The 57671-nt window shown below is 64.0% G+C and carries 47 protein-coding genes and 1 other RNA gene (1 of these 48 running past the window's edge); 30 read left to right on the top strand and 18 right to left on the bottom strand.

Annotated elements, in window-relative coordinates:
• The 5 genes from PUN51_RS00240 to secA all read left to right on the top strand — a co-directional run.
• Positions 1 to 407: the 3' portion of an LpqB family beta-propeller domain-containing protein gene (locus tag PUN51_RS00240; protein WP_275179530.1), read on the top strand. 1309 nt of this gene lie to the left of the window's left edge; 407 of the gene's 1716 nt are visible here — the last part of the coding sequence; its start codon lies beyond the left edge, outside the window; its stop codon occupies positions 405 to 407.
• Between the two features lie 135 nt (positions 408 to 542).
• On the top strand, positions 543 to 1445 hold the full coding sequence (locus tag PUN51_RS00235; RefSeq protein WP_275179529.1) for a ComF family protein: 903 nt from the start codon (positions 543 to 545) through the stop codon (positions 1443 to 1445).
• Between the two features lie 144 nt (positions 1446 to 1589).
• On the top strand, positions 1590 to 2315 hold the full coding sequence (gene hpf, locus PUN51_RS00230) for a ribosome hibernation-promoting factor, HPF/YfiA family (RefSeq protein WP_159631557.1): 726 nt from the start codon (positions 1590 to 1592) through the stop codon (positions 2313 to 2315).
• A 48-nt stretch (positions 2316 to 2363) separates the two neighbouring features.
• Positions 2364 to 3575, top strand: a complete 1212-nt coding sequence (locus tag PUN51_RS00225; protein WP_275179528.1) for a winged helix-turn-helix domain-containing protein — start codon at positions 2364 to 2366, stop codon at positions 3573 to 3575.
• A gap of 99 nt (positions 3576 to 3674) precedes the next feature.
• Positions 3675 to 6416 carry a preprotein translocase subunit SecA gene (gene secA, locus PUN51_RS00220; RefSeq protein WP_275179527.1) on the top strand — a complete coding sequence of 914 codons (2742 nt, stop codon included), beginning with the start codon at positions 3675 to 3677 and terminating at the stop codon, positions 6414 to 6416.
• A 115-nt stretch (positions 6417 to 6531) separates the two neighbouring features.
• Here the strand turns inward: secA and PUN51_RS00215 are convergent, their stop codons facing one another.
• Together PUN51_RS00215 and PUN51_RS00210 are read right to left on the bottom strand one after the other, a co-directional pair.
• On the bottom strand, positions 6532 to 7038 hold the full coding sequence (locus tag PUN51_RS00215; protein WP_201302405.1) for an Rv3235 family protein: 507 nt from the start codon (positions 7036 to 7038) through the stop codon (positions 6532 to 6534).
• Positions 7039 to 7122: 84 nt separating this feature from the next.
• Positions 7123 to 7959 carry a LysM peptidoglycan-binding domain-containing protein gene (locus PUN51_RS00210; protein WP_275179526.1) on the bottom strand — a complete coding sequence of 279 codons (837 nt, stop codon included), beginning with the start codon at positions 7957 to 7959 and terminating at the stop codon, positions 7123 to 7125.
• Positions 7960 to 8148: 189 nt separating this feature from the next.
• Between PUN51_RS00210 and PUN51_RS00205 the strand changes: the two genes are divergently transcribed.
• A complete protein-coding gene (locus tag PUN51_RS00205; protein WP_275179525.1) occupies positions 8149 to 8718 on the top strand; it encodes a hypothetical protein in 570 nt (189 codons plus the stop codon).
• A gap of 5 nt (positions 8719 to 8723) precedes the next feature.
• Here the strand turns inward: PUN51_RS00205 and PUN51_RS00200 are convergent, their stop codons facing one another.
• A complete protein-coding gene (locus tag PUN51_RS00200) occupies positions 8724 to 8939 on the bottom strand; it encodes a helix-turn-helix domain-containing protein (protein ID WP_018768505.1) in 216 nt (71 codons plus the stop codon).
• A 152-nt stretch (positions 8940 to 9091) separates the two neighbouring features.
• Between PUN51_RS00200 and PUN51_RS00195 the strand changes: the two genes are divergently transcribed.
• The 4 genes from PUN51_RS00195 to PUN51_RS00180 are packed head-to-tail and all read left to right on the top strand — an operon-like array spanning position 9092 to position 17437.
• On the top strand, positions 9092 to 9733 hold the full coding sequence (locus tag PUN51_RS00195) for a hypothetical protein (RefSeq protein ID WP_275179524.1): 642 nt from the start codon (positions 9092 to 9094) through the stop codon (positions 9731 to 9733).
• Positions 9730 to 11034, top strand: a complete 1305-nt coding sequence (locus tag PUN51_RS00190) for an AAA family ATPase (protein WP_275179523.1) — start codon at positions 9730 to 9732, stop codon at positions 11032 to 11034. Before PUN51_RS00195 ends, PUN51_RS00190 begins: the two co-directional genes overlap by 4 nt.
• Positions 11035 to 11089: 55 nt before the next feature.
• A complete protein-coding gene (locus PUN51_RS00185; protein ID WP_275179522.1) occupies positions 11090 to 15943 on the top strand; it encodes an NAD-glutamate dehydrogenase in 4854 nt (1617 codons plus the stop codon).
• 27 nt (positions 15944 to 15970) lie between these two features.
• Complete coding sequence (locus PUN51_RS00180; protein WP_159631565.1) at positions 15971 to 17437, top strand: sensor histidine kinase; 1467 nt, start codon at positions 15971 to 15973, stop codon at positions 17435 to 17437.
• 138 nt (positions 17438 to 17575) lie between these two features.
• Here the strand turns inward: PUN51_RS00180 and PUN51_RS00175 are convergent, their stop codons facing one another.
• Complete coding sequence (locus PUN51_RS00175; protein WP_003804966.1) at positions 17576 to 17824, bottom strand: WhiB family transcriptional regulator; 249 nt, start codon at positions 17822 to 17824, stop codon at positions 17576 to 17578.
• A 229-nt stretch (positions 17825 to 18053) separates the two neighbouring features.
• On the opposite strand from PUN51_RS00175, the gene PUN51_RS00170 reads away from it, so the two are divergent.
• Positions 18054 to 18542 carry a hypothetical protein gene (locus PUN51_RS00170; protein WP_374114900.1) on the top strand — a complete coding sequence of 163 codons (489 nt, stop codon included), beginning with the start codon at positions 18054 to 18056 and terminating at the stop codon, positions 18540 to 18542.
• A 57-nt stretch (positions 18543 to 18599) separates the two neighbouring features.
• On the opposite strand, the gene PUN51_RS00165 is transcribed toward PUN51_RS00170, so the two are convergent.
• Positions 18600 to 22679, bottom strand: coding sequence for an FtsK/SpoIIIE domain-containing protein (locus PUN51_RS00165; protein ID WP_275179521.1), 4080 nt, complete (start codon positions 22677 to 22679; stop codon positions 18600 to 18602).
• A 181-nt stretch (positions 22680 to 22860) separates the two neighbouring features.
• Here PUN51_RS00165 and PUN51_RS00160 point away from each other — a divergent pair, with 181 nt between their 5' ends.
• The 3 genes from PUN51_RS00160 (at position 22861) to PUN51_RS00150 (ending at position 26724) form a co-directional block, all read left to right on the top strand.
• The gene (locus tag PUN51_RS00160) at positions 22861 to 23445 is read left to right on the top strand and encodes an acyltransferase (protein WP_275179520.1); all 585 of its coding nucleotides are present in this window, start codon (positions 22861 to 22863) and stop codon (positions 23443 to 23445) included.
• 124 nt (positions 23446 to 23569) lie between these two features.
• A complete protein-coding gene (gene glf, locus PUN51_RS00155) occupies positions 23570 to 24757 on the top strand; it encodes a UDP-galactopyranose mutase (protein WP_275179519.1) in 1188 nt (395 codons plus the stop codon).
• Positions 24754 to 26724 (top strand): glycosyltransferase, encoded by a 1971-nt coding sequence (locus PUN51_RS00150; RefSeq protein ID WP_374114899.1) that lies wholly within the window; start codon positions 24754 to 24756, stop codon positions 26722 to 26724. Before glf ends, PUN51_RS00150 begins: the two co-directional genes overlap by 4 nt.
• A 67-nt stretch (positions 26725 to 26791) precedes the next feature.
• Here the strand turns inward: PUN51_RS00150 and PUN51_RS00145 are convergent, their stop codons facing one another.
• The gene (locus PUN51_RS00145; protein WP_275179517.1) at positions 26792 to 28375 is read right to left on the bottom strand and encodes a DUF2142 domain-containing protein; all 1584 of its coding nucleotides are present in this window, start codon (positions 28373 to 28375) and stop codon (positions 26792 to 26794) included.
• A gap of 75 nt (positions 28376 to 28450) precedes the next feature.
• Between PUN51_RS00145 and PUN51_RS00140 the strand changes: the two genes are divergently transcribed.
• Positions 28451 to 28927: a GtrA family protein gene (locus PUN51_RS00140; protein WP_275179516.1), complete on the top strand. Its 477-nt coding sequence runs from the start codon at positions 28451 to 28453 to the stop codon at positions 28925 to 28927.
• A gap of 247 nt (positions 28928 to 29174) precedes the next feature.
• On the opposite strand, the gene PUN51_RS00135 is transcribed toward PUN51_RS00140, so the two are convergent.
• The 7 genes from PUN51_RS00135 to PUN51_RS00105 all read right to left on the bottom strand — a co-directional run bounded on the left by PUN51_RS00135 (position 29175) and on the right by PUN51_RS00105 (position 37969).
• A complete protein-coding gene (locus PUN51_RS00135) occupies positions 29175 to 30860 on the bottom strand; it encodes a DUF2142 domain-containing protein (RefSeq protein ID WP_275179515.1) in 1686 nt (561 codons plus the stop codon).
• Positions 30857 to 31876 carry a substrate-binding domain-containing protein gene (locus PUN51_RS00130; protein WP_275179514.1) on the bottom strand — a complete coding sequence of 340 codons (1020 nt, stop codon included), beginning with the start codon at positions 31874 to 31876 and terminating at the stop codon, positions 30857 to 30859. Before PUN51_RS00130 ends, PUN51_RS00135 begins: the two co-directional genes overlap by 4 nt.
• 111 nt (positions 31877 to 31987) lie before the next feature.
• Entirely contained in the window at positions 31988 to 33961 is a 1974-nt protein-coding gene (locus PUN51_RS00125) for a DUF6541 family protein (RefSeq protein WP_275179513.1), read from the bottom strand.
• Complete coding sequence (locus tag PUN51_RS00120; RefSeq protein WP_275179512.1) at positions 33958 to 35190, bottom strand: lipopolysaccharide biosynthesis protein; 1233 nt, start codon at positions 35188 to 35190, stop codon at positions 33958 to 33960. The genes PUN51_RS00125 and PUN51_RS00120 overlap by 4 nt, the downstream gene beginning before the upstream one ends.
• A 27-nt stretch (positions 35191 to 35217) precedes the next feature.
• Positions 35218 to 36261 carry a hypothetical protein gene (locus PUN51_RS00115; protein WP_159631575.1) on the bottom strand — a complete coding sequence of 348 codons (1044 nt, stop codon included), beginning with the start codon at positions 36259 to 36261 and terminating at the stop codon, positions 35218 to 35220.
• 53 nt (positions 36262 to 36314) lie between these two features.
• Entirely contained in the window at positions 36315 to 37145 is an 831-nt protein-coding gene (locus PUN51_RS00110; RefSeq protein ID WP_275179511.1) for a glycosyltransferase, read from the bottom strand.
• A 104-nt stretch (positions 37146 to 37249) separates the two neighbouring features.
• A complete protein-coding gene (locus PUN51_RS00105; RefSeq protein WP_224027177.1) occupies positions 37250 to 37969 on the bottom strand; it encodes a glycosyltransferase in 720 nt (239 codons plus the stop codon).
• 192 nt (positions 37970 to 38161) lie between these two features.
• Between PUN51_RS00105 and PUN51_RS00100 the strand changes: the two genes are divergently transcribed.
• On the top strand, positions 38162 to 39043 hold the full coding sequence (locus PUN51_RS00100) for a glycosyltransferase family 2 protein (protein WP_159631578.1): 882 nt from the start codon (positions 38162 to 38164) through the stop codon (positions 39041 to 39043).
• A gap of 85 nt (positions 39044 to 39128) precedes the next feature.
• On the opposite strand, the gene PUN51_RS00095 is transcribed toward PUN51_RS00100, so the two are convergent.
• From PUN51_RS00095 to rfbB, 4 genes are read right to left on the bottom strand one after another with little or no spacing between them, the layout of a single operon-like run.
• On the bottom strand, positions 39129 to 39515 hold the full coding sequence (locus PUN51_RS00095; RefSeq protein WP_275179510.1) for a DUF2304 domain-containing protein: 387 nt from the start codon (positions 39513 to 39515) through the stop codon (positions 39129 to 39131).
• Positions 39516 to 39523: 8 nt separating this feature from the next.
• On the bottom strand, positions 39524 to 40249 hold the full coding sequence (locus PUN51_RS00090; protein ID WP_159631580.1) for a glycosyltransferase family 2 protein: 726 nt from the start codon (positions 40247 to 40249) through the stop codon (positions 39524 to 39526).
• Entirely contained in the window at positions 40246 to 41676 is a 1431-nt protein-coding gene (locus PUN51_RS00085) for a sugar nucleotide-binding protein (protein ID WP_224026507.1), read from the bottom strand. The genes PUN51_RS00090 and PUN51_RS00085 overlap by 4 nt, the downstream gene beginning before the upstream one ends.
• Before the next feature lie 3 nt (positions 41677 to 41679).
• Positions 41680 to 42678: a dTDP-glucose 4,6-dehydratase gene (gene rfbB, locus PUN51_RS00080; RefSeq protein ID WP_159631582.1), complete on the bottom strand. Its 999-nt coding sequence runs from the start codon at positions 42676 to 42678 to the stop codon at positions 41680 to 41682.
• Positions 42679 to 42733: 55 nt separating this feature from the next.
• On the opposite strand from rfbB, the gene rfbA reads away from it, so the two are divergent.
• A complete protein-coding gene (gene rfbA, locus PUN51_RS00075; RefSeq protein WP_159631583.1) occupies positions 42734 to 43603 on the top strand; it encodes a glucose-1-phosphate thymidylyltransferase RfbA in 870 nt (289 codons plus the stop codon).
• 66 nt (positions 43604 to 43669) lie between these two features.
• Here the strand turns inward: rfbA and PUN51_RS00070 are convergent, their stop codons facing one another.
• Positions 43670 to 46180, bottom strand: a complete 2511-nt coding sequence (locus PUN51_RS00070) for a GH25 family lysozyme (RefSeq protein WP_308209012.1) — start codon at positions 46178 to 46180, stop codon at positions 43670 to 43672.
• A gap of 735 nt (positions 46181 to 46915) precedes the next feature.
• Between PUN51_RS00070 and PUN51_RS00065 the strand changes: the two genes are divergently transcribed.
• From PUN51_RS00065 to ssrA, 13 genes are all read left to right on the top strand, one after another.
• The gene (locus PUN51_RS00065) at positions 46916 to 48139 is read left to right on the top strand and encodes a CpaF family protein (RefSeq protein WP_275179509.1); all 1224 of its coding nucleotides are present in this window, start codon (positions 46916 to 46918) and stop codon (positions 48137 to 48139) included.
• Positions 48136 to 48993: a type II secretion system F family protein gene (locus tag PUN51_RS00060; RefSeq protein ID WP_275179508.1), complete on the top strand. Its 858-nt coding sequence runs from the start codon at positions 48136 to 48138 to the stop codon at positions 48991 to 48993. Before PUN51_RS00065 ends, PUN51_RS00060 begins: the two co-directional genes overlap by 4 nt.
• Positions 48990 to 49931: a type II secretion system F family protein gene (locus tag PUN51_RS00055; RefSeq protein WP_224026504.1), complete on the top strand. Its 942-nt coding sequence runs from the start codon at positions 48990 to 48992 to the stop codon at positions 49929 to 49931. The genes PUN51_RS00060 and PUN51_RS00055 overlap by 4 nt, the downstream gene beginning before the upstream one ends.
• A 76-nt stretch (positions 49932 to 50007) precedes the next feature.
• Positions 50008 to 50304, top strand: a complete 297-nt coding sequence (locus PUN51_RS00050; RefSeq protein ID WP_159631588.1) for a hypothetical protein — start codon at positions 50008 to 50010, stop codon at positions 50302 to 50304.
• A gap of 3 nt (positions 50305 to 50307) precedes the next feature.
• Positions 50308 to 50724: a TadE family protein gene (locus PUN51_RS00045; protein WP_275179507.1), complete on the top strand. Its 417-nt coding sequence runs from the start codon at positions 50308 to 50310 to the stop codon at positions 50722 to 50724.
• Between the two features lie 55 nt (positions 50725 to 50779).
• Positions 50780 to 51349 (top strand): hypothetical protein, encoded by a 570-nt coding sequence (locus tag PUN51_RS00040; protein WP_374114913.1) that lies wholly within the window; start codon positions 50780 to 50782, stop codon positions 51347 to 51349.
• Positions 51346 to 51792, top strand: a complete 447-nt coding sequence (locus tag PUN51_RS00035) for a pilus assembly protein TadG-related protein (RefSeq protein WP_159631591.1) — start codon at positions 51346 to 51348, stop codon at positions 51790 to 51792. The genes PUN51_RS00040 and PUN51_RS00035 overlap by 4 nt, the downstream gene beginning before the upstream one ends.
• Before the next feature lie 54 nt (positions 51793 to 51846).
• On the top strand, positions 51847 to 52962 hold the full coding sequence (gene prfB, locus PUN51_RS00030) for a peptide chain release factor 2 (RefSeq protein ID WP_159631592.1): 1116 nt from the start codon (positions 51847 to 51849) through the stop codon (positions 52960 to 52962).
• A 186-nt stretch (positions 52963 to 53148) separates the two neighbouring features.
• Positions 53149 to 53937, top strand: a complete 789-nt coding sequence (gene ftsE, locus PUN51_RS00025) for a cell division ATP-binding protein FtsE (RefSeq protein WP_159631593.1) — start codon at positions 53149 to 53151, stop codon at positions 53935 to 53937.
• On the top strand, positions 53934 to 54848 hold the full coding sequence (gene ftsX / locus PUN51_RS00020) for a permease-like cell division protein FtsX (RefSeq protein WP_224026502.1): 915 nt from the start codon (positions 53934 to 53936) through the stop codon (positions 54846 to 54848). The genes ftsE and ftsX overlap by 4 nt, the downstream gene beginning before the upstream one ends.
• A gap of 27 nt (positions 54849 to 54875) precedes the next feature.
• On the top strand, positions 54876 to 56306 hold the full coding sequence (locus PUN51_RS00015; protein ID WP_159631595.1) for a M23 family metallopeptidase: 1431 nt from the start codon (positions 54876 to 54878) through the stop codon (positions 56304 to 56306).
• A gap of 83 nt (positions 56307 to 56389) precedes the next feature.
• Entirely contained in the window at positions 56390 to 56863 is a 474-nt protein-coding gene (gene smpB / locus PUN51_RS00010; RefSeq protein WP_043453530.1) for an SsrA-binding protein SmpB, read from the top strand.
• 73 nt (positions 56864 to 56936) lie between these two features.
• Positions 56937 to 57305: a transfer-messenger RNA gene (gene ssrA / locus PUN51_RS00005) on the top strand.
• Positions 57306 to 57671: the final 366 nt, after the last annotated feature.

Below are 57671 nucleotides of genomic sequence, written 5' to 3'. Positions count from 1 at the left end.
TCCGAATCTCACGCGACGGCGTGCGCGCCCTGGTCATCTCCGAGCAGAACGGGAAGTCCAAGGTGCAGGTGACCGGCGTGATCCGCGCCGGCGACGGCACACCGCGCGAACTGACCGCGCCCATCACTCTGGTCAGCGCCGGCGATCCTGACCAAGGCGTGTGGGTGAACGGAACCACCGTTGCCGTCATGAAGGAGGCAGCCGGTGCGAACGTCACGCCGGAGCTGCTGTCCCTCACCTCCGGACAGCCGCAGCAGCTGGCTCCCTGGCCCGGCCTGGTTGCCATCAGCGCCGGAAACGGTGCAGACGACATCTATGTCCAGTCCGGAGAGGGTATCTTCCAGCGCCTCGGCAACGGCTGGTCGCCGCAGATCAAGGGTCCCATCGACCCCGCGTTTCCGGGCTGACCCCTGTCCTCCGACTTGTCCACATAGGCGCCCCAGGCCCTCCTGATGCCCGGGCATCTGATGCATGCTGGGGCAGTGAACGGAATATCCGGCGGAAGCGGAACAGCTGGACCTGGCCGGCAGGGGACCCGACGGATGGACCCCGACCTTGAACCGCCGCCGCCCTGGCCGGCACTGCACAGGGCTGAGCACGCCGCAGCGCTCCTGCGCCTTGCCGACTGGGTGTCCGGCGCGGCGGCAGATCTCCTCGCCCTGGCGGTGCCGGTGGACTGCGTCTGCTGCGGGGCCGAAGACCGCACCCTTTGCGCCCCGTGCGGCAGCCGCATCCGCCAGCTGACCAGGGAGCCTTTCCGTGCGGAAAGCGGAGCCCCCGCGCTGATGGATGTCGACGGGACCATCATGCTGCCGGTGGTGGCCGCGGGGGTGTACCGGGACGAGTTGGCCCAAGGCCTGCTGTCATTCAAAAGGCACGGCCAGCACCAGCTTGGGAGGAACCTTGGCCGGGCGCTGGCCGTAGCAGTCAGGGCAGCCGCCCGGGGCAGCAGCGGGTTCCTGCTGGTTCCGGTGCCCACCGGCACCGCGGCGTACGTCAACCGGGGGTTCAGCCCCGTCCATCTGCTCCTGAAGGAGGCCGCACGGCAACTGCCAGGTCTCGACGTCGCGGATGTCCTGGGCAAGAAGCCCCGGGTCCGTCTGGAAGGGCCAAAGGCTCTGGGCGGCCAGAAAGGTCTGGGCGGCCAAAAAGGTTTGGGCAGGGGCGCCCGCTCGCAGCGCGTCAGGGGTTCCATGCAGGTCAAATCCCGCGCCCGAACCAAGGTCGTGGGCCGTCCCTGCATCATTGTCGACGACGTCCTGACAACCGGCGCCACCATCGGAGAAGCAGCCCGTGCCCTGCACCTGGCCGGAGCCCAGGTGAGGGGCGCCGTCGTGCTTGCCGCGACACGCCCGCCCGCTGCGGGGGACCCCGGCACGCCCGCCGCCGGCCCGCACGGAAGGAGCCATGACTTAGAAAAAAATAAACCGGGAAAGGATGAATAACAGGTGGCTATGAACTAACGTCGGTGGTGGGTACCAAGAACAGAATGTACCTTTCGATGGCGGCTCGGAGAGGGGCTCGACTGTCAAACAGCCCGGCCCAGGGAAGTGCCGCCGTCGTGTCACCGAAGTCATTTGGAGGGCACCATGGAGTTTATGATCAGCGGACGAAATCTGACCGTTTCAGACCGGTTCCGCGAATACGCCGGGGAAAAGATCGCAAAGATCGAATCGCTTGGCGACAAGATCCAGCGGGTGGATACGAAAGTCTCCAAGGAGACCAACGCCCGGCAAACCGGCGACCAGTTGACCGTTGAAGTGACAGTCCTGGGCAGGGGCCCCGTTATCCGTGCCGAAGCGAGCGCCGCAGACAAATTTGCCGCCTTTGACCTCGCCTACAACAAACTGCTTGAGCGCCTCCGGCGCGCGAAGGACCGCAAAAAGGTCCACCATGGCCGCCACACGCCCAAGGCCGTCCGTGAAGCTACCGCCTCCCTGGAACCAGCCAGCGCGCACGAACCGCTCTACCTCGAGGCCAACCGCAGGAGCGAAACAGCGCAGGCGCCGGAGGAAAAGTCCCCCTACGATGTCGAGAATGACATCCCGGCCGGGAGCTCGCCGGTACTGATCCGGCGCAAGGTCTTCCCCGCTGCGTCCATGACCCTCGACGACGCCGTGGACAACATGGAGCTCGTCGGCCACGACTTCTATCTTTTCGTGGACAAGGCCACCAACACGCCGTCCGTGGTCTACCGCCGCCGCGGCTGGACCTACGGCGTCATCACCCTGGACCACGAATGCGAGCCAGGCGACACTGTCGTGGAGGAAAAGGTCCTTGCCTACCGCTCCGACGACGCAGCCGCCACTGTCTGACGTACCTGCCAACGTCCAAGGTGGTACCAACCACCAGAGAGGTCTGAATTGTCGGCAACGCTGAGCCTTGACCAGGCCCGGCGGATCGCGCTGGCAGCGCAGGGACTCCACAAAGGACGGCCCACCGGCCCCGTGACAGCACGGACGGTGGGCCGTACCTTTGCCCGTCTCCAGCTGGTCCAGATCGACTCCGTAAACGTCCTGGTCCGCAGCCACTTCCTGCCCTTCTATTCCCGCCTTGGCAACTATGACCGGGACATCCTGCAGCGCATGTCCGCCAGCCACCCGCGACGGATGTTCGAATACTGGGCACACGAAGCCAGCTACATCCGGCCGGAGCATTACCAGGACCTCCTTCTCTGGCAAAAGCGGGCCTGGGTGGGCGCGTCCCGGATGGACCCCGTGCTCCGGGACGATGTTGCTGCCAGTATCCTGGCGGTCCTCGCCCGCTCCCGGCCCATGACGGCATCTGAACTGACGGCACGGATTGGGCATGTCGAAGAGAAACAGGCGGACAACTGGGGATGGAACTGGAACGCGGTGAAACGAGTCCTTGAACACCTCTTCGAAGCGGGTCTGGTGTCGGCGGCCTCCCGGACCGGGCAGTTCGAACGCAGGTACACGCTGACCTCCAAGGTCCTCCCGGATGCGGCCGCCGCGGCAGGGGAGAAGGATCCCGAGGCTGCACTCCGGCGCCTGACCGACGCGGCCGCCCAGGCCCACGGAATCGGCACCATCCGCTGCTTCGCCGACTACTTCCGGACTCCGGTCAAGGCCACAGCCCTGGCTGTGGAGCACCTGGTGGAGCAAGGCAGGCTGGAACCCGTCACTGTGGCGGGCTGGAACCGGAAGATTTTCCGGCATGTCGATTCGCTGCTGCCGCGGCGTGCCACCGGCCGCGCGCTCTTGAGCCCGTTCGACTCCCTGGTCTTTGAGCGGCGGCGCCTTTCCGAGCTGTTCGGCTTCCATTACCGGATCGAGATCTACACCCCGGAACCCAACCGGCGCTTCGGCTATTACGTGCTGCCGTTCCTGCTGCGTGACAGGATCGTGGCACGGGTGGATTTGAAAGCGGACCGGGCCGCCGGCCGGTTGCTGGCGAGGGCCGCATTCGCCGAGCCCGACGCACCGGCGGATACCGCCGTCGAACTTGCCGCCGAGCTGAAGCTTATGGGCCAGTGGCTTGGCCTGCCGGATGTGGAAGTGGGGCCGGCAGGAGACCTCGCCGCCCGGCTGGCGCAGGAGCTGGCACGTCCGTAGGGAGTATCCGCTCTCAGGGAAAAGGGGCACCGGCGGCGTGTCTCTCCCGTAGACTGAACACGCCAGAATTCGGCGGCATCAGACTGGGAGCATCTTCACGTGGCATCACTTATCGAAAAAATTCTCCGCACGGGTGACAAGAAAACACTCCGGCAGTTGCGGAACTATGCCGATTCCATCAACGCCCTCGAAGACTCATTCAAGACCTTTACCGACGCCGAACTGCGCGAGGAGACGGACCGCCTCCGCGCCCGCCACCAGGACGGCGAGAGGCTCGACGACCTGCTTCCGGAGGCCTTCGCAGCAGTGCGTGAAGCGTCCTCCCGCACCTTGGGCATGCGCCACTTCGACGTCCAGCTGATGGGCGGCGCCGCCCTGCACCTGGGCAACATCGCTGAAATGAAGACCGGTGAAGGCAAGACCCTGGTGGCGACCGCTCCCGCCTACCTGAATGCCCTTACCGGCAAGGGCGTCCACGTGGTCACGGTCAACGACTACCTCGCCGAATACCAGTCCGAGCTCATGGGCCGTGTCTACCGCTTCCTGGGCCTGACCAGCGGTGTCATCCTTGCCAACCAGGATCCCGCCGTCCGCCGCCAGCAGTACGCCGCCGATATCACGTACGGGACCAACAACGAGTTTGGTTTCGACTACCTGCGCGACAACATGGCATGGGACCGGACCGAACTTGTCCAGCGCGGCCACAACTTCGCCATCGTCGATGAAGTGGACTCAATCCTCATCGATGAGGCACGCACCCCGTTGATCATCTCCGGACCTGCCCAGGGGGACACCAACCGCTGGTACAGCGAATTCGCCAAAGTGGTGCTCCGGCTGCAGCCCGAAAAGGACTACGAGGTCGACGAAAAGAAGCGCACGGTGGGCGTCCTGGAGAGCGGGATCGAAAAGGTGGAGGACTACCTCGGCATCTCCAACCTGTACGAGTCCGCCAACACCCCGCTGATCGGGTTCCTGAACAATGCCATCAAGGCCAAGGAACTCTTCAAGCGTGACAAGGACTACGTCATCCTGGACGGCGAAGTGCTGATCGTGGACGAGCACACCGGCCGCATCCTGGCCGGCCGCCGCTACAACGAAGGCATGCACCAGGCGATCGAGGCCAAGGAAGGCGTCGAGATCAAAGCCGAAAACCAGACCCTGGCCACCGTGACGCTGCAGAACTACTTCCGTATGTACGGCAAGCTTTCCGGCATGACCGGTACCGCTGAGACTGAGGCGGCCGAGTTCATGAGCACTTATAAGCTGGGCGTCGTGGCCATCCCCACCAACAGGGACATGCAGCGGATCGACCAGCCGGACCTCGTGTTCAAGAATGAGGTTGTAAAGTTCGACGCCGTGGTCCGCGATATCGCCGAGCGTCACGAAAAGGGCCAGCCCGTCCTGGTGGGCACCACCAGCGTGGAGAAGAGCGAGTACCTGTCCAAGCTGCTCGCCAAGGAGGGCATCCGCCACGAGGTCCTGAACGCCAAGAACCACGCCCGCGAAGCTGCCATCGTCGCCCAGGCAGGCCGGAAGGGTGCCGTCACTGTGGCCACGAACATGGCCGGCCGCGGTACTGACATCATGCTGGGCGGAAACGCCGAATTCACGGCCGTCGCCGAACTCGCCAAGCGCGGTCTGGATCCGGAGGAGAACTCCGAACAGTACGAAGCCGCATGGCCCGCAGCGCTTGAAGCCGCCAAGCAGTCGGTCAAGGACGAACACGAGGAAGTCCTGGACCTCGGCGGCCTGTACGTCCTGGGCACCGAACGCCACGAGTCGCGACGCATCGACAACCAGCTCCGCGGCCGTTCCGGCCGCCAGGGCGACCCGGGTGAATCCCGGTTCTACCTGTCGCTGACCGACGACCTCATGCGCCTCTTCAACTCCGGGGCGGCGGAACGGCTGATGAACAGCTCCGTGCCGGACGACGTTGCGCTGGAATCAAAGCTGGTATCCAGGGCCATCGCCTCTGCCCAGGGACAGGTCGAAGGCCGCAACGCCGAGCAGCGCAAGAACGTGCTGAAGTACGACGACGTCCTCAATCGCCAGCGCGAAGCCATCTACAGCGACCGCCGTCGGATCCTGGAAGGTGATGACCTGCACGAGAAGGTGCAGTACTTCATTGAGGACACCATCACTGCCTTGATCGACGCCGCCACCGCGGAAGGGAACGGCGACGACTGGGACTTCCACCAGCTGTGGACGAACCTGAAGACGCTCTATCCTGTCAGCGTTACTCCCGAAGACATCATCGAGGAGGCCGGTGGCAAGTCCAGGGTCACCGTGGAGCTGTTGAAGGAGGAGATCCTTTCCGACGCCCGCCTGGTGTACCAGGCCCGCGAGGAGGTCATCGGCTCTGAAAGCATGCGCGAGCTCGAGCGCCGCGTGGTCCTCTCCGTCATTGGCCGCAAGTGGCAGGAACACCTCTACGAGATGGATTACCTCAAGGAGGGCATCGGCCTGCGCGCCATGGCGCAGCGTGATCCGCTGGTGGAGTACCAGCGCGAAGGTTTCGCGATGTTCCAAAGCATGATGGAAGCCATCCGGGAGGAAAGCGTCGGCTTCCTGTACAACCTTGAGGTCGAGGTGACGCCGGCCCAGGATGTCGTCGTCCAGGACGCAGCCGGAGGACATACTGAGCACGTGGACCCGCAGGTGCATGCTGCCGGACTTGAGGCCCCCGAAAAGCCCGCGCAGTTGCAGTACACGGCTCCCAGCGAGACCGGCGGAACACAAACCCGGGTGGAAACCCGGGCAGGAAGTGGACGCTCCGGCAACCCTGCCAAGGCAGCTGCCCAGGACGCCGCCAAGCGCCCGGCGAAAAAGAAAAAGCGCTAGAACACAGCCGTAAATGCGCACAGGCGTTGATGGACAGGGCAGGGGCCGATGGGCCCCTGCCCTGTTTGCATGGTGCACCATGTGCTCTCGGGTGCGCACCAAATTAGCCAACGGCTTAGCCGATGACGAGTTCAACGATGCGCCAGACCTGCTTGCTGCGCTCAAGCCGGACGGCAACGGCACGAGCCCGTACGTCATCCACCACGACGGCACTTGCCTCATAAATTCCCTCGGCCACCTCGCACACCCGCACCGAGCGGACTGTGGAGTTTCGGTGGAGCCGGGCCAGGGCGGGATTACCCGTCCTGGTTAGCTCGCGCCTGATCAGCGCGGCCCGGTGCTGCAGCGATGCCAGGCACCGCGGATCCAGACGGCGCGCCAGCTGGTGTATGGGACGGATCCCTGCCAGGACCTCCATGGCGGCCTGAACCGTTCCGCGGGTGATGGACCTTACTTCCGCAGCTTCACTGACGGGCCTCAGGGACGATGGGTCCGCGGCGCGGGACCGGCCTGCGGTCACCGCCGTTGTTGACGCTGACGCGGTTTTCCCGAGTACCCTCCCGCCGTTTACGGTGTTGGCAGCCAGCCGCTGGGCGGTCTGGACAGGTGTCACTGCGGTCATGGTGTTCCCCTTGGTTCGAATAGCGGAGTAGCTGATGGTCTATTGGCTGGCCTGGCGCCGGCGCAGCACCGAAAGCGTCAGTGGCTATGGCGCCTGCGGCGCCTGGAGGATCTGTCCCGGAAGCAGGACATCCGGGCTCCCGCCGATCAGTCCGCGGTTCGCTGCGTACCACCGCGGCCATTCAAGGGCTATGTCCACATCCGATGCCTCCGGCCCCAGCTGGGCCGCCACGATGTCCCATAGTGTGTCGCCGGCAAGCACGGTTACCGGGCCCGCCCCGCCGCCCGTTGCCCCCGGATCCGGCATCGCGCCGGCGGCGGTCCTGGTTTCCGGTGCTGCGAGCAGGCCCGGCTCCACCACCGGGGAGGCCGGTTGCCATCCCGGGTTGGGCGTGGCGGAGGTGGGCTTCGCCGTCGTGGATTGCCATGCCGGCGACGCGGCTTGCCGGCCGGGTGGTGGCACCTCCGCTGGGCCTGGTTGGACAGAGAAATGCATGGCCGGGCCAGTGCCCTGGCGGGGTGTCGGAGCAACGTGCGCGGCTGCAGGATTGGCGTAAGCCGCCGAGGACTGTTCGTGCGTGGGTGTCCACTCCGGCCCCGGCGCGGTGGTGGCCGCATGTGCCGCGGCACCCGCTATCAGCTGCATCGAAAGGGCGGCAATCACAGCCCGCTGCATGAATGCAGGTGAGAGCCGGCGGGCGGTCGCGGCAGCCCGGTTCCGGCCCAGCCGCTCCAGCAGGACGGAGGCTCCAGCAGCCAGCATCGAAAATGCCCACCACAGCAAAAGTCCGAGGCCGGCTGCTGTTGCTGCCGCTGCCAGGAGGACCTCCACGGTCCACCCCTGCTGATGGGTAGCGGCATCCTGCCACTGCGCCAGCTGGCCCGCTCCCAGGATGCAGAGCACGATTCCAAGCGCGAGCAAGGCCAGCGCTATTGCGGCATCCGACCTTCTCGTCCTACCGGAGTGACCCATTTCAACCGCCTTGATGTCGTTTGATGCTGTTTGATGCTGTTTGACACAGTCTGAACCGCCTCTGCGCGTTTTGTCCAGACGTTGGAGTGAAATGAGGGGCGCGTTGACGGGCGGGGCTGGGGAACCTACGCTGGCGGGATGCGCTGGGATGCACTCTTCAACGACATGGAAAGCCAGCTCGCGGAGGCTGACCGGCTGGCGCTCGAGAGCGAGATCAGTGAGCGGACGCGGGCCGAGATGGTTGGCCTGCGGCTCGATGGCAGGCTGCGGGCGGCCGTTGGTTACAGGATCACCGTCCACCTTCTGTGCGGCGAATCGGCGCAAGGGGAGCTGACCCATGTTGGAGCTGATGCGCTGGTCCTGGATGAAGAACGGCACCAGGTGCTCATTCCCTATGCGGCCGCTGCCCGGTACGTGGGCCTGGGCAGGCATGTGCGCACGGAGGACTCCCCGGTCCGCCGTTCAATCGGACTTGCCCATTCCCTGCGTGCCCTTGCCCGGGATCGGACGGAGGTGACCGTGACGATTGGCGGGGGAATCGGAGCCGCGCGGGTGGAGGGCGTCATTGACCGGGTTGGCCGGGACTACATCGACCTTGCCGCGGTGATTCCGGGCGAGGCAAGGAGGGCCCAAAGCGTTGGCCAGGTGTCAGCGATACCTTTTACGGCGCTGGCGATGATCAGGTCCCATAAGGCCGGCGGAGCTTAGAGGCGTCACACTGACTTGGAGCGGGACTCCTGGATCATGCGGCTGGCCTCGGCATAGCGTTCCTCGATGTACTGCTCCAGCATCTTCTCCTCGACGCGCCACTGCCCGCGGCCGCCAACCTGGATAGCCTTCAGCTCCCCGCTGCGGACCAAGGCGTACGCGGCGGGGGAGTTGATCTGGAGTTGCTCGGCGACGTCTGCGAGCGTGAGGAACCTTGGCATACGCCCATTTTGCCATCACATGACGTTGTTTGTGCCCGTTTTCCACAGATAGCCGGTATTTAGGCAAATGACTTTTGTTCCAGCTCGCTGGCGGTAACAATGAGGAGTCCGGCCAGAGCGGGCAGGTCCGGTGTACCTAGGGGGAGAACGGCATGGTTCCTGATTCAAGCGCCACGGCGCCACGGCTGAAGCGCCCGTCCTGGAAGGACCCGCGGTTGCTGGTGGGCATCCTTCTGGTCCTGGTCTCCGTCGCCGGGGTTACTTTCCTGGTCGGCAGCGCAGACCGCACCACCGAGGTCTTCGCGGCGCGGGACGGCATTGCCGTGGGTGAGCGCCTGACAGCGGAGAACGTGGTTCGCGCGAAGGTCCGCCTGGGCGACACGGAGCAGCACTACATCACCGTGGAGGACGGCCTGCCCCAGGACGTCGTCGCCGTGCAGCGGATCGCCAAGGACCAGCTGGTTCCCAGGTCAAGTCTTGGGGAGGTGGACCGGTTGGACCGTAAGCCGGTGGCGCTCAACATCGCGCAGACTTTGCCGTCCCAAGCGGTTGCTGGTGCGAGGGTGGACGTCTGGGTGGCGCAGCCGGATGCAAAGAACGGGTTCAGCGAGCCGAAACTCATCCTTCCCGGAGCTGAAATCGCTGAGGTCACCACCGGGTCCACTGCCCTCGGATCGTCAAAGACCACCGTGCTGATGGTCCTGGTGGAGGACAAACAGATGCCTGCGTTGCTGGGTGCCCAAGCCAACGACGCGAAGATATCCGTTGTGTGGAATCCGGGCGGGGCCCGATGAGTATCCCGGTTGTCACCGTTGGCCAAAGCCGGGAGGACCTGGTGGGCGGCCTCGAAAGGCTGCACGGTCCGGTGACAGTGGTTCGACGATGCACCGAACTTCCCGAGCTTCTCGCTGCCTGTCAAAGCGGTCTGGCAAGGGCGGCCGTAGTGGCTGAGGGGTCCGACGGATTAACTGCTTCCCTTGTTGACCGGCTTGGAGCTGTTGGGGTGGCGGTCATCGCGCTGACGGACAATGCCGAGGAGGCGGCCAGGCTCCGCAAAATTGGTGTCGCCTCGGCGCTGACGGGAGTGGAGTCAGCGGAGCTTTCGGACAGGATCGCCGATGCCGTTGCCCAGCTGACAGGTGCGGCCCGTCCCGCCATCCTGAGCGCGGGAGCTGACACCGGAGCTGCGCTGGCCATGGACCCCGTGCAGCCTGGACCTGATCCGGAGGGCGAACCGGCGGGCAGGCTCATCGTTGTCTGGGGTCCGGCCGGGGCGCCTGGCAGGACCACTGTGGCGGTGAACATCGCCGGCGAGATGGCTGCCGATGGCCGGGATGTCCTGCTGGTCGACGCGGACACCTACGGTGCAAGCGTCGCGGCGGTGCTGGGTCTCCTGGATGAGTCGGCCGGGCTTGCCCAGGCGTGCAGGCTTGCCGACCAGGGTTTGCTGGACCCGGACGCCCTCAGGAAGGTGGCCGCCACCGTCGCAACTGCATCCGGGACGTTCCGGGTGCTTACGGGAATAACCCGCGCGGACCGCTGGACCGAGCTGCGCGCCACTGCCCTGGCACTTGTTCTTGAACGGGCCCGGCAGATCGCGGACGTTGTGGTGGTGGATACCGGCTTTTGCCTCGAAGCCGATGAAGAGCTGAGCTTCGACACCATGGCGCCGCGGCGGAACGCCGCGACGCTGCGTCCCCTGGAACTGGCGGACGAGGTCTACGCCGTTGGTGCGGCTGATCCCGTGGGCGTACCCCGGATGGTCCGTGCGCTTGCCGAACTCGAAGGCGCTGTACCGCAGGCCTCACCCACTGTCGTCATGAACAAGGTGCGTTCCTCCTCCGTGGGCAGAGCCCCGGAGCGCCAGTTGCGGGATGCCTGGGAACGGTACGGTCCCGCGTCGGAACTCAAAGCGTTCCTGCCCTACGACCCCGGCGCCGCCGACGCAGCACTCCTTGCGGGGTCACTGCTGCTTGAAGCTTGCCCCGACTCCGCGCTTCGGCGTGCCATCCGTGAACTTGTTTGTGCACCAGCCCAGCGAAATGCCAAATCCTCTGTATTTTCTTCCACACCACGGCGAAGGGCAAAGGACTAGGCTCGCCATAAGAGCTGCAAAGGTGCGGCGAATATCTCTGATGGAGGCGTTGTCGATGTCGTCTGGATCCAGTGTGGAGGACCAGCCCCTCTCCATTGAAGGCCTTGAAGGCTTCATGGGGGACTACTACCAGCACCTGGCTGAGGAGGATGCCCGAAGCTACCCCCGGGACGTTCTGGAAGCCCGTGCCGAGGAACACCGCCGGGCAGCGTCCGTGCGGCAGCCCGGGCAGGCGAAGATATCGATCATTGATGAAGAGGACAGCAGCGTCGTCTTTGTGGTCACCGACGACATGCCGTTCCTGGTCGACTCCGTCAACGCCGAACTTGTCCGGCAGCACGCGGCCATCCGGCTCGTGGTCCACCCGCTTTTCGTAGCCACCAGGAACCGGGAAACGGGCGAACTGGTCAAGGTCAACAGGGTTCCGGCACATCTGGGCATTTCCAGCGGGGACACAGCGGCAATGCCCAACCTTTCCCACCTCATTGCGCAAGGTGAAAATGCCTCGCACATGGAGTCCTGGATCGCCGTCGAAGTCCACCGGGTTTCCGACGAAGCGAAGACTTCCCTGCTCGCGGGCCTGACCCGCGTCCTGAACGATGTCAGGGCCGCCGTCGAGGACTGGCCAAGGATGCGCCAAAAGGCGCTGGAGATCGCCGAAAGCCTGGACAAGGTGGCCAACTCTGCGCAGATTGCCGAATTGCGGCAGGCCAAGGACCTGCTGCGCTGGCTGGACGACGGAAACTTCACGTTCCTGGGCTACCGCGAATACGATCTGCTCAACGTCGACGGCGAAGACGTCCTGGAACTGCGCGAGGACAGCGGCCTCGGACTGCTGCGGGCAGCCGCGGACTCCCCGCACATCCAGCACCTCACCGATACCGGCCGTAAAAAGGCGCGGGAAAAGCGCGCCCTCGTCATCACCAAGGCCAACTCGCGGTCCACCGTGCACCGCTCGGCCTACCTGGACTACATCGGCATCAAAAGCTTCGACGCTGCGGGCAACGTCAACGGCGAGCGCCGCTTCATTGGCCTTTTTGCCACCAGCGCCTACGCCGGCTCCGTCCGCGACATCCCCATCGTCCGGGAAAAGGTGGATGCTGTCCTTCAGAACGCCGGCTTCCCGCCGGACTCGCACTCGGGCAAGGACCTGCTGGGAATCCTGGAAACCTACCCACGCGATGAGCTGTTCCAGATCGAAATCCCCGATTTGGCCGCAACTGCGCTTGGTATCCAGAAGCTGCAGGAACGGCGCCGTACCCGGCTGTTCCTGAGGCCCGACATCTACGGGCGTTTCATGTCCGCCGTCGTGTACCTGCCCCGGGACCGGTACACCACCAACGTCCGGCTTCGCATCGAACAGGAACTTCGGGAGACCTTCCAGGCAGTCTCGATCGACTACGAAGCCCGCATGACCGAATCGGCACTCGCGCGCCTGTTCTTCCGCATCCGGCTGCCCAAGGACGCCGACGTCAGCCATGTCAACAGTGACGAGCTGGAAAAGCGGCTGGTCCGGGCGGCAAGGTCCTGGAGCGAAGGCATCGCGGAGGTCCTGCGCGAGGGCCGGGACCCAGCCGAAGCCAAGGAACTGGCTGCCACCTGGGCCGAGGCGTTCCCTGCCAGCTACCGGGTGGACTATGAAGTAGAGGACGCCCTCGAAGACATCGCGCGGTTCGAAAAGTACGGGGCCGCCGCCGAACGGAACGCCGGGGCACGGCAGGACCGTCCCGGAGTCCACGTGTATCTTCCCGAAGGCGCCGGTGCAACACTGGAGGAAGACGCCCGGGTAAAGCTCTACATGCTGGAGCCCAAGAGCCTGAGCCAGATCCTGCCCTACTTCCACAACCTCGGCCTCGAGGTCCTGGACGAGCGGCCCTTTGAAATCGAAACAGCAGACCACCGGGACTTCTTCCTGTACGACCTGGGGCTGAAGTACCCGGCGGGAGTGGACCCCCTGTCCACGGGCGGGCTCCTTGCCGACTCCTTTGGCGCGGCCGTCACCGGTGCTGCGGAATCGGACAACTTTGACCGCCTGGTGTTGCGGGAAGGCCTGCAATGGCGGCAAATCACCGTGCTGCGCGCCTACGCCCGGTACATGCGCCAGATGGGCAACAGCAGTTCCTTCGGCTTTATGGCGGACACGCTTCTGGCCAACGCGGATGTGACCCGGGGGCTGAGCGCCCTCTTCGCGGCCCGCTTCGATCCCTCCATCAGCGATGGTGAACGCGCTGAGGCCCAGGCTTCGGTGCGGCAGGAACTGGCAGCGTCCATCGAAAAAGTCGCCACTCTCGATGCCGACCGCGTGCTGCGCACCTTCGTCAACCTGATCGAGGCCACCCTCCGCACCAACTTTTACCAGAACAAGCCGCACCTGAGCTTCAAGCTGGATCCCGCCCACATTGAGGGGCTGCCGTTCCCGCGGCCCATGTTCGAAATCTGGGTTTACTCCCCGCGCGTCGAGGGTGTGCACCTGCGGTTCGGCAAGGTTGCCCGCGGCGGGCTCCGCTGGTCCGACAGGCGGGAGGATTTCCGCACGGAAGTCCTGGGCCTGGTCAAAGCGCAGACGGTCAAGAACGCGGTCATCGTGCCCACGGGAGCCAAGGGCGGCTTCTTCGCGAAGCAGCTTCCGGATCCTGCAACCGACCGCGCGGCCTGGATGGCCGAAGGCGTCGAAAGCTACAAGACGTTCATCCGCGGGTTGCTGGACATTACTGACAACCTCCTTACCGAAGGCGACGGCGAACGGCTCGTGCCGCCGTCGAACGTTGTCCGGCATGACGACGACGACTCCTACCTTGTGGTCGCGGCGGACAAGGGTACGGCTACTTTCTCCGACATAGCCAACGGACTGTCCGCGGAGTACGGCTTCTGGCTGGGGGACGCATTCGCCTCCGGCGGTTCCGTGGGCTACGACCACAAGGCCATGGGCATCACGGCGCGGGGCGCCTGGGAATCGGTGAAGCGCCACTTCAGCGAGCTGGACCTGGATACCGAGACCGAACCTTTCACCGTGGTTGGCGTGGGGGACATGTCCGGCGACGTATTCGGCAACGGGATGCTGCTGTCCCGGCACATCCGCCTGCTGGCGGCATTTGACCACCGGCACATCTTCCTGGACCCCAACCCGGATGAGGCAGCCTCGTTCGCGGAGCGCCAGAGGCTGTTCGACCTGCCCCGGTCGTCCTGGGACGACTACGACAAGTCGCTGATCAGCGAAGGCGGCGGTGTCTTTGCCCGCCAGGCCAAGTCCATTCCCGTGTCGCCGCAGGTCCGGGCCGCGCTGGGGCTTCCGGCGGAAACCGCTGAGCTCAGCCCGCCGGAGCTCCTGCGCGCCATCCTGCTGGCGCCGGCTGACCTGCTCTACAACGGCGGAATCGGAACCTACGTCAAGGCGTCTTCCGAGTCGAACGCCTCCGTTGGCGATAAAGCAAACGATGCCATCCGGGTCAACGGCCGGGACCTGCGGGTCAAGGTAGTGGGTGAAGGCGGCAACCTGGGAATGACCCAGCGCGGCCGCATTGAAGCAGCGCTGCAGGGGGTCATCCTCAACACGGACGCCATCGACAACTCCGCCGGTGTGGACTGCTCCGACCATGAGGTCAACATCAAGATCTTCGTTGACCGGATGGTTGCCGCCGGCAAGCTGCCGGCGGCGGAGCGCGCAGACTTCCTGGCCTCCATGACCGATGAAGTGGGCCGCCTGGTTCTCGAAGACAACATCGACCAGAACATCCTGCTCCTGAACGACCGGACGCGCGTGGCGGAGTGGAGCCCAAGTTACGAGCGGCTCATGGACTGGCTGGAGAAGAGCGCCGACCTTAAGCGCGACCTTGAGGCGCTGCCCACGACGGAAACGCTGCGGGAACGGCTGCAGCAGGGTCAGGGACTGACGTCTCCGGAGCTCTCAGTACTGGCCGCCTATGCGAAGATCGAGCTGGCCTCGGCCCTGCGGGACAGCGACCTCGCTGATGACCTCTGGTTCCGTGACACCCTGCGGTCCTACTTCCCGCACCAGCTGCGTGAACGTTTCGACGCCGAACTGGACACGCATCCGCTGCGCCGCGAAATCATCGCCACGGTGGTGGCCAACGACATGATCAACCTTGGCGGCATCACGTTTGCCTTCCGGGTGATGGAGGAAACGTCCGCCAGCGAAGTTGCCGTGGCCAAGGCGTTTGTGGCGCTGCGCGAGGTGTATGAACTGGACGCGATGGTGGGGGAGCTGAACAGCCTGCCTGCCTCGTTCCCCACGGAGCACTGGAGCACAGTGCACCTGGACATCCGTCGGCTCCTGGACCGGGCAGTCCGCTGGCTGCTCAGCCAGGAAAGTGTTTCGCGCCCCATTGCCGAGGTGGTGGCAGAGTTCAAGCCGCTGATGGATCCCATGCGCGCCCGGCTGCTGGACTACCTCCGCGGCGACGACCGCGATCGTGTGGCGGCGTGGCTGGCGAAGGGCCGCGAGTGGGAACTCCCGGAAGGCCTTGCGCTGCGCTGGGCCGAGCTGTTCGAGAGCTTCGTGCTGCTGGACATCGCCAAGATCGCCCGCTCCCGGAAGGACCGTGTAGAGGAGATTGCGGCCGTTTACTACACCGTGTTCAACCGGTTCCACGCGGACTCGCTGCTTGAACGGATCAGCAGCCTTCCCCGGCAGGACCGGTGGCAGGCGCTGGCACGGGCAGCGTTGCGCGATGACCTGTACTCAACGGTGTCGGACATGACGACGGCGGTGCTGGACGCAACGTCCGCCACCGGGGCGCCGGACGCGCGGCTCAAGGACTGGGAGGCTCAGAATGCCGAGCAGCTGGGCCGGGCAAAGAGCATGTTCGATGAGGTGAACGCACTGGAGGCCGACGACATGGCCTCACTGTCGGTAGCATTGAGGCTCTTGAGGTCAATCGTCCGGCGCTAGGAAGCAGGCGCCGTAACTGGAGGTGCAGTGGCAATCTTTACGGACCCCATCAGGGAGCACGCTGATTTCGGGCCGGGCGATGCCGAATGGCTGCACCTCCTGGTGGGGGACTGGCAGATGGTTGCGGACCTTGCGTTCGCCGACCTGGCGCTGTGGTTCCCCCACCCGGAGCTTGGCTACATTGCCCTGGCCCACGTGCGTCCTTCCACCACGCACACGGCATTCCACAGTGACTTCGTGGGTGAGGGCATCCGCTCGGACCTGCAGCCGCTCGTGGACAAGGCATGGAACAGCAGGTCCATCGAGCGCTCCAGCGAGACGAACTGGAACAGTGAGATGGCCCTGCGGGTCGAGGCTGTCCCCATGGTGCGCAACGGGCGGACACTTGCGGTTGTTACCACCCACATGGACCTCTCCAGTTCACGGATGCCGTCCCGGCTTGAGTTGACGTACCGGCAGTGCGCCTACGATCTCCTGAGGATGGGCACCCTGGGCTTGTGGCCGGACTTTGCCTCGCCCACGGGCTCCCGGCGGGGCGCTCCCCGTGTGGGCGACGGGCTGATCAGGCTGGATGCCGACGGGGTGGTGCAGTACGCGAGCCCGAACGGAGTTTCAGCCTTCCGCCGGCTGGGCGACGGGGAGTCCCTGGAGGGGCGTTCGCTCGCCGAAGTCACCGCCGGCCTGCTCAAGGACCGCCGGCTGGTCGATGAGACCCTGCCGCTTGTAGTCACCGGCCGCATGCCCTGGCGCAGCGAGATTGAGTCCAGGGGAGTAAGCCTGTCGCTGCGTGCCATCCCGCTCCGGGATGAGCAGCAGCGGTTCGGCGCGCTGGTCCTCTGCCGCGACGTCTCAGAGCTGCGCCGCCGTGAAATGGAGCTGGTGACCAAGGACGCCACCATCCGCGAAATCCACCACCGGGTCAAGAACAATCTACAGACGGTGGCTGCCCTGCTGCGGATGCAGTCCCGGCGCATGGTGAGCGATGAAGCAAAGCAGGGCCTGGAGCAGGCCATGCGCCGCGTGGCCACCATCGCGTTGGTCCATGAGACGTTGTCGCAGGGGCTGACGCAGAGCGTCGATTTCGACGAACTGATCGGCCGCCAGTTCCGGCTGTCCGCGGAAGTGGCTTCCCCTTCACAGCAGGTCAGGACCGAACGCTCCGGCAGCTTCGGGGAGCTCCCCAGCGATCTCGCCACCCCGCTTGCCCTGGTGATCAACGAACTGGTGACCAATGCTGTGGAGCACGGCCTTGAGGGGAGGGCCGGCACCGTGTGGCTGGTTGCCGACCGGTCCGAAGCGGAGGACGGCGAAGAGCTGACCGTAACCATTGCCGATGACGGCGTGGGTCTTCCGCAGACCCCGCATGTGGAGGGCCTTGGCCTGCAGATTGTGCGGACGCTCGTCACGAGTGAGCTCGGCGGCACCATCACGTGGGAGCGCCGCGAGGGCGGCGGGACCGAGGTCAAGATCCGGCTCAGCCTGGCCGGGAAGTAGGAGGTGTGCTCCGGCCAGTGGTTTACCAGGCCGCGGGGTTGAACTGACAGAGGCCCCGTGACAATCCGGAATGGATGTGTCACGGGGCCTCTGTATGCCGGTTGCGTCGTCCTGTGCCGGCTTGCCGGCGCCGGGCTCCTAGGAGGCGCGGCGTGCGCGGGCGGCGCGCCGCTTCAGGGCGCGGCGCTCGTCTTCGCTCATGCCACCCCAGACTCCGGCGTCCTGGCCGGACTCAAGGGCCCACTGCAGGCAGGTGTCGACAACGGGGCACCGGCGGCAGACGCTCTTTGCTTCCTCGATCTGCAGGAGGGCCGGTCCTGTATTCCCGACGGGGAAGAACAGTTCCGGGTCCTTGTCGAGGCACGCTGCGCGGTTACGCCAATCCATGCTGATCAGTTGCTCCATTTCTGGGAAGTGCCTTTGTGAAATTATTCACTAGTGGCTACAAAGGAAAAGGGCCCTCTGGGCCCCCTTGGTCATCTGCATCAAGCCTGTCATGTTAACGCTGTGTAAACAAGGGGTAATAACGCCTGATATCCCATGAAACCTGAGCGATGCATCACAGTGGCGGCTCCGGCCCTCACCAGTGTCCGACTATGTCCGGTAGGGTGCCAGTGTGTCAAGACCCCCGGTAGACCCAGCAGGTACCCCATTCTCTTCCGACCAACCCGGCGGCGTCCCCGACCGCGGGACCAACGGGCGGCCGGACCCGGTGCCCGCAGCCGCCAAAGTCATTGCCGTGGTTGCGGCTGCCGAGGCCACAGCGCTCCTGGCGGCGGCAGGCTGGTATGCCTACGAGTTGTTCAGCGGCAGCCCGGTCCTGTCCTTCTGGGGTGCGGTCTTCACTTTGGGACTCCTGCTGGCTTTTTCGGCGTGGCTGTACGCAGTGGCAGTCTTCCTCTACCGGGGCTACCGGTGGACCAGGGCGGCCGCGCTGGTCGCCCAGCTATTCGTCCTCACCATCGGGGTGCCCACGATGACCAGCGGACTGGTCCTGGCCGGCCTGGCGATGCTGATCCCCGCCGTCACCGCCATTGTTCTCCTGTTTACCAACAAGGTTGTCAGCCATGCCTCCCGCACAGGGAGTGCACCGCCGGCCCTCTGAGGCTGGACCGTCCCCGATTCGTGGCTGACCCTGTGCGCTTCCTGGGCCGCGGGCCGGTCACCCACCTGCTCCAGCCCACGCCACCTGGAGGGGGACGGCGCGGCCGCCGGTGATGAGGGCAGCACGTCCCGGCGGGGGATTGGACTCGACGTCGAACCGTATCCCGAAAAGGTCGCCGTCAGCGATCGAACGCGGGCCTAGCAGTATCCCGACGCCGGATGACCTTGCATTCATGAGGAGCGGGACACGATGGAGAAGCGCAGGACTGTAACCAGCGGTTACCACCAGGGAATGGCCCAGGGCATGTAGTTGGCCCACGTCCCTCAGTGCCGAAGGGGCGAGCTGGTCGATGTCGTCAACCAGCAGCAGTGCCTCCCGCGGCAAAGAACCACTCCCCGCCTGCAGGAGCATATCTGCCCAAAAACGCTCCGCGTCCTGGGGCGGCCCTTCATGTGCGCACCACAGTTGGCCGGGGTTGAGTTCCTCCAACGCGCGCAGGGTATTGCTCTTGCCGCTTCCGGGGTTGCCAAGCACCGCAACTACCCCGCTGGCCGGAATGCGGAAGGACGCTGCGGCGAGCTCATCCCCGGCCACTCCGAGGAGGACATCCCGTTGCCTCACGGGGGTTGTGGGCCGCCCCGGCTGATGACCGACGGTGGCTGGTTCCCGGCCTGGCTGGGCGTCGGCTGATGGACCCAGCCGGAGTGCCGGTGCCGCCACTGCTGCCACCTCCATCACGGTGATGTGCCCGGGGAGGGGTTCCAGCCGGAATGGCCGCAGCGAGGCACCCGGATATCCCGCGCCGCTTTTGCCCAGGACACTCGGCGCCGGGCTCCGGTAGAACTGGCAGACAGCCGGACCGCCGTTGGAAACCGGGCCGAAGGCAACAGCCCTCCCTTCAATGGCGGGTACCGAGGGCATTCGCGGCCACATGGCACGGCCCTCCTCGGTGGAACCGGCCGGAAAATAGAATCGGTTGGGAACGGCGCCGAAGAACCTGGCAGTGACAAGCTCCCGCTCCCCGGAGAGCAGCAGCGTTATCCCTGCCTGGGCGCCGTCACGGACCAGGTCGTGGACCAGGTCCTCAGCCCATGCGAGCGGTCCCGCACGCAAAGCCGACACCCAGGACCCCCAGCCGGAGACGACGACAACAAGAGGCACCTTCCCGGAGGCTGGATGGCTCCGCCGCTGACCCAGCTCCCGGACAAGCCGCTCCAGAATCCGAACTCCACGCCGCAGATCATCCAGTCCGGCCAGTGCTCCCACCCGGCCGGCACTGGCCAGTGGGAGGAGAGCTCCCGTGGCGTCCAGTATGTAAAAGTGGGATTCACTGCCACGGGTCATCAATGTGTGGACAGCCAGCTCCAAGGCCGCCCCGGCACCGGACGCAGGGTTGCCGATAAATGCTGCGTGGCTGTGGCGGGCAGGACTCCACGCCAGGGCTTCCACCCGTTGCTGTTCGGGCACGTCCATGAGGCCGAGGCGGACTTCACCCGACAAGTTGACGGGTTCCAGCGGCCGCGAACCGGGAACGGCAGAGCAGGGGGACTGACCACCGGAGGCGGGTACTTCCAGATCCGCCGGCAGCGGAGGGGCGACGGGCCTCCTCGGCACCTGCTTCTCCTGCTGGGTGCAGAGGTTCCGCACCATGGCCGCCAAGGGTTCCACAGCCTCCGCCGGAGTTGGCACAGAGGCTGGCGCCTTACCGGGCCCGGCAACCTGGCCCGCCAGAAAGTCGATCGTCCGGTGGACAACCACGGGACATGAGTCACCTCCCGCCGCCACGGCCAGTGACGCACCCTGGAACTCTTCGGCGGCCTCCGTCCCACGGGCCAGGAACGCCCGGCCAGGTGCGTCCACACTGATGGCCGCAGCGCTCCTGCAATTGACCACATCAACCGACTCCATGTCGGATTGCACACGAAGGGCGATGCTGGACGTAACGTTCGCGCGGATGTCCGCTGTCAGCGCTCCCTGCGGCCTCTGCGTTGCCATGATCAGGTGGATCCCCAAGGAACGCCCGATGGACGCTATGCGCAGCAGCTCACGAAGCACCTCCGGCGCATCCTCCACCAGCATCCTGAACTCGTCGATGACAATGACCAAATGGGGGAGCACAAAGTCCTCCGCCGCCCTGGTGGAGCGGTACGCGGAAAGGTCCGGGACCCGGGCCGCAGCAAGGCATTGCTCCCGGAGTTGCAGTTCGGCGCGGAGCGAGGTCAGTGTCCGTTCCATTTCGGAGCTGGAAAGGTCGGTCTGCAGTCCCACACAGTGGACGAGGTCACTCAGCGGACCAAGCCCCGAACCGCCCTTGAAATCGATCAGGAAGAAGTTGACCCGCTCGGGCGGATAGCTGAGGGCGAGTGCGAGCGTAAGGCTGCGGAGCAGTTCCGATTTCCCGGAGCCTGTGGTGCCCGCCACCAGCAGGTGGGGCCCGTCGTGGTGCAGATCCACGGTCTTGGTTCCTGCCGCACCGAGGCCCAACGGTACGGCCAGCCCGTCCTTTTGCCCGCTGGAGCCCCAACGGTCGGCTGTGGCTGCAGGCGTCAACGGCAGGACCTCGCCGAGGCTGCAGGTGGCGGGAACGGATCCCGCTTCCATCGTGCCTTGCCGCGGAGCGCCTGCCATGCTCCGGCAGAAACCGCTGAAGACATCCTCCGGCACCAGATCGGGAACAAAGAAGGTCTCGCAAGAATCCTCGAGGAGGACAGACCTGCGCTCGGAAAGAAAGACGTCCGGTGTGGGCCATTCCCCCTCTTCCGGCCGGAAGTGGAGCACCTGCCATCCGTGTCGAATCGCTGTGTCCCGTATTGAGTTATCAGCTGCCCCTTCAGCGCTTTCCCCTCGAATCAGCAGGACGGCGCGCTCGCAGCCGTGCGGATGACCGCTGGTCACCACACTGAGGGCTGCGTGTGGTGTGGCAGTGAGAGTCACCCTGGGCAGATACCGGGCGGCGAGTGGCAGGCTTCCCGGCTTTCCATGAACCAGCACGTGAGTTGTGCCTGCGCGCGGATACCCGCCCAGTTGCATGAGTATGGACCGGATGGCGCCGTCAGTGGCGGACCGCGGACCGCCAATGGTGGTGAGTCCGCGGTCCGGGTCCAGGACCAGGGGGACCGCCCCTGCCGGTGGAACCGCGGGACCGGCGCCTGCCGGTTCAATCCGGACGTTGGCCGCCTGCTCTGCCTGGCCCAGCCGCAACCAGACGCCTTCGCCGGAGCCGGGACCGGACGTCTTCTTGCCCCGTGGTGCTGTCAAGGCGACGAGGGACAGGGGCGGTGCACTCCGCCGTCGTCGTTCCCTGTCTTCCTTCACCGCGGACTGCAGGGCAGCGGACAGGTTCCGTCTCTGCCGCCGTCCGCTGGCAGCAGGAACGAGGACGGCACATGCGGAAGCGGCGGAGAAGGCAAGGAACATCCACATCCCCGTGAGTACGGCCAGCAGCACCCCGGCTGCCAGTGGGAGAACCGCGGTGAGAACGAGTGCTGCCCGGTTTCCGGCGTCAACGCGGGCGGGTACGACAATGGGCTCCGTCACGGACTGGCCGGCGTCAGCAAGTGCCCGTCCTGGCGGGTCTGCAAAGATCAGCGACAGGGTCGATTGCCCACATCTGATGCTGGAATTGGTGGAGATGACCTTGGTCCGGATCCTTTCACCGTCAACATAGGTGCCGTTGGCACTGTCCAGGTCAATCAACAGGATGTCGGTGTCCGTGACCACAACCCGCGCGTGTTCACGCGACAACTCCGGGTCCGGGATGACTATCCGCGTTCCGCTTCGGCCAATGCTGTAACTGCCGCGCCGCAACGGAACGACCGTCCCCGCGGCGGCGCCGCTGTCGACTGCAAGAGCCAGGGGAGGCGCGGCTTCAGGGGACGGCCGGCGCCGCGGCCGCCGGGTTGACGGGACGGGGCCGCCGTCGACAAGGATCGCGGCCTCTATAAGCGGGGGTACTCCGAAGGCCACACATCGCAGGTCCTCGCCATCTACGGTGACGGTGCCCGTACGGAGCTTCCGGACCAGCTGCTCGTGGATCATCTCGCCTGGCGTGCCGGCCGGGGCGCTAATGGACAGTTCCACGGGCGGCTGGTCCTGTGATGATCCCGGGCCGCCAACCAGTGTGCAGTTGAGTGTCATCGCTTGGGATCCTTCGTGCATGTAGCCACACGCTAGCCACGGCACGCCGCGCCCGGCAGGCGTTTCACGGCCTATGTGGATAAACGTGTGGTTTCCGGCCTCCCCGGAAGGCGGCAGCCCGGTTAGGATCACTACACCCTGGACCGGGCCAGGCGGTCCGACAGCAGCGAAGGAGTCTCCTTTGAACACGATCGCTGACAGTGCTGACGTCGACGCCGGAGCCCGCATAGGCGCAGGCAGCAAGGTGTGGCACCTTGCCCAGATAAGGGAGGCAGCGCGCCTGGGGGAGAACTGCGTTGTCGGCCGCGGCGCCTACATTGGCCCTGGCGTGGTCCTGGGGGAGAACTGCAAGGTCCAGAACTACGCACTGGTGTACGAGCCGGCAGTTTTGGAGGCGGGAGTGTTCATCGGCCCGGCGGTGGTCCTGACCAACGACGTCTTTCCCCGTGCGGTGACACCGGAGGGCAGCCTGAAGACGGAGGATGACTGGGACAAAGTGGGCGTCACCATCCGGCAGGGAGCCGCCATCGGCGCCCGGGCCGTCTGCATAGCACCCGTGACGATCGGTGCGTGGGCCATGGTGGCGGCAGGCGCCGTCGTCACCAAGGACGTGCCGGACTTTGCCCTGATGGCGGGAGTCCCCGCGCGACGAATCGGATGGGTCGGGAAGGCGGGCAAGCCTCTCCTGCAGGAGGGCAGGCAGTGGATCTGTCCGGAAACGGGGGACGCCTACCTGGAGGGCGGCGGAGTGCTGCGCCCTGCCTGACAACAGCGTGTGCACCAGCTCACATCGGGCAGGCTGATTCGACGGGCCCTGCGGTCCCTCGGGTAGGCTGGAGCAGCAGACAATGCACGCCTTTGCGCTGCCCGCATTCGAACCAGGAGATTTTGTGACCGCTGACCTCGTCATCGTAGGGTCCGGCTTTTTTGGCCTGACAATCGCAGAACAGGCCGCCACCGAGCTCGGCCTGAAGGTCGTCGTCATCGACCGCCGCCACCACATCGGAGGCAACGCGTACAGCGAAAAGGAAGAGCAGACCGGCATCGAGATCCACCGGTACGGTGCCCATCTTTTCCACACCTCCAACGAACGCGTGTGGGAGTACGTCAACAGGTTCACCACCTTCACCGACTACGTGCACAAGGTCTACGGCGTCCATAAAGGCGAGGTCTATTCGCTGCCGATCAACCTGGCCACGATCAACCAGTTCTTCCGGGCCAACCTCACACCCGGCCAGGCACGGGACCTCATCCAGGAGCAGGCCGGCGAGCTGGCGGGAACCGACCCCCAGAACCTGAACGACAAGGGCATCCAGTTGATCGGCCGCCCACTGTACGAGGCTTTCATCAAGCACTACACCGGCAAGCAGTGGCAGACGGATCCCAAGGACCTGCCGGCCGGCATCATCTCCCGGCTGCCCGTGCGCTACAACTACGACAACCGGTACTTCAACGACAAGTACGAGGGGCTGCCCACCAACGGGTACACCGCCTGGATCGAGAAGATGGCGGAGCACCCCAACATCGAGGTGCGGCTCAACACCGACTTCTTCGATGAGTCCCACGACTACAGCAAGAACAAATTGGTGGGCAACATCCCCGTTGTTTACACCGGTCCGGTTGACCGCTACTTCGACTACGCCGAAGGCGACTTGTCCTGGCGCACCATCGACTTCGAAGAAGAAGTCCTTGAGGTGGGCGACTTCCAGGGCACGTCCGTTGTGAACTACAACGACGACGACGTCCCCTACACCCGCATCATCGAACCCCGCCACTTCCACCCTGAGCGCGACTACCAGAGTGAGAAGACTGTCATCATGCGCGAGTTCTCACGCTTTGCGGAGAAGGGCGATGAGCCCTACTACCCGGTCAACACCTCGGCGGACAGGGACCGGCTGCTCAAGTACCGCGACCTCGCCAACGCGGAGAAGGATGTCCTGTTTGGCGGCCGCCTCGGCACCTACAAGTACCTGGACATGCACATGGCCATCGGGTCCGCGCTGAGCATGTTCGACAACAAGATCAGGCCGCACTTCGAAAGCGGCGTGAAGCTGGAAAGCGGAGGCGTGGACGCATGAGCGGTTCGCCGGGTTGGGCGACACTCCAGCGGGTGATATTCCCGCCGGAATCCGGAGTCGACACGATGTCGCTCTATGCGGACCCCGGCCCGGCAACAGGGATACGTTTCCGGGAAAGCGATGAGTCGGCCCGGAATCCCAAACGGGCAGAGGACAAGCTGCAACTTGTGGGATCCAGCCAGCGGGAGGTGCACTTCGACGACCTGCTGTCCCGGTTCTCCCTCCGCGTGCGTTCAGGGGAGCAAATCTCGCTGGGAACGTATTTCAACGCGTTTCCCGCCAGCTACTGGCGGAGGTGGACACACCTGCGCGAGGTTCGCCTGGTGGTCGAGACGTCCGGCCACGGATCCATCACCGTCTACAAATCGAACGCGCGCGGCACCATTCAACGCGTGGATGGCACGAGGGTCGAGGGCGACTCACGAACAGAGTTCAATCTTTCCATCAAACCCTTTGGCGACGGCGGGTGGTATTGGTTCGACCTGGCCTCAAGCCGGGGTGACCTTATCCTCGGTGAGGCCCGCTGGGAAGGGGCTCCCGCAGAGCGCCCCCTTGAAACAGCGACCATTCAGATCACCACAATGAACAAGCCGGACTTCTGCCTTGCCAACGTCCGTGCACTGGCAGAACACCCGGAAGCGCTCGAGGTGGCCCGGGAAGTACTTATAGTTGACCAGGGCACCGTAAAGGTGGCTGACCAACCCGGCTTCGCTGAAGTCGCAGCCAGCATCGGCCCCAAGCTCCGAGTGATCGACCAGGCGAACCTGGGTGGTTCCGGAGGGTTCGCCCGCGGAATGTATGAAGCTGTTGAAAACGGCAGCGATTACGTTCTGCTCCTTGACGACGACGTTGTGATGGAGCCGGAAAGCATCCTGCGCATGATGGCGTTCTCCGGCCGCTGCCGTAAGCCCACCATCGTCGGCGGCCACATGTTCGACCTGTACAGCCGCAGCACGCTGTATTCAATGGGCGAAACGATTGATTCCCGGCGGTTTTCACCCAGCCAGCCACACCAGGACATGCAGATGCGGCACGACTTCAGTGTGTCGAACCTCCGGCAGACGCCGTGGCTGCACAGGCGCGTCGACGTCGACTACAACGGCTGGTGGATGTGCCTGATACCCACTTCCGTCATACGCGACATCGGCCTTCCGCTGCCTTTGTTCATCAAATGGGACGACTCGGAGTACGGGCTGCGCGCCCGGGCCGCCGGCTACCGGACCGTATCGTTGCCCGGCGCAGCGCTCTGGCATATCTCATGGATTGACAAAGACGACCTGGTTGGCTGGCAGGCATATTTCCATAACCGGAACCGCCTGATAACCGCCCTCCTCCACAGCCCCCAGCCGAAGGGCGGCTCCGTATTGCGGGAATCTTTCCAGGAAGACGTAAAGCACCTCGTCTCGCTGCAGTACTTCACGGTGCAGAACCGGCTGACGGCGAGGTCGGACCTGATGACCGGTCCCTCGCACCTGCATCCGTCCCTCGCCACCAAGCTGGCCAGCATCAACAAGATGCGGGACTCCTTCCCCGATGCACAGCTGCGTGAAGACATTGACGATTTTCCTGCACCTTCCCTCGGGACAGGACTTTCGGGGCAGGCCGACAGCCAGATGCCCGCGAAGAAGGACATGGTCAAGTGGGGTCTTACGACAGTGGCCCGGCAGTTGCTCAAGCAGCCCTCCCCGGCTTCGCTCGAACGCCCGCAGGGTTACCTTGCCCACGTCGACAACAGGTGGTTCCGCACGGCGCAGTTTGATTCCGTCGTAGTATCCAACGCCGAGGGAACAGCCGCCTCCTGGTATAAACGCGACCCAAAAAAGCTGAAAGCCATGCTGGGCCAGTCCGCTCTTCAGCACGCGGCGCTCTATAAAAACTGGGACGCCTTGGCAGCGGACTACCGCGCAGCGCTTGCGGACCTGGTATCCATGGAGGCGTGGCGGAAAACCTTCGACGGGGACGGGTAGCTGCACTTAGACAACGAAACGGCTGCCGGATTCACATCCGGCAGCCGTTTCGCGTTCCAGGTGGGGCTTAGGCCCGGTCCCCAGCGGATACTGCATGTGCGCGCAGCAGGCTGGAGCCTGCAGGTTTCACCGTGAGCAGGCGGTACAGGCACACGGCACCGGCCGCCAGAAGTGCGATGTAAATGACGGCGAGGCCCTGCCAGGTCAGCGGCGGCTGCCAGCGGGGATCAAACATTTCAGTCCAGTTGACGTGGTCCTGAATGCCGATGGTGTAGCGCCGCAGTCCCTCCAGGAAGATGTACGTGTGGGCGAGGACGCCCAGGACCAGGGCCCAGCGGATCATGGACTTGGTCCACGGTGTGATCCGGAACTGGCGGAACCGCGTGGTTACCCCGGCTGCCAGAATCAAGGTCACCACCATGGCGAGTGCGTAGCGGCCCTGCCAGATCCAGCCGAGCTTCTCACTCGAACTTGCCTGGAGCGCGGTGGGCACGGCGATGACTGTGACCGTGAGCAGGGCCATGACCCAGCGGCCGCGCACGGGGCGGGCTGTGTAGGCGAGAAACAGCAGGGCGCCGAATCCGAGTACCCAGGTGTAGAGGGTGCCGGGCGGGGGCATGGTGTCGATCCAGCCGAGGACACCGACGTACTCGACCATGAAGAACACCGTCTTATCCAGCATGGCGACGGCCGCATCTTCTGCCCGCATCGGTGCGCCCGCAAGAAGGCTGTCAAAGCTCCTGGCGGCGAAGACCCACCACAGAGCGAACACGCACGACAACGCAATGATGCCCATGGCGATCTGGAAGCCGCGCTGGGCCAGGGTCTTCATAAGCGTCCCGAAGCCGTAGCACAGCACGGCTGCGATCGCAGCAAGCGCCAGCCACAGCAGAGAAAGCGGACGGGTGTGCGCCAGGAGCGATGCGGACAGGGTAAGGAGAACCAGCGGGAGCCGTTGCAGTGATGTCCTGCCGGCCACCTGTTCAAAGACGGCGCACAGGCTGAGGAAGACGGCGCCGGTGGTTGCTATTTCCAGAGCATTGGGGTTAATGGAACCGGAGAGGAAGAACACCGCCGGCGTCAGGGCAACAGCGGCGGCGATGACGGGCCGCCTGAAGTGGCGAAGCGAGAAGGCGGCCGTGAAGATTGCTGCCAGGAAGAATCCGACGAGCCAACTGCTGATGATTCTCATGGCGTAGATTGCCGGCTCACCACTGAGGCCCCGGCTTCCCATGCCGACGATCGCGTAATAGACAGGATTGTAGTTTCCGGCGGACGTCTTTCCTGCGGTCCAGCCGCGGTCCGTTGCGTCAACCGGCTTGGCGCAGTCCGCGGTGATGTTCGAGTGCTGGGCAAAGCAACTGCGGACATTCAGGTTCGCAATGTATCCCGGGACCTGGACAACCAACGGATCGCCCTGCACTCCCGATCCCGTACCCATAAGTTGCCCCCTGGCCACCGCAGCGGCCTTGATGGCGTGCGCGGGTTCGTCAGGGACGGACATCAGGGGGGACGCGAAGCTCCAGACGCTGCCAATGGAGCCGAAAATCAGCCAAGCAACGATGAGGACCCGGAGGGGCGACGGCGGGAGGCGGCGCGTGCCGGCAGTCCTGATTTTGGGCATGGGCAAGGAGCGAGTGGAATACGGCATGATAGCTTTAAGGATACTTGGAGGCGGGCTGTGCAGAGGCTGAACACTCCGCAACCATGAGAGGATCACCCACCCATGCCAACACCGCCGTCAGGCACGTCGTCATCACCGGAAACCCCCGTCGAAGCTGCTCCAGCTGTTCCGGGAATGGTGATGGGGCTTTACCGGCACCCGGTGGTCAGGTTCCTGCTCGTTGGCGGCGTTTCGTTTGCCCTGGACCTCGGGCTGTTGGCCATCCTCCACGAAATTTTCGATGTCCCGCTGTGGATAGCGACTCCCATCGCGTTTATCGTGAGCCTGGTCTTCAACTTCCTCCTGCAGCGCCTGTTCACATTCCGCGCCAACAACAGTGGCAGCATCAGCGCGCTGAAGTACATCCTGCTGGTCATCGTCAACATCGTGATCAGCGACCTCATCGTCACTGGGTTTGACGCCGTCGGCTGGACCTACGTCATCGGCAAGACAGCTGCCACCATCCTTACGACGGCGTGGAATTACTTCCTGTACCGGCACTGGATTTTCCGGCGTACGCCGGAAGAGACCCGCCCATAAGGCAACGCGGGTGGTGCGCTTCAGGCTTCCACCCACGCCCGCCGGCGCGACTATTCCGCCCGGCGTAACCACTCTGTAGAGGACCGGCTGGCCGGACGGCTGTCCCCGCCCCAGGCCGGCCACCCGCAAGACTGCCTGCCCGCCGTTCGATGCCGGGCAGGCTGCAGGGTACTCCGTTGACAACGGGCGGCCCAGGGGTGCCCCGAAGGTAGAGTCCCTCGGACCCGCGGGGTGGCCCCGGGTCAGTCTATTTTCCCTGCCGCAGTCTCTCGCCGGCGCTCATCGGCGCTTCAGCCGCAGCAGGTGCAGGCTCCAGACCAACGACTTCTTGCGTTGAATCTGCCGCCCGGCCTGAGTTGTGTTGGGCTCCGCCCTTCCGGGACAAGGTTCCCTTCACCAGGGGACTTCCCGGGTGGAGGTACCGGAAGAGGAGCAGGGCTCCGACCGCTGTCACGAGCAGGTACAGGACGGTCAGAGGCAGCCAGCCCAGGGGCGGCTGCCAGTGCGGTGACGAAAACAGTGTTTGCCAGTTGGCTATTTCGCTGATGCCGACGACGTAGCGGCGCAGAACATAGACAAAGGCGAGCGTGTGGCACGCAACGATGAGCCAAAAGAAGACCCTCGAAATGCGCAATGCCAGGGGGCCGCCGGGAAACCGCAGCTTCCGCAGGCCAAGGCCCACACTGATAAACAGAACTACCACCAGGGGAAGCGTGTAGCGGCCCTGCCAGATGAATCCCATCCCGCGCCACAACGCGGTTTGCAGGAGCGCCGGGACCAGGTACAGCATGGCCAGAGCCACCCAGTAACCCGTCCAGTTCCGCAGCGGGCGGACGCAAAAGGGGACCACGAGACCTGAAATCATGAGGCCGCCCCACACAAGGGCAACCAGTTCGGGGACCGGCGTGTCCAGCCAGCCCATGGTTCCGATGTATTGCGGGAAGAAGTCGTAGGTCTGGTCAAGCATGATCATGAAGCCCCGGTAGAGGGGAGCGTCTGGGTGCGGGCTGGCAATACCCTCAGGAGCAACTCCGACGTTGGCGGGGCCGTTCGCCGCGATGTACATCCACAGCAGGCCCAGCAGGGCCCCCGGAACTGCCAGTGCTACTGCCGTAAGGACCCGCCGGTCGCTGAAGACGGTTACGACCCTGCGGAGCCGGAAGGAGCAAACCCCTACGACGAGGGCGCACAGCAGCCACACCAGCGATATTTGCCGCGCATTAGCCAGCACCACCGTTGCGGCCGCGACGGTGGCCAGGGCGGGCAACACGCGCTTGGTGCCCCGTCGGTTGTCGAGGACGACGACGAAACCTGAGAAGGCAGCCAATGTGGCGGCAATCTCCAACGAGTTGGGGTTGATGCCTCCGCCGAGGAACAGAACCATGGGCGTCATTGCAAGGGCTGCGACAAGGACGGCGTACTTTGGCCGCCTCAGCTCAGTCAAGGCTGTGAACCCAGCGGCGAAGAACACGGCGCACAGGAGCGCGCTGACCAGGCGCATGCCGTAGATTGCGGGGGCGCCGGACATGAACAGGGTAGGAAGCCCTACTATCCAGTAGTACATCGGGTTGTAGGAGCCTGCGGATGTGACACCGATGTTCGTGAACGTATCGTCCACGTAGATGGGCGCTGCGCAGTCGGCTGCCTGCGCCCTGTTGAACTTGTAGCAGCTCTGGGCATGGAGACTGGCGATGTAGTTGGGAACGCGGACGTGGACGCCATGGCCAAATGATGTTCCGTCCTCAACCAGGACCTGGCCCCGGACCACGGCTGCCGCTTTGATGGTGTGGGCCGGTTCGTCGGGGACGCCCATCAAGGGTGTTGCCAGGGACCACAGGCCAAACAGCAGGAAGAAGATCCCAGTCAGGAGCGCGAAGGTGGGAAGGGGCCGGGGAAGGGAACGCGCGCGAACACTTCTTAGGAATAAACTCACTGTCCGTCTCCAATTGCATTGACGAGGGCGCGCCCTTCGTTCACCGCCTTCTTGCTTGGCGACATGACGAAGGCGAATGCGTTCGCGTTCTTTTGTGCTTCTTCGCTGAGTGCGCTTTCAGCGAATGAGCGGGCCAGCCGGCCCATATGGTCGTCGGTGTACTCCCTGCACATGTACATGTAGATAACGGTGCCCAGGCCATAACCCGAGCGCCCATCGAGTGCTTGGGTGACTGCACTTGATGACGCGGCTACGTTACCCGTGGACACGGCGTCGACCACTGAGGATGCCTGGAGCCGCCGGGGCTTGCCGTCGAAGACGAGCTGGGCAGCGACAAACCTGTTCCCGATGATGCTTCCATCAAGGATCGAAAGGCCTCCGTTGGTGTCGTCCAGCTTGTTCGCGAGATCCAACGGGGGAGACTGGACTTGACCTTTGACACTGCCCGGCCACCTGTCTTCGGCGGGCGCGTTCCAGTCGATTCCCGCGTCCTTGAGGTACGAATTGACCGGGCGGACAGTATCCGAGGGCCCCTCCTGTACCAGAACCGTGATGGCTACGTCCGGAAGGGTGGTCTCCGGATTCAGTGCCACTATTTTGGGGTCGTTCCAGCGAGTGATGCCCCCCTGCAGGATCTGTGCCAGGGTTTTGGCGTCCAGGATGAGGTCGTTGACGCCCTTGAGCTTGACGGCTACGCCCACGGGCAGGACACCGGCAGCCAGGGACATGGCACCCTTCGATGTGCACATTCCCCGGACCGCGGAAGCCTCGGTTTCAGGGAGCGGGGCGGAACCAACAGCGAACTGTGACTGCCCGTCCTGGAACGCTTTCAGGCCTGCCGCAGACCCGTCGGGGGAGTAGCTGACGTAGGTTCCCTTCACGGAGCTGCCCCATGCGAGGCCCCACGCGCTGACAGCTCCCTGGCCGGCATTGCTTCCGATTCCGGTCAGGGCACCTTCGATTGTCCCCGGCGGCATGGTTGCGCATGCGGACAGGGGCAGGAGTGCGGACAGCACAACAGCGGCGCCGATTTTAGTTCGTCGAGAAACGGGAATCACCTATCCAGCCTAGTGGTCCAGCACTGCAAGTATGGGACACGGGCGGCGCCGCACCGGTGCAGGCCACGCTCATCCACAACTGGAAATCCGGTATAGCCGTGCGTCCGGGCCTTGCGAATCCACCAGGGTCACTCCGTTTCCCGGCGCAAGGTTGGTCAACGCCGGGTACTTTTCGGACCCTGGCAGGTCGATCAGGTAACGGGGCCCGAAGTCCAGGACGTACTGCACGTTTTTATTGCGCAGGGCGGCGCAGACGGCGGGGTTGTCCGCGGCGTCTCCGAGCTTTTGATTAATCAGTTCCGTATCAGGGTCGTCTGTTGAAAACAGGTGAGTGGTCAGGACGCGGCGGCCTGTGTACGCATAAGCGAGTGAACTCCCGTTCCACGGATTGTCAGCTATGACTGCATCGGAAGGGACGTGACCAGGGAGCCGCTGTATCAACGCCAGCTCATCGGGTGTGAGGAGCTCCGATTGTGCGTCGAAGCGGTATACGGAGGAGGCGCCATTGATGTAGTGGCTCAGCGGGCCTGCGAACGAAGCGAGGAGGGCGAAGACCACCACAACGGCCGTGGACAGCACAGTTTTCCCGTTCGCGCCTGCCCGGTCGATGGAAGCTTCCCACACCTGCCACGTCCGCGCACCGCTGCGGGAGCAGCGGGCTGAGTCCCACAGGCGCAGACCTCCGATGACGGCAAGTGGGGTCACCAGCAGGGGCAGGAGTGCAGCCAGGCGGTAGGTGTCCTGGTACCAGGTGCCGATCAGGAGGTCCCGGATGCTGCCTTTCGGAAACGACGCCGCAACGACATAGAGCCCGCCGAGTACGGCGTAGCACGCAGCCATCCAGCGCCACTTCCCCACTTTGAAGGTGGTGAGGAGACCGTAGACCGACAGGATGGCGACCACTACTGCCGGTATGGCTGATTGCATCGTGCTGGCTGTGAGTATTTCCCCGACGGCGGCGCCCGGCTTCACGGTTGGTCCCCAGTTGTCATACGGGGCAGGGCGCAGCTTCAACCACAGGACCCCGGCGACGGCGAGGATCCCCACGGTCCCGCCAAGGAACAGCCACGCGCCGGCGGGGTTCACCCGCCACATCTCCCGGCGCGGCATGATCCGCCACCACAACATGGCGAGGATCGGAAGGCCAAGCGCCACCGTGATGTTGATAGAGCTCGTGTGGGCAAATGCGAGGCCCGCCAGCGACAACACCAGTGCCGCTGCCCAGCTCGGAAGTGGTTCCGTCCGCGTCCGCCCGATGCGGACCAGCGCTGCGAGTTCGACTATCACTACCGGCATCATGCTGAGGGCCATGGCGTACGGGAACAAAGGGCCCCAGACAATCATGAGGAAGGGGAAGGCGACCTGTGTGCCGGCGACCACCGCGGTGATGATGAGGGCCGCCGGCCTGCGCGAGATGGTCTTCGTGACGAGGAACAGGCAGGACGCGGGCCAGAGGAGCACGACGATGACCAGGTTCAGGACGTTCTCGGCGGTAGGGATATCCACTGAAGCCAGCTGCACCAGGAGGGCAGCAAAAGAATGCCACGCCGCGGGATAGACCGCGTCCAGGCCCTGCACTCCTTGTATCGACGCCAGCGTCAGCGATGAGGCGTTTCCGCTGTCGATGATGAAGCGGATTGCATTGAGGTGGAAGACGTTATCGAAGACCTGCGACGGGTGGTCCGGTGACCCTACCAGCTGGATGAACCGCCAGGTCATGGGCAGCGTTGCGAGTGCCAAGGCAGCGAGGGGCAGGGATTGCCTCCAGGCGGGGGCAGCCAGGCGCCACGGAATGCGCCGAGTCAGGAGCAACGCTCCGGCAGCCAGGAGGGCGCTGACGAGGAGATACGGCAGGACGCTCCAGGGCAGATGGAGGAACCCGCCGATGACCCCGGCAAGTCCGGCGGCTGCAGTTGATAGCAGGGGCGCGATGCCGAGAACCCCGCCCAACCGGAACTTGAGGCACGACGCGATGGCGGCCCCGGGGACGTACAGGAGCAGGATTGCGACCGCCGAGGCCGGAAGAATGGTCAACCAGTTCACGACGGAATTTCCTCAGTCCTGTCCTGCGGCGACGGTTCCCGCAACAGACGGATGATGGCGCGCAGCTGTATGACGGTTACCGCAACTTCGCCTACTACCAGACCCAGCGCGCCGCCCGGGCCGCCCATCAAGTGCGCCAGGATGACCATGGCCGGGAGCCCAACGATGGCTCCTGCGATGGTGCTGGAGAAGACGGTGCGCATCTGTTTTGCGGGCACCAGCCAGTGGGCACCGGTGGACGTTGTGACACAGACGAGGAGGAACGACAGACCGAACCAGAAACAGGTCCAGAAGTCAGCGGCCAACTCTGAACCGAAAAGGAGGGTGCTGACCCATGGGCCGAGAACAGCAAGGATCAGCCAGCCGGCTGCTCCCAGGACTGACAATGCCAGAAGGGAGAACTTTCGCCGCTCGGCATGGTTTGAGCCGAACTCGTTGACCCACCCCTGGAGGCTGTTTCCCAGCGCGGCCGTCGCGAGCTGTCCGATGCGGTACAGCTTCTCCGCTGACACAAACGCAGCCAGGCCGGAGGCAGAAGCAGCGAACTGCACCACAAGGACGGGGGTGGACGCGTACGCTCCTGCCGCGACCGTCACGCCCGCACCGCCCCTCAGTGCCCAGATCTCGCGGACCACTGCGCGGGGCGTCAGCCCCTCGAAGTCGGTCCGTCGGGAATGATCCTTGTTGAACCACATGGTTCCCGCGAGGCCCAGCAGCAGAAGCGCCAGTGGGTAGAGGAAGATCTGACCTGTCGCGAACAGAAGTGGGATGACGCCCAGAGTCGCCACCATACGGGGAACGACGTCGTATTTCGCGATCCTGCCAGCGTGCCCGGTGGCAATGCAGTACCAGGCCGGGGTCAGTCCTGCCGCCGCCTGGGCGCAGGCCATCAGGAAAGCAACCCAGAACTGTTCTTTGGCTCCCGTGATCGAGAGGGCGGCTGCCATAAGGGGGAGGGCGCAGACGAAAACAAATGCGCGGGTGACGAAACTGGTGGCGTAAAGCCGGCGCCGGGTTACGGCATCGCTTTCTGAGGCGACGGCGGCAGGCCCTGTCAGCGGCCACCCCAGACCTATGACGATCGCGGCGATTGCCCCTACAGCCTGGCCTACGGCGAGGGAATTCCAAGCCGGCGCCCCACCCACTCTGGCGATGATGGGCAAAAGGATGAATGACGCAAGAGAGGCGAGCAGCGGCAATCCGGCGAAAGCCGCGATCCTTTTGATCATGCCGTGGTCCCGGCCGCGGTGCGTCGACTACACATAGTCATAGGCGTCCTTGCCCAGGCGGCCGTTGACGAAGACGTCCTCAACCTCCCGCTTGAACCGGGAACGTTCGTTGAGGATGGTTTCGCGGTAGCTGCCTTGTTTCGCCACTTCCTGCTCGAAGTTGGCGATGAGCTGCGGAAGCATGGCTGCAGCAGTGGCAACCTCGGTATCTCCCGGCGTGATCTTGTGTTCCCAGGGAATGGGAACGTCAGCGTAGAAGGCGCCGGATCCGCGCCGGGCCACGATGGTCAGGGCGCCGGAAAGTGTTGCCTCCCGAGGCATGCGGTCTTTACCGGGGTGGTGCCCCAGATCCAAATAAACGCCGCACTGCTGCAGGGTCGCAACAACCTCGGCACGGGTCATCCCGACGATTGGCTGCCACTCAATGGTGGATGGGCTCGCCGCCTTCACCGCATCGATAATGTGTCCGCCTTTGGCGGGGTTGTAGGTGACCAGCTGGCGGTTGCGCTTGGCGGTGGCGGTGGCCTGGAACTCCCCGGTGGGGGTGTAGTCGGAGACCAGGGATGGCACGACGTCCAACCTGGTGGCAACGAAGGCCCATGCATAAGAGGACTGCACGAGGTGGATGACGTCCTTGTCCGTGCGCAGTTTTGCCGGCGTCACGCCGTTCTTCCACATCCGGGCGAAGGGGACGGCCGCTTCCTTTGCCTTTTCAAACAGGCCGGCCGTATTCCGGTACCACATGCGCTCGGCCATGAAAGTCAGCGAGTTGTCGATGCTGAGCCACCAGCACATGCGGCGGGCCTGCTTGATATGGGACATCTCGTGGACGTAGGTCTCCGGATAGACCACCACGTTTTCGGCGGAATCGATGATTTCAGGTGCTTCCGGGGCGTCGTAAATCCCGTACTGCTCCACGCGGTCGTTGCCTGCGGTGTGCGGGTGCGGGACCAGATAGGCGTCCTGCCCAAGCTCACGCAGCATATCGACGAGCTGGTGGAGGGCTTCGGGCCCTCCGGTGCGCAAGCCGCGGTGATAGAGGACGAAGATTGATCCTGAGGTGGTGGTCATGAGTTTTCTTTCGATGTTGACCGGGCAGTGCAGGGGACTGGGGGAGCCGGCGCCTAGCGCAGGCGGGCTGCGAGGTCGTCGTCTATTTTGCCCATCCGCTGCCGAACGGCGTCCCGGATGCCGGCTGCAGCGGCAACCGCGTGTTTGCGCCGGTTGGGACCAAATCCGAAGCGCACAATGTTGCTTTGGATTTCCATGTAGATTCTGCGCAGCACCCAGGCCGGTTGTTTCAGCGCATACCGGCGCGCGAGGGTCAGCGAGTTCCGGGTGATGTAGTAGACCCGGAACGGCGCGTGGTAGTAGATGTAGAGCTTTTTGGCACCGATGTGCGCATGCCAGCCGAGAATCTTCATTGGCCGTGCACTGCCCAGGCTGTGCTCGAGATTGCAGCCCCGTCCTGCCAGTGCACGAAGTCCGTGCTCCCGGAGCCGGGCATTGAACTCGGAATCCACGCAATCGATGAAGAACCCTTCATCGAAGAGGCCAACTGCATCGAACGTGCGCGCACGCACCAAGGTGCCGCTGGTCATGGGGTCGAAGATCTGGGGCTCATCCCGACTGCCCCATACCGGCAGGGGGATGTGGTTGTGCGACTCCGCGCACACCATGCCTACGCTGTGCGGGTCACTGGATGCTGCAACAGTGGCGAGAGCGGCACCGATGTAGTCTCCAGTGAACCTGGAGTCCTGGTCCATGGTGACAATCCACTCCGGTTTCCAGCGCTCGAGTGCTTCCTTGATTCCCGTGTTCAGGGCCCTGGCGATGCCGGAGTTGGTGCCGAGGCGCAGAACGACGGCACCTGCCTGCTCCATCTCTGCCAGTGCCTGCGATACATCGTCGCGGGAGCCGTCGTCGACAACCACGACGTGGGCGACGAAGCGCAACAGCCACTTTACGTTGGCAACATTTTCATCACCGGGGTTATAGGCCGATACGACTCCGCACACGTCGGGGTGGGGACTGGTCGGGTTCGGGCCGGGCTGGACCATCACGCCTGCCTCGCCTGCCGGGAGCGCCGTACTGCAATGTAGACGTTGCGCAGGAAGGCGATCCGTGCACGGATTATTTTTGAGGCTGAGCGGATACCGTGGGGCGTCAGGTTCTCGCCGTGAAGTCTGTGCAGGATGGTGTCTTCTTCCATGTAGACGATGGAACGGTTGACGTTGCCCACAGTGGCAAGCCACTGGTCGTGGGATTCGTTCATGTAGTGGGGGAATGGCAGTGCCTGCGCCAAAAGGTTCCGCCGGACGGCCATCGCGCAACCCCAGTGGAGCCGGTAACCGACCACGATGCCCAGGAGGTTCCGCAGGTGGTGGGTGGAATCCTTGGCCCTGAGACGGATTTCATGGAATGAGCCGGGCGCTCCGTCGAAGTGCCGGCAGTTGCTCACCACCATGTCCTTGCCGTCCAAGGCCGAGATCATGCGTTCCACCCGGCCCGGGAGCCACACGTCGTCCTGGTCCGAAAGGAAAACGAACTCTCCCCGCGCCTCCCCAAGGGCTCTTTCAAATGTTGAAACGTAGCCGCGGTTTTGTTCGGCATTGATCAGCCGGATCCGGCCATCCGGAACGGCGGCGACGATGGCAGCAGTGTTGTCCGTGGAACAGTCGTTGACGACCACGACTTCGTCGTGGGGGCCAAGTTCGGGAAGGATCGAATCGATTTGCTCGCTGATGTGGCGGGCGCCGTTGTAGGCAGCCATGCACACACTGATGCGCGGCCGTGTGGTTGTGGGCTCCAAAAGTAATTCTCCTCACTCCGGGCGGTGCCAGCGGGGCGGGCAGGACCCCAAGCAGTCTAGCAAGCCGTGCCTGACAGGCCCGACAGGGGCCGGTCAACTATAATCGTGGGGAAGCCGCCGAGTTCTTCGAGCGGAGCCCACGGAAGGAATCCCAGGTCCATGACCGTTGACGTAATGCTGCCCTACTACGGCGATGTCGATCAGATGAAGCTCGCAGCCCGAAGCGTGATGAACCAGGAAAACGAAGACTGGCGGCTCATCGTCATCGATGACGGCTACCCGGACCCCGAGCCGGAACGCTGGTTCTCGACGATTACTGACCCACGCGTTACGTACCTCAAGAACGAGAAAAACCTGGGCGCCAACGGCAACTATCGCAAGGCGCTGACCATGGTCGAGGCACCGTATGTGGTCATCATGGGCGCAGACGATGTCATGCTGCCCAACTACCTGGACGTCGTAGTGGATGCGTTCGAGACCTACCCGCATGCCAGCGTTGTCCAGCCGGGTGTCCAGGTCATTGATGAAAAGGGCATTGCCTGCATCCCCCTGGCTGATGCCGTCAAAAAGGCCTACGCCCCGAAGACCCGTGAGCGGATCGAGCTCAAGGGCGAGCAGATGGCCACGAGCCTGGTACGTGCTGACTGGGCATACTTTCCGTCGTTGGCCTGGCGGTCGGAGACCATTGTGCGGATCGGCTTCACCGACGGCCTGGACGTCGTTCAGGACCTCGCGCTGCTGCTGGACATAGCGGCCGAAGGCGGCTCCCTTGTGGTGGACCCCACGTTGTCCTTTCTGTACCGGAGGCACTCGGCGTCAGATTCTTCCGTGCGTGCCCTGGACGGACGCCGCTTTGATGAAGAGCGGCGCTTCTTTGAGGGGCAGGCAGCCCGGTTCAAGGAACTTGGCTGGAACCGCGCTGCCCGCGCTGCGTCCTTCCACACCACCTCGCGGCTGAATGCTGCATCCTTGGTGGTCAAGTCTGTGGCCATGGGCAAGGTGGACTCCCTCCCACGGCTGGCAAAGCACATCTTCGGCTGACCGGCCGCATAGGAAAGGGAGCGCCCCGCGGGGTCGCTCCCTTTTTTGTTTGGTCCGCCTGGCCAGGCCCGCGGAAATGCTCCTGCTACGCAGCGGGGCCGGTGGTTCCTTCCTGTCGCGGCTGTGACCCGACGCTCTGCTGCAGTGCCGAAAGCTCTACCTTCAACAGGGCCACCTCTTCGCAAAGAATGCGCACCTCGTCCTCGGCCTGCGACTGCTCGCGTGACAGGTGAAGGCATACCCCGACAAGGAGGACGAGGGTGGTGATGAAGAGAAGGTTCGCGGGGACCTGGATTCCGAGCAGGCCACTGGCTTGCTCAAGCAGGGCGGGAAAGGCCGCCAGCAGAAGAGTGCCGATGCCGATGACGATCCAGAGAACAGCGTATTTCTCGCGCAACTTCTGCCGTCGCAGCATTTCGAAGACGAAGAAGAGAATCGCCACGACGACGATGGAGCCCATAAGGAGGGACATGTGGATTCCTAGTTGGTGGAAGGTGTGGATTTCTTGCGCGTCAGCGCGAACAAGAGCGCCATCCCTGAGCGGCCGAGGTAGATCGCGGCCTTTATCGGGTCATGGCTGGGGGTGCCTCCCTGACGCTCCCTCATAGAAACGCCAACCTGGCGGACAGTGCAGCCTGAACGGATCGCCACGACCAATGAATCAATCGTGTCGCCCAGGTACTCGGCGGGGTAATGGTCCAGGTATTGGCGGATGGCTTTGGTGTTCGCTGCGCGGAAACCGGAGGTCACGTCGGTGAGCTTTGTCCGTGCAAGCCGGGAAATTGTCCACGCCAGGACGTTCATTGCCCACTTTCGGGGGCCGCGGACGGTGTAGTTCCCCGCCTCGGCGAAGCGGGCACCAATGGCGATATCGGCGTCGCGCAATCCGTCAAGGACTGCCTTGATGTCCCGGGGGTCATGCTGGCCATCGGCGTCCACCTGGATGACTTGCCGGTAGCCGTGCATCTGGGCATATTTGAAGCCGGTCCGCATCGCGCCGCCGACGCCCATGTTGAACGGCAATTGCACGACGGTGGCGCCGGCCGCGCGTGCCACCCGGGCGGTGTTGTCACGGGAGCCGTCGTCCACCACCAGCACATCGCATGGGGGTCCAAACTCAAGGACTTCCGCAATGGTGTTGCCGATTGCTTCCGACTCGTTCCAGGCCGGCATGATGACGAGGGTGTCGTGGCGTGCTTCGGTCATGCTGGGAATCCGCTCGTGGTCGAATTAACGTACTCGGTCAGGCGCAGCCCTGCCGGCGGTGCCTCGAAGCCTGCTGCCTTGATCTTGGAGAGGTCCAGGACACTGTTGAGCGGCCGGGGGGCGGCATCCTTCCCCTCGAAGTATTCCTTGGTGCTCACGCCCGTCACGGCGGCCCTGCTTTTGCCGGACAATTCGTACACGTCCGCGGCGATGTCCGCCCACGACTGCGGGTCGCCGTCGTTGCTCAGGTTGTAGGTGCCGTAGGGAGCGCCGGTGTCCAGCAAATGCCGGATACCTGCCGCGATGTCATCAGTGAAACTGAGGCGGCCGTACTGGTCGTTCACCACGGAAGGTTCCACTCCGCGCGAAGCGAGCGAGGCCATGGTACGGACAAAGTTGTTGCCTTCACCAATGACCCAACTCGTGCGGACGATGTAGTGCCGGGGGACCACGCTGACGACAGCGTCGCCTGCTGCTTTGGTCTGACCGTAGACACCAAGCGGTGTGAGCGCTTCAGTTTCCGCATGGACTTCCTTGGCCCCGTCGAACACGTAGTCGGAGGAGACGTGCACCAGGGTGAGGTCATGCTCAACGGCAATTCGCGCAAGCTGCGTCAACGCGGTCACGTTGGTGGCCCAGGCGGCTGCGCGCCCCTCCGAAGTCTCCGCCGCGTCAACGGCCGTGTAGGCCGCCGCATTTATAACGGTGGAGTAGTTCTTCCAGTTGCGGTCTTTGAACGCGTCCGGACTGCCGAGGTCGAACTCACTGCGCGATGCGAACTCAACGGAAGTGTCGCCGTCGTACTTTTTCCGCAGTGCCTTACCCAGCTGGCCGTTGGCGCCGATGACCAGGGTCTTCTTCGGTGGCATGGGCACGACGTCCGCGAGGCGGGGGTGCGCCTTGTCCTTGTCGGACAGTTCGGCTTCGGAGAGCGGGATGGGCCATTCGATGGCCACGGTTTCGTCCGCCAGGTTCAGGAAGGTGTACTGGCCCTGGGCGTCGGCGGACCAGTGGTCATTCACGAGGTAGGTGTAAGCCGTCGTGTCTTCAAGGGTCTGGAAAGCATTGCCGACGCCCCGCGGAATGAAAATCGCCTGGCTGGGGTCGAGTTCGGCGGTGAAGACGGCACCAAAGGTAGGCCCTTGGCGCAGATCCACCCATGCTCCAAAGATCCGTCCCGTGGCGACCGAGATGAACTTGTCCCAGGGCTCTGCGTGGATCCCCCTGGTAGTACCCGCCTTCTCGTTGAAGGAGATGTTGTTCTGGACGGGCCGGAAGTCCGGCAGGCCGAGAGCAACCATTTTTTCCCGTTGCCAGTTTTCCTTGAACCAGCCGCGGTTGTCGCCGTGGACAGGAAGGTCGTAGAGAACGACGCCGGGAATGGGCGTTTCGTGGACGGCGAGCTTTTTGGAGAACTCGATGGACATGCCCTACTGGCCCTGTTCCTTGTACTTGGCCTCGGTGGCGGCCTTCTGTGGGCGCCACCAGTCCTCGTTGTCCCGGTACCAGGCGATAGTGTCCTCGATGCCGGTATCAAAGTTGGAGAACCGGGGTTCCCAGCCGAGCTCGGTCCGCAGCTTTGTGGAATCGATCGCGTAGCGCAGGTCGTGGCCGGCCCGGTCGATGACGTGGTCATAGGCGTCCGGCGCCTGGCCCATGTGCTTCAGGATCAGCTCAACAACGTCCTTGTTGTTCTTCTCACCGTCGGCACCAATCAGGTAGGTCTCGCCGATGCGCCCCTTGGCAATGATGGCCAGGACGGCGGAGGAGTGGTCGTTCGCGTGGATCCAGTCGCGGACATTTTCCCCCTTGCCGTAGAGCTTGGGCCGGATGCCGTCAATCACGTTGGTGATCTGCCGCGGGATGAACTTTTCCACGTGCTGGTACGGACCGTAGTTGTTGGAGCAGTTGCTGATGGTTGCCTGGAGGCCAAATGAGCGGACCCAGGCGCGGACCAGAAGGTCGGATCCGGCCTTCGTGGAGGAGTACGGGCTGGACGGGTTATAGGGGGTCTGTTCCGTGAAGCGTTCGGGATCATCGAGCTCGAGATCGCCGTAGACCTCGTCAGTGGAAATGTGGTGGAAGCGCTTGTTGTGCTTCCGCGCTGCTTCGATGAGGGTGTAGGTCCCGATGATGTTGGTGTCAAGGAAGGGCCGGGGATCGTGCAGGGAGTTGTCGTTGTGCGATTCTGCTGCGTAGTGGACCACTACATCTGCTTCGGCAACGAGCCCGTCCACGAGTGCGGGGTCGGCAATGTCACCTTGAACGAATGAGAAGCGGTCGGCTGGGAGGCCCTGCAGCGACGCCAGGTTGCCGGCGTAGGTCAACTTGTCCAGAACAGTGACATGGTCTTCGGTGTTCTCAATAACGTAGTGGACAAAGTTCGAGCCAATGAAGCCGGCACCGCCGGTAACAAGAAGTCGCTGCATAATTCCCAAGACTACCGGATTTGCCGCTGCACTTAGCTAAAGGAAAGATGGGTGCATGCGCGGAATAATACTCGCCGGCGGTACCGGCTCGAGGCTCCACCCCATCACCTTGGGCGTCAGTAAGCAGTTGGTCCCGGTCTACGACAAGCCCATGATCTACTACCCGCTCTCCACCTTGATCCTCGCGGGCATCCGGGACATCCTCATTATCACCACCCCCCACGACGCCGAGCAGTTCGAGCGGCTCCTGGGGGACGGGTCCCGGTTTGGTGTCTCCATCACCTACAAGCAGCAGCCGTCTCCCGACGGCCTAGCTCAGGCGTTTGTGCTCGGTGCCGAGCACATTGGTGATGACAGCGTGGCCCTTGTCCTGGGCGACAACATCTTCTACGGGCACGGCATGGGCACGCAGCTGCGGCGCTTCGAAAACATTGACGGTGGTGCAGTGTTCGGTTACTGGGTGGCCGATCCGAAGGCCTACGGCGTTGTGGAGTTCGACGAGAACGGCAAGGCGGTCTCGCTGGAAGAGAAGCCTGCGGAACCCAAGAGCCACTATGCGGTGCCCGGGCTCTATTTCTACGATAACGACGTCGTGGATATTGCAAAGAACCTTAAGCCGTCCGCCCGGGGAGAGCTTGAAATCACTGACGTCAACCGCACTTACCTGGAGCGCGGCAAGCTGCAGGTCGAGATTCTTCCGCGGGGGACCGCATGGCTGGACACGGGAACTTTCAATGACCTGAACGACGCCTCGAACTTTGTCCGGACCACTGAGAACCGGCAGGGGCTCAAGATCGGGGCACCCGAGGAAATTGCCTGGCGTCTGGGATTCCTCACGGATGACGAACTGCGTGAGCGGGCGGAGCCTCTCGTCAAGAGCGGTTACGGCTCCTACCTCATAGAGCTGCTGGAACACGGCCGCTGATCCACAAACAAAACAGCAGGGGCGGGACCGCGAAAGCGGTCCCGCCCCTGCTGTTTGCGGGCCGGGTCAGTTGAGGCGGGTTTTCGCCCCGCCCGTGGAGGTCCAGCTGACAGTGCCTCCCTGGAAGGTCTGGCTGCAGGAAAGCTTGTCGGCGGTACAGGTCTGGCCGTTAGTAGGGAATGCCAGCGCACCGTTTTCGAAGCCCTGCGCCGCCCAGCTCTGCTGGATGGGTCCCGGTATCATCACCTGGGCGCCGCTCGCGGCGGACCACATGATGGTCCCCTTCTCGAAGTTCTGGAAGCAGCCGCCGTTCCGCAGGCCACAGATGGCGCCGCTGGTGGGGTAGCCCAGCGATCCGCCCTCAAAGCCTGTGGTGGCCCACTTGTCGCGGATAGGTGCCGATGACATGGTCTGGGCTCCGGTGGCAGGTGAGTACATCACGGTTCCGTTGACGAAGTTCTGGAAGCAGCCGCCGTTCCGCAGACCGCACACCTGTTCGCTCGTTGGGTAGCCAAGGATTCCGTTCTCAAAACCGGAAGCTATCCAGGCGTCCCGGACCGGGCCGAACGACATGGCGTGCGCCGCGCTGGCATTGGACCACATCACTGTCCCGCCCAGGTAGTTCTGGAAGCACCCCGCACCGACCAGCCCGCAAATAACATTCGAGGCGGGGTAGCCAAGGGCGCCGTTTTCGAACCCCTGCTTCTGCCAGAAGTCACGGATGGGTCCGAGCAGGCTGGGCTGCGCGCCTGCTGCGGGGGAGTACATGAGGGCACCCTTGGCGAACATCTGGAAGCATCCGCCGTCCTTGAGGCCGCAGATCTGTGCTGAGGAGGGGTAACCGAGGGCCCCTCCTGAGGCGCCGAGGTTCTTCCACGCCTGGGCCATGGGTCCGGCCGGGACGGTCTGGATCGGTGTGGCCGCGGAGTAGGCGACCGTGCCCTTTTCAAAGGACTGCCAGCATTCGCTCTGAACGGCGCCGCAACTGGCCGGACCCGTCGGGTAGCCCAGCTGGCCGTTTTCGAAGCCCGATTGCGCCCAGTAGTTAAGGATGCGGCCCGTCATCGAGTACGCCCCGGACGTGGGGGAGAACAGGATGCTTCCACCCTGGAACAGCTGGTAGCAGCCGCCGCCACGCAGTCCGCACACTTCCTTGGCCAAGGGGAATCCGATCGGTTCGCCCTTTGCGCGCGCTGCCTTCCAGGTGTCACCGATGCCCATGTAGATGGGCCAGGCTCCAGCTGTGGAGGTCCATCCAATAACTCCGCCGGTGAACAGCTGGGTGCAGTCGGAAGCTGTGCAGGTCGCATCCGTGCTGGGGAAGCCAAGGAGGCCGTTCTCAAACCCGTCTTTTGCCCAGGCATCAAGAATCGGTCCTGATTTGACCAGGTGGGCGCCGCTGGAAGGACTCCACAGCCCCGATCCTGCCTGGAACAGTTGGAAGCATCCGCCCGACCGCAGCCCGCATGTCGCATTGCTCGTCGGGTAGCCCCATGGCCCGTTTTCGTAGCCCTGCGCCGCCCAGGCATCCCGGATCGCGCCAAATGGAACGAAAGCGGCACCTGTGGCAGGGGAAGACATGATGCTGCCGCCCTGGAAGTTCTGGAAACAGCCGTTGTTCTTCAGTCCGCAGATCAAGTCACTGGTCGGATAGCCGGCCGGACTGCGCTCAGCGCCTAGGGCCTGCCACGCGCCGGTGACCGGTCCGGCCGAAACAGCGAAAGCCCCGGAGGCTGAGGACCACATGACGGTCCCGCCCTGGAACCCTTGGTAGCAACCGCCACTGGTTAAACCGCAGGTGATAGCGGTGGTTTGGCTGCCGAGGGAGGGGTGGCTCCCTGCATACGCTGCAATTTGCTGAGTGGCCTGCGACGGGACCTGGATAGTGGGAGCGCTGCTTCCCGCGAACCGCTGGAGTGCTGCGAAGTCGCCGTTCCATACATTTGAGTCGCCGGCAAAGGGACCGGTGCTGCTGTACTGCCAGATGCTGTAGGTGCTCCAGCTTGCCGGCAGCATTCCGGGCGATGACGCCGGTGTCATCGGATAGGCAGCGACCCATAACGGGTAGTCCCCGAATGCGGCGGAGTTGTTGGTGCAGGTTGCCCACCAATCGGTGGTTGAGTAGATCACCGGCAGCCGGCCCGTCAACGCCCGCATGGTGGAGCCGAAGTCCGCAATCCATGCCGTCATTTGGGCGGGCGTCATGTCATAGCAGATGTTGCCGTCGTAAGGGTTGTATTCAATGTCAAGGACCGGGGGCAGTGTGTAGCCGTCCGCGCTCCAGCCCCCTCCGTTGTTGACGAAGAAGCGCGCCTGGTCAGCGCCGGATGTCGATGACGGGTGGGCGAAGTGGTAGGCACCGCGAATCATGCCCACGTTCCGTGCACCCTGGTATTGGGAGTTGAATAATTCGTTCGTGTAGTAGGTGCCTTCGGACGCCTTTACGTAGGCAAACCGCGCGCCCTTGTTCCACTCGCCTTGCCAGTCCACGCTTGGCTGCCACTTGCTGACGTCCAGTCCAAGGACGCCAAATGTTGGGTTCCAAGTGCCTTCCGTGGACAAAGACTGCGTCGACAAGCCTGAGCCTGCCGCGATTGCCGTATCACGTGCCACCCGCGAGGAACGCTGTCCCATTTGGGCCCCACCGGCAGCGAGCAGCTCCTGCCTGGACAACTTCTTCGTGGTGGAGGGCGCTGCCGGGTTAGTGCCGGTGGGAGACGGCGCAGGGGCGGGAGCTGCAGGTGAAGCGGTCGGGACGGCCGGAGGGGTTGTAGAGGGTGCACCCTGCAAAGCCGGTGCCGGCGAAGGCGCGGTCTGGGATTGCGCCGCGGTGGACGTCGGTGACGGAGCGGGCGTCGGGCTGGAATCAACGGCGAAGGCGACTCCGCTCAGGCCCGGTCCTGTTAAAAGGGAGCAGGCAAGTAGTACGAGCCCAAAAGACTTCAGGACTGGGCGACGGGACTGAGACAGGTTCCGCTTCATGTGTGCTCCGGAGACAATGAGGCGCTCCCCCAAGCGCCTCTTTGGATACTGCTCAGGTGATTTCCCCCAGGAAGGCACCTGATAGTGCTATTTCGATAAATAACGCGCTCACCATAGCACCGGTGTTACCAGCGAAACCAGTGATTCTGGTGTTACTTATGTGAATCCTGTAGTCATCCAGATCCAATCCTGAGGCCTACTGGAGACAATCTTGAGGTTCCTCGGTTATCCACACAGCCGGAGGATGACTTGTTGCCGCCGGGCAAGCTCCCTAGGCTGTAGCCCAGTCGCACTGCCTCCGCCGGGGGCGGCAGTTGTATGGGGGAACATATGGACGCGCTGGGAATTGTCGAGGACGAAGTCCGCGAGCTCATCCGCCGCCGCGGACTGGACCCGCTCAGGCAGGCAGGCGAGGTCCGGCAACTGGTCGAAGCAGCCGTCACGGACTATGACGAACGGGCTTTGATGGGGCCACTGCCGCCCCTCGGCCCGCTTGATGCGGCCCGCCGGTTCCTCTTCGACGCCGTCGCCGGTTTCGGTGTACTCCAACCACTCCTCGATGACCCGTCCATCGAGGAAATCTGGCTCAATGCACCCAACGAAATCTACGTGGCGCGCAATGGCGAGTCTGAACTGACGTCGCTGAGCCTCACGGAACAGCAGGTGCGCGATCTCGTGGAGCGCATGCTCAAAAGCTCCGGCCGAAGACTGGATATGTCATCGCCCTTCGTCGATGCCGCACTGCCGGACGGCTCAAGGCTGCACGTGGTTATTCCAGATGTCACCCGCCGTCACTGGGCAGTGAACATTCGCAAGTTTGTGGTGAAGGCCAGCCGCTTGGAACATCTGGTGGAGTTGGGCACGCTGACGCCGCAGGCAGCACGCTTTCTCGGCGCGGCGGTGTCCAGCGGCCTCAACATCCTCGTGTCCGGAGCAACCCAGGCAGGTAAAACCACCATGCTGAACTGCCTGGCCGCGAGCATCGGCAGCCGGGAACGTGTCATCACCGTCGAGGAAATTTTCGAACTGCAATTTCCCCTCCGGGACGTGGTGGGCCTGCAGTGCCGTCAACCGAATCTCGAAGGCGAGGGTGAAATTCCACTCCGGCGCCTGGTGAAGGAAGCGCTGAGGATGCGTCCGGACAGGCTGGTGGTGGGGGAGGTGCGCGAAGCCGAGAGCCTGGACATGCTCATTGCCCTGAACTCGGGCCTGCCGGGAATGTGTACTGTCCACGCGAACTCGGCACATGATGCAGTCACCAAGATATGCACGCTCCCGCTATTGGCGGGCGAGAACATTTCCAGTGCTTTCGTTGTTCCCACTGTCGCATCCTGCATCGATCTCGTCGTGCACTGCAGCAGGCATCCTGATGGACGGCGGCAAGTCACGCAGATCCTGTCGCTGGGCCGCCGCGTGGAGAACGGCATCATCGAATCATCCCTGGTCTTTGGCCTGGAGAACGGCGCCCTGCATCCCCGCGCCAACGCCATGCCTTCGGCGGAGAAATTCTCGAGGGCCGGGTACGACGTCGCCGCTTTGCTGGATCCGCGATGACGGCCACTCTGGTGGGAGCGGTCGCCGGGGTTGGCCTCTTCCTCATTTGGTGGTCGTGCTGGGAAACGCCGAGCCGCGGTCAGCGCGAGCGTAAGCCAGGCCGCCTGGGCGACCTGCTCGCGGCCGCCGGGGTCGACAAAGTCTCGGCGCGCGGCCTGGTGGGGACGTGCCTTGGGCTGGGGATCTTTGTGGCACTGCTCTTTTACGCGCTTAGCCGCTCCTGGCCTATCGCCGGCTGCTTCGGGCTCTTCGGCGCGTGGCTGCCGATCACCATCCTCCGCTGGCGGGCCAGGAAACGGACGGCAATGCTGCGCCAGCTCTGGCCCGACGTCGTCGATCACCTGCGGTCTGCAATCCGGGCAGGCCTGCCCCTGCCTGAAGCCCTTATCCAGCTCGGGGACAAGGGGCCCGAGGAACTGCGGCCCCTCTTTCGCGAGTTCGGTGCCGACTACCGCGCCGGTGGCCAGTTCGATGGCTCTCTGAACAAGCTGAAACACCGGCTGGCCGACCCCGTTGCCGACCGCATCATCGAAGCACTCCGGTTGACGCGCGAAGTAGGCGGCTCCGATCTGGGGAAGCTTCTGGGCACACTGGCTGAATTCCTTCGGGAAAACGCGCGGACCCGCAGCGAGCTCGAGGCGAGGCAGTCCTGGACCATCAATGCCGCCCGGCTCGCCGTTGCTGCGCCGTGGATCGTGATGATCCTCCTCGCGACAAGGCCCGAGGCAATCCAGGCATACAACACGCCCATGGGTGCCGCAGTACTGCTCGGGGGCTTGGTGGTCTCTTTGGTCTGCTACACGATCATGTTGAAGATCGGGGCGCTGCCGCAGGACGAAAGGGTGCTCCGATGATTCTCTCTTCTCCTGCAGCGGTGGCGTGTGGAATCGGCCTCGGCCTGGGGTTGTGGCTCGTGATTTTCCGGTCCCCTCCGATGCGCCCCCTGACACTGTCGGAGCGGATTGAGCCCCAGCTGAAGTCGCAGAACCTGGAGTCGCGACTCCTTCGCGCAGGCGAGCAGAACCTCACGCCATTCGGCCCCCTTGAACGGATCCTCCGTCCCGTCTTCCGCGACTGGCTGTCCGCACTGGGAAGACTCAACCCCTCGCCAGGGGCCACCTCGCGGCGGCTTGCCCAGGCTGGAATCAACAAGTCACCCATCGACTTCCGAGCCGAGCAGTTGCTGTGGGCCGCGGCCGGTTTCGTTTTTTCGCTCACCGTCATCCTCATTGGTGCCGCAGCGGGCAGGTTCAGCCCTTTCCTCGCGGCCGGGGTGATCATTGGCAGTGCTGCAGCGGGCTTTGTGCTGCGCGATTACTGGCTCGGCGTCCAGGTCCGGCGACGGGAAACCCGGATGATGGCAGAGTTCCCCAGCCTTGCCGAACTAATGGCCCTGGCGGTCGGCGCAGGGGAGAGCGCGACAGGCGCCCTGGACCGCGTCTGCAGAAGTGCGAAAGGCGAACTGTCCAAGGAATTCTCGAAGATCCTCGCGGAGACAAGGGCAGGCAAGCCCCTGGTCCTGGCCTTGCAGGAGTTCTCCGCGCGAACCGACCTTGCACCGCTGGTCAGGTTCGTCGACGGCATCATCGTGGCGGTGGAACGGGGGACACCCCTCGCAGACGTGCTCCGCGCCCAGGCGCAGGACGTACGCGATTCAGCGAAGCGCGACCTCATGGAAGCCGCAGGGAAAAAGGAGATCGCGATGATGGTGCCGCTGGTGTTCGGAGTGCTTCCCCTGACCGTGGTCTTCGCGGTGTTCCCTGGTCTCGCGGCCATCAACCTGGGCTTCTGACGATGAGTACAACCCGAAGCCCGCACTTCAGCAACACCTGCAAGTCCCCTCAACGAAACAGGAATAGGACGCAAAGATGAAAACCATGGGAATCCGCTGGGCGACGCTGCTTCTTTCCCTGGCGGCCTTGCTGCAGCTCCAGATGATCCGGGCTGTTCGCCTGCACCCGCGTCAGGCCGCACAGTACGACGCCGGTTCCGACCACCGCCGGGAGGCGCCGGCAGCCGAAAGCGATCATCCCGAGCGCGGCGACGTACCGGGCTGGGTGATGATTACGTTGATGTCAGCGGTCCTGGTGGCGGCCCTGCTGGCGCTCGCAGGCCCTGCACTTGAGGCCATGTTCAACCAGGCAATGGACAAGGTGGGGAACTGAACCATGAGGAGGGCTGCTCCCCGCACGGCTGAGCAGCCGGCGCTGTCCCGGGCAGGCGAGCGGGGATCGGCCGTGGTGGACTTCGTCCTGGTCGGCGGGCTGCTGACGATGTTCTTCCTGGCGATAGTCCAGTTAACGCTGGTCCTCCACGTCAGGAACACCCTCATCGATGCTGCCGCCTCCGGGGCGCGGTACGGAACCCTCGCTGACCGCAATGCCTCCGACGCCGAAGAACGGACCCGCAGCCTCATAAGCGTGGCCCTCACCCCGGGCTTCGCGGAACACATCAGTACCCAGGAAGTGGACGTCCACGGCATGCGCTCTCTGGAAGTCACGGTCCGCTCTCCCATGCCTGTCATTGGCCTCATTGGACCCCGGGACCTGCTGGAGGTGAAGGGACATGCAGCCGTTCAGCCCTGACCCAGCCACCTGGAAAACAATGCCCGGCTGGAAAGCAAAGCCCTGCTCCCAAGGAATGCCCGGCTGCCATCCGGTGCTGGGCTCCAAGGCGCACCTGCGCTTCCGGACCCGCCTGGCAGAAGCACTCTGCCGGGAGCGGTCCGGGGACGCCGGCCCGGGGGACACATCCCAGGAGTCCGCGCCTGCCTGCCGGAAAAGCGGGAACCAGCCGCGCCTGACACATGAACAGGGAAGCGCAGTGGTCGAGTTTACGTTCCTTGCACTCCTGTTGATGGTCCCGCTTGTGTACTTCGTCATCACGGTCGGGCAGATCCAGGGAGGCTCCTTCGCCGTGGTGGGCGCCGCGGACCAGGCAGCGAAGGTCTACGTGGCCCAGCCCGATGCTGTAACCGCCCAGGCTGCAGCCGAGCAGGCGGTGGCACTTGCCCTCTCCGATTTCGGTCACCAGGCGGACCGGGCCAGCATGACCACCGCCTGCAGCCCCGCAGACTGCCAGGCGGCGGGCAGTACGGTAACAGTGACGGTGAGCCTGAGTGTGCCGCTGCCGTTCATCCCCTTTGCCGAGGGGCTGTCCGCCACAGAGGTTCAAGCGTCATCCTCCCAGCTGGTAGGGCGGTACCGATGAAGCGCAGGGAACCGGACGAGAACGGCCAGTTGATGGTCATGATCCTCGGCTATGTGGTCCTGGCGCTCCTGGTGGCGACGGTGGTCATCGGAATATCCGCCGTCTATCTGGAGCACAAGCGCCTGCTGTCCCTGGCGGACGGGGCCTCGCTTGCTGCTGCGGACAGCTACACGCTGGGGGAAGTCTCAACACAGGGCGGCAGCCCCTCGGCAGTCCTCAACCCTTCCCGCGTCCGGAACGTGGCAGCCGACTTCGTTGCCAGGAGCCCTGCCTCGCAACGTTTCTCCAGCCTTACCGTCGCGGGGGCAACGGGTACGCCGGACGGTTCCACCGCCGTCGTGGTCCTCACAGCGGCCGTCCACCCGCCTGTGGTGAATTTCCTGATACCCGACGGCATCCCCATTGAAGCGACGTCAACCGCGCGCTCGCGGTTGACCCGGTAGGACGCAGGCCGCCGAGCCGGCCGGTATTCCCCGATAGCGTAGGCTTAAACCACCATGGCCAATATTGATTTTTCCGCTGAAATCCGCGCGCTCCGCGCCACCTACGAGTCCATCGAACGCGTCACCGACGTGGAGGCGCTCAAGGAAGACATCGCCGAACTCAGCGAGCGGGCGGGGGAGCCGAACCTTTGGGACGATCCCGCGGCCGCGCAGAAAGTCACTTCCAGGCTGTCCCACCGCCAGTCTGAACTGGAGCGCCTCACTAACCTGGAGTCCCGGATCGACGACCTCGAGGTCCTGGTGGAACTCGGGCAGGACGAGGACGACGCCGACTCGATGGGGGAGGCCGCTGCCGAACTCGAGTCCATCAAGAAGGCCCTCAAGGACCTGGAAGTGGTCACCCTGCTGTCCGGCGAATACGACGAACGCGAAGCTGTGGTCTCCATCAGGGCCGGTGCGGGCGGCGTGGACGCGGCGGACTTCGCCGAAATGCTCATGCGCATGTACCTCCGCTGGGCTGAGCGGCACGGGTACCCCACCACGGTCATGGATACCTCCTACGCGGAGGAAGCCGGACTGAAGTCAGCCACTTTTGAGGTGAAGGCGCCGTATGCGTACGGCACGCTCAGCGTGGAAGCCGGCACCCACCGCCTTGTCAGGATCAGCCCGTTCGACAACCAGGGACGCCGCCAGACGTCGTTCGCAGCCGTTGAAGTCATTCCGCTGATCGAGCAGACAGACTCGATCGAAATCCCGGACAACGAAATCAGGGTGGACGTATTCCGTTCCTCCGGCCCGGGCGGCCAATCGGTCAACACCACCGACTCCGCCGTCCGCCTCACCCACATCCCCACCGGCACCGTGGTCTCCATGCAGAACGAGAAATCGCAGCTGCAGAACCGCGCAGCTGCCATGCGCGTTCTGCAGTCCCGGCTCCTGCTGCTGAAGAAGGAACAGGAGGACGCGGAAAAGAAGGCGCTGGCCGGCGACGTCAAGGCCTCCTGGGGCGACCAGATGCGCTCCTATGTCCTGAACCCGTACCAAATGGTGAAGGACCTGCGCACCGAACACGAGGTGGGCAATACGTCCGCGGTGTTCGACGGCGAGATTGACGATTTCATCGACGCGGGCATCCGCTGGCGTACTGACAACCGCAACGCTGAAAAGTAGGCGGTCCTCCCGGCTGCCCGCCGGCTGATCCGGCGACACGCCACCGAAAGCCCGCCCAACCGCCGGCCATCCTGCGTATAGTCGAGGGGCCGGGGCCCTACTTTCCCCAAACGAAAACCCGTGCACCGGCTGCAGAACTGGGCTGCATCAGACGGATCAGCCATGCCCTGCAGGGTACTTAGGGCCATGATCCGATTCGAAAATGTCACCAAGGTTTACGACCAGAAAGCCCGACCGGCGCTGGATTCCGTCAATCTTGAGATCGACCGCGGCGAATTCGCCTTCCTCGTGGGTGCTTCCGGTTCCGGGAAGTCCACCTTCCTCCGGCTGGTGTTGAAGGAAGACCGCGCCACCTCCGGTGCCGTGTACGTCGCCGGCCAGAATGTCGCCAAGATTTCCAGCTGGCGTGTTCCCCGCCTCCGGCGCGGCATCGGCGTCGTCTTCCAGGACTTCCGGCTGCTGCCGCAGAAGAACGTGTTCGCCAATGTGGCGTTCGCCATGCAGGTCATCGGCAAGAGCCGCAGCGTGATCCGCGACACCGTCCCCGAGGTCCTCAAAACAGTAGGGCTCGAAGGCAAGGAACACCGCATGCCGCACGAGCTGTCCGGCGGCGAGCAGCAGCGCGTTGCCATCGCGCGCGCCGTGGTCAACCGGCCCGGAATCCTCCTCGCGGACGAACCGACGGGAAACCTTGACCCCACCACCTCCATGGGAATCATGGGCGTGCTGGACAAGATCAACCAGAACGGAACCACGGTGGTGATGGCCACCCACGACGACGACATCGTCAACGAGATGCGCAAGCGGGTGGTGGAACTCAAGAACGGCGTGGTGATCCGCGACGAAGCCAGGGCCTTGTACACCTCGATGATCCCCGTCGTCGGGCAGTCCCGGCGCCTGAAGGACGCCAGCGGCCGGGAAGCGCCCGACGCCGGCCTTCCGGGCAACGGTGCCGAAGGCGAGGCCCAGCGGTGAGGCTCGCATTCATTCTTTCCGAGATTGGCAGCGGCCTGCGCCGCAACCTTTCCATGGTGGTCTCAGTCATCCTGGTCACGTTCGTGTCCCTCACATTCGTGGGCGCGGCCGGCATGCTGCAGATGCAGATCAACCAGATGAAGGGCTATTGGTACGACAAGGTCCAGGTGGCGATCTTCCTTTGCAGCGAAGGTTCGACGGCGCCGGGTTGCGCCTCGGGGCCCGTTACCCCTGAGCAGCAACAGGGCTTGAACGCGCTCCTGGAGTCACCGGCCGTGGCGCAGTACATCAATGACTTCCAGTTCGAGTCCAAGGATGAGGCCTACAAGCACTTCAAGGACCAGTTCTCCAACTCGCCCATCGTTGATTCCGTGACGCCGGACCAGTTGCCGGCATCGTTCCGGATCAATATGAAGGACCCGGAGAAGTACCAGATCATCAGCGAGACCTTCTCCTCCCAGCCTGGCGTGGAAACGGTGATTGACCAGCGCCAGCTGCTCGAGCGTCTCTTCTCGGTGATGAACGGGGCTTCCCTGGTGGCAGTGGGCATCGCAGGTGTGATGATCGTCTGCGCGATCCTGCTGATCGCCACCACCATCAGGCTCTCTGCATTCAGCAGGCGCAGGGAAACCGGAATCATGAGGCTTGTCGGTGCATCCAAGACCGTCATCCAGTTGCCGTTCATCCTCGAGGGCGTCATAGCGGCGGTCATCGGTGCAGCCCTGGCCTCGGGCACCCTGTGGGCAGTGGCGCAGTTCTTCCTGGGCGACTACATGTCCCGCCAGTACCCTGACACGGCCTTCATCTCCTCCGGCCAGACCCTGATCCTCGCACCGGCGCTGCTGGTCCTTGGCGGATCCTTGGCAGGAATTTCGTCTCTCTTGACCTTACGCAGATATTTGCGCGTTTAGGCTGTGCACACCGACCGAGGAATGCCCATGAACGTAACTGATCAGACCTTGCACCGCCCCCGGCACAGCCGCGGGCGGACCGCTGCCCGCCGTTTGGGGATCGTCAGCGGCGTGCTCACCATCATCCTTTCCGCCGGGATGGCCGTTGCCACCCCTGTCGCTTTCGCAGACGACCTCGAAGACCGCAAGGCTGCGCTCGAAGCTGAAGCTGCCCGTGTCCAGGCGTCCCTGGAATTTGTCGATTCCCGGATTGCCAAGGCCGCCGGTGACCTGGTGATCTACCAGGGCCAGCTGCCGGGTGCCCAGCAGGCGCTGCTTGAAGCCCAGGGGCGGGTCGCCGGCGCGGTCAAGGAAGTCGAAGCCCTGTCAGCCCGCGTGGACATGGCCCAGCAGAACAAAGCCAAGATCACCCAGCAACTGGAAACAGACAAGCAAAAGATCGCGGACACGAAAAAACTGATCGGGCAGATCGCCACCCAGGCCTACAAGTCCGGCGGCGTTCCCTCCAACTTGTCGCTCTTCTTCGGTTCCAACAGCGGCAGCAGCCTGACCGAAACCATGGACCTCGCGGACCAGGCCATGCGCAGCCAAAACGCTGCCATGGACAAGCTCAGCCAGCAGAATGCCACCAACGTCAACTCCGAAGCACGGCTTCAGGCCGTCGAAGCGGAGATCAAGGACCTTAAGGCCAAAGCAGACGCCGCGCTGGAGCGGGAGAAGGCGGCCCGCGATGAGGCTGCGGCCAAGAAGGCCCAGGTTGACCAGCTGATTGCCGATACCACCCGGCTCGATGCCGAGCTCCAGGCGGCCAAGCCCGGGATCCAGGCGCAGCTGGCCGGTGTCCAGGCCAACCAGAACCAGGTGGCCAACGAAATTGCTGAACGTGACCGCAAGGCCCGCGAGGCGTGGGAAGCAGAACAGCGCCGGCAGGCTGAGGCCGCAGCTGCAGCCGCTGCCGCCGCAGCCGCGGCAGCGAACCGCCCCGCCCCGCCCGTCCAGCCGTACGTACCGCCGGCGGCCGGCTCGCCGTCGGCCTTTGGCCTCCGCCATCCCTTTGACGGCAGCATTCCCATCACCTCCGGCTTTGGATACCGCACCACTCCGCCGGGAACGATCGACTTCTACGGCACCGGCGGCTACATGCATACCGGCATCGACTTCGGTGCCGCCTGCGGCACCCCCGTGTATGCGGCGGCTGCCGGGGAGGTCTTCAGCTCCGGGTGGAACTCCGCCGATGGTGGCGGGTGGCGCGTCAAGATCGATCATGGCGTGATGCAGGGCAACACCCTGACCACCATCTACTACCACAACTCGAGCATCGTGGTTTCAAACGGGCAGCGGGTCTCGCAGGGCCAGCTGATCGCGTACTCGGGCAGCACCGGCAACTCCACCGGCTGCCACGCCCACTTCGAAACCTGGCTCAACGGCAGGGCTGTGGACCCCATGGGCCTGCTCTAGGGGACAAGCGCCGCTGCCGTAGACTTGTATAGCTCCGGGCCGAAGGCCCGGAGGCATCCGACCTGAACCCGAGGAGTTTTCCCGTGCCTAAAGAAAGTGGCCGTAAGGTGGTGGCCACCAACCGCAAGGCCCGGCACGACTATCACGTGCTGGACACTTACGAGGCCGGCATCGCACTGATGGGCACCGAGGTGAAGTCCCTGCGCGAGGGCCACGCCTCGATGGTGGACGGATTCTGCACGTTCTACAACGACGAACTGTGGATGGAAGCGATCCACATTCCCGAGTACAACCAGGGCAGCTGGACCAACCACGCTGCGCGCCGCCGCCGTAAGCTGCTGCTGCACCGCGAGGAGCTCATCAAGATTTCCCGCAAGGTCCAGGAAGCCGGTTACACCATCGTGCCGCTCCAGCTGTACTTCGTGGACGGCCGGGCCAAGGTGGAAATCGCGGTGGCCCGCGGTAAGCGTGAGTATGACAAGCGGCAGACGCTGCGGGAACAGCAGGACAACCGTGAGGCCCAGCGCGAGATGCGCGAACGCAACCGCCGCCGCTAGGAATTATTTCGGCAGGGCGTGCGTTAGTATGGATAGTCCGGCAGGCTTGCCAGCCGGTTTGGTAACAAAATACGGGGATGATCGGTTTCGACGGTGTTAGTCGCGACAGGTGAAGCGGGCCGAGGATGCAGAATTATCTCGTAAACGCTTTCTGCAAACCAATAAGTGCCGAATCTAAGCGCACTGACTTCGCTCTTGCTGCCTAAGCAGTAAGACAGTCCGTCAGCCCGGGGTTGCTATCGCCCCGGATCCTGGCGTCATTTAGATAGCCACTGCTGTTGGCTCCCGTCATCGGAGTAAACGGGACTTTTAGATGACTGGGCCCGGATCAGCCAGCTGTTTGCGGCATGGCTGGGGCCGAGAAAATCCGACGCAAACTGCGCCCGGAGAAGCCCTGACAACACGACATCGGACGGGGGTTCAATTCCCCCCATCTCCACCCCGGGCGGGCCGGACGTCCACAGGATGTCCGGCCCGCTTCGTAAAACACCCCGGGTCTTCGGACCGGGGTGTTTTTCTTTGCCAATGATCCACGTCCGGGCCAAAATGCTCTAGCGGGGTGGCCCGGCAGGCCGGTACCGTCCACTCCATGCACAACGACCCGCCGCAACCGCCCACTGAAGTACTGGACGCCGGAACATGCTGGGACCTCCTGCATGGAGTGTCCGTCGGCCATCTAGCTGTACTGTCCCGCCAGGTTGGTGACACTGGGTTGATTTGAAGCAATAAGAGGACCTCCGGGTGTTGTGTGGTGCTTGTCGAGAGCGAACACAAACCAGGAGGTCCTCGTGTCCCACCGTAACGCGTT

The organism is Arthrobacter sp. NQ4 (assembly GCF_029077345.1).
In the GTDB taxonomy this organism is placed as follows: domain Bacteria; phylum Actinomycetota; class Actinomycetes; order Actinomycetales; family Micrococcaceae; genus Arthrobacter.
This window is presented reverse-complemented; position numbering and strand designations above follow the sequence as displayed.

Excerpts from the sequence above, each read along its gene's own strand:
- PUN51_RS00085 (WP_224026507.1), bottom strand. The coding sequence starts at position 41,676 with ATGTCCATCGAGTTCTCCAAAAAGCTCGCCGTCCACGAAACGCCCATT.
- PUN51_RS00115 (WP_159631575.1), bottom strand. The coding sequence starts at position 36,261 with ATGACCACCACCTCAGGATCAATCTTCGTCCTCTATCACCGCGGCTTG.
- prfB (WP_159631592.1), top strand. The coding sequence starts at position 51,847 with ATGGCCAATATTGATTTTTCCGCTGAAATCCGCGCGCTCCGCGCCACC.
- PUN51_RS00040 (WP_374114913.1), top strand. The coding sequence starts at position 50,780 with ATGCCCGGCTGCCATCCGGTGCTGGGCTCCAAGGCGCACCTGCGCTTC.
- PUN51_RS00185 (WP_275179522.1), top strand. The coding sequence starts at position 11,090 with ATGTCGTCTGGATCCAGTGTGGAGGACCAGCCCCTCTCCATTGAAGGC.
- PUN51_RS00195 (WP_275179524.1), top strand. The coding sequence starts at position 9,092 with ATGGTTCCTGATTCAAGCGCCACGGCGCCACGGCTGAAGCGCCCGTCC.
- PUN51_RS00100 (WP_159631578.1), top strand. The coding sequence starts at position 38,162 with ATGACCGTTGACGTAATGCTGCCCTACTACGGCGATGTCGATCAGATG.
- PUN51_RS00235 (WP_275179529.1), top strand. The coding sequence starts at position 543 with ATGGACCCCGACCTTGAACCGCCGCCGCCCTGGCCGGCACTGCACAGG.
- hpf (WP_159631557.1), top strand. The coding sequence starts at position 1,590 with ATGGAGTTTATGATCAGCGGACGAAATCTGACCGTTTCAGACCGGTTC.
- PUN51_RS00145 (WP_275179517.1), bottom strand. The coding sequence starts at position 28,375 with ATGCCGTATTCCACTCGCTCCTTGCCCATGCCCAAAATCAGGACTGCC.
- PUN51_RS00015 (WP_159631595.1), top strand. The coding sequence starts at position 54,876 with ATGAACGTAACTGATCAGACCTTGCACCGCCCCCGGCACAGCCGCGGG.
- PUN51_RS00055 (WP_224026504.1), top strand. The coding sequence starts at position 48,990 with ATGATTCTCTCTTCTCCTGCAGCGGTGGCGTGTGGAATCGGCCTCGGC.
- ftsE (WP_159631593.1), top strand. The coding sequence starts at position 53,149 with ATGATCCGATTCGAAAATGTCACCAAGGTTTACGACCAGAAAGCCCGA.
- PUN51_RS00175 (WP_003804966.1), bottom strand. The coding sequence starts at position 17,824 with ATGGATTGGCGTAACCGCGCAGCGTGCCTCGACAAGGACCCGGAACTG.
- rfbA (WP_159631583.1), top strand. The coding sequence starts at position 42,734 with ATGCGCGGAATAATACTCGCCGGCGGTACCGGCTCGAGGCTCCACCCC.
- PUN51_RS00045 (WP_275179507.1), top strand. The coding sequence starts at position 50,308 with ATGAGGAGGGCTGCTCCCCGCACGGCTGAGCAGCCGGCGCTGTCCCGG.
- PUN51_RS00065 (WP_275179509.1), top strand. The coding sequence starts at position 46,916 with ATGGACGCGCTGGGAATTGTCGAGGACGAAGTCCGCGAGCTCATCCGC.
- rfbB (WP_159631582.1), bottom strand. The coding sequence starts at position 42,678 with ATGCAGCGACTTCTTGTTACCGGCGGTGCCGGCTTCATTGGCTCGAAC.
- PUN51_RS00060 (WP_275179508.1), top strand. The coding sequence starts at position 48,136 with ATGACGGCCACTCTGGTGGGAGCGGTCGCCGGGGTTGGCCTCTTCCTC.
- PUN51_RS00150 (WP_374114899.1), top strand. The coding sequence starts at position 24,754 with ATGAGCGGTTCGCCGGGTTGGGCGACACTCCAGCGGGTGATATTCCCG.
- PUN51_RS00120 (WP_275179512.1), bottom strand. The coding sequence starts at position 35,190 with ATGATCAAAAGGATCGCGGCTTTCGCCGGATTGCCGCTGCTCGCCTCT.
- PUN51_RS00215 (WP_201302405.1), bottom strand. The coding sequence starts at position 7,038 with ATGACCGCAGTGACACCTGTCCAGACCGCCCAGCGGCTGGCTGCCAAC.
- PUN51_RS00090 (WP_159631580.1), bottom strand. The coding sequence starts at position 40,249 with ATGACCGAAGCACGCCACGACACCCTCGTCATCATGCCGGCCTGGAAC.
- PUN51_RS00190 (WP_275179523.1), top strand. The coding sequence starts at position 9,730 with ATGAGTATCCCGGTTGTCACCGTTGGCCAAAGCCGGGAGGACCTGGTG.
- PUN51_RS00035 (WP_159631591.1), top strand. The coding sequence starts at position 51,346 with ATGAAGCGCAGGGAACCGGACGAGAACGGCCAGTTGATGGTCATGATC.
- PUN51_RS00165 (WP_275179521.1), bottom strand. The coding sequence starts at position 22,679 with ATGACACTCAACTGCACACTGGTTGGCGGCCCGGGATCATCACAGGAC.
- PUN51_RS00205 (WP_275179525.1), top strand. The coding sequence starts at position 8,149 with ATGCGCTGGGATGCACTCTTCAACGACATGGAAAGCCAGCTCGCGGAG.
- PUN51_RS00200 (WP_018768505.1), bottom strand. The coding sequence starts at position 8,939 with ATGCCAAGGTTCCTCACGCTCGCAGACGTCGCCGAGCAACTCCAGATC.
- PUN51_RS00050 (WP_159631588.1), top strand. The coding sequence starts at position 50,008 with ATGAAAACCATGGGAATCCGCTGGGCGACGCTGCTTCTTTCCCTGGCG.
- PUN51_RS00140 (WP_275179516.1), top strand. The coding sequence starts at position 28,451 with ATGCCAACACCGCCGTCAGGCACGTCGTCATCACCGGAAACCCCCGTC.
- PUN51_RS00095 (WP_275179510.1), bottom strand. The coding sequence starts at position 39,515 with ATGTCCCTCCTTATGGGCTCCATCGTCGTCGTGGCGATTCTCTTCTTC.